The following is a 56,421-nucleotide window of genomic DNA, read 5'->3' on the forward strand; positions in this document are numbered from 1 at the left end:
TCCAGCGAGGCCATCATCGCCCCTTCGTTGACCGCCACGTGGCCTAACGGCAGACCCGGCCAGTTGTGCAGCGCGTAGATAGCGTCCATCGGGAAGCGTTCAAACAGCCCCTCTTCGACCATTTTGCGCGCGCCGCCGAGATTCTCCTCCGCCGGCTGGAAGACAAAATGCACCGTGCCGCGAAAACGGCGGGTCTGCGCCAGATGCGACGCCGTCGCCAGCAGCATGGCGGTATGGCCGTCATGCCCGCAGGCATGCATCACGCCAGGATTGCGCGATTTATAGCTGAGATCGCCGGATTCGGTAATCGGTAACGCGTCCATATCGGCCCGTAGTCCGATAACCGGCCCCGGACCGTTCTCCAGGGTGGCGACCACGCCGGTCCCCGCCAGCCCGGTATGCACCTGCAGGCCAAAAGAGGTCAGTAATTCAGCGACACGGCGCGCGGTGTTCTGTTCCTGATAGCCAAGCTCCGGGCAGGCATGAAATTCACGTCGCCAGCGAATGGCCTCAGCGATCGATGATGGCGATACTGCCATGTCTTGCTCCTTTCCTGCACAGCTTCAACGCTGAACGCATAGCTGAACGAATAGCCGATCGAAAAATACTGCGGGCCTCGATTGTTATGCCCGCCAGCACGCCTCCGCCCCCGCGGAGTGCCCTATTGGTTATATCCTTTCGCCAGCGCGCTGACAACACTCCCTGCAGGGACAGCCCCGCTGTTTTACCGGCGGCTGGCGCTGGCGTATCAATAATAGTAGTCATTTCAACGGTGACATCCGCCATACGATTAATTAATATGCAGAGCTGTCGGCAATTCGCCGGATTATCCACCTGTTGACTTCCGTTATCGGGAATAAAATGTTTAACCAAGACCAGAATCGCCTTGCCCCCACGCTGGCGATGATCATGGCCGCGTCATTAGTGGGATTTATCACCGGTTATACGGTGCCGTTAATCAGCCTCGAGCTGGCCCAGCAACAGACAGACACCGTCTACGTCGGCCTGCTGGCCGCGCTGCCGCCTGCGGGCATGATGCTCTCGTCGTTCCTCTCCCCTGCGTTGTGCCGTCGTTTTGAGATGGGCCACCTGCTGAGCGCCAGCCTGCTCCTGTTGGCGCTGGCGACGATAGCCTCCTGCCTGACGGTGGATCTGATGCCGCTGCTGCTGCCGCGTTTCCTGACCGGTATTGCGTCCGGGGTGATTATCGTCCTCGGCGAAAGCTGGATCACCGGCGGCGCGGCGGGCAAAAACCGCGCGACGCTGACCGGCATTTATGCCTCAGCCTTCACCGGCTGCCAGCTGGCGGGGCCGCTGCTGATCTCCGCCGGTAGCGAATATCAAATCTGGGTGCTGGTGGCGGTCGTCGTCCTCACCGCCGCCTGCCTGCTGATGCTGCGCCATCTGCCAACCGGCAGCCGCGAAACCCTGTCAGAGCGCGCCAGCTGGCGGAGCCTCGGCGCCTTCTTACCGGTGCTGGCCTCCGGGGTATTCTGCTTTGCCTTCTTTGACGCCAGCATCCTGGCGCTGCTGCCGCTGTACGGCATGGATAAAGGGCTGAACGAAGCGATGGCGGTGCTGCTGGTGACCATCGTCTTAACCGGCGATGCGCTGTTCCAGGCACCGCTTGGCTGGGTGGCCGACCGCTTCGGCATCCGTCGGGTGCACCTCAGCTGCGCCGCGGTGTTCTGCCTCTCCCTGCTGGCGCTGCCGTTCCTGCTGGTATCGCCCGTTCAGCTGATTGTCGGCTGCCTGGTGCTCGGCGCCGCGGCGGGGGCGCTGTATACCCTCTCGCTGGTGCGGGCCGGGAAAACCTTCAACGGGCAAAAGCTGATCATGATAAATGCGCTGCTGGGATTCTTCTGGTCGGCGGGCAGCGTGGCCGGGCCGGTCATCAGCAGTCTGGTGATCAGCGTATCGGGCTATGACGGGTTACTGATCACCCTGCTGGCCAGCGGCGGGTTGTTCCTGCTGATTCAGTGTCTGGGGAAAACGGAGCAGACCCTGCTGGCGGCGGCCGATGAGGATAGCGATGACGATGATGATGCGCAGCCGGCTACCGCGTAATCACCGGCGGCCAGGTGGGTTCTCCGCTTAGCCGCGCTTGCCGCCGGACTTGCCGATCGCCTTGTGCAATTCGTTAATGCGCTTCATCGACTTGATGGTTCGCTGCGGCGAGGTGGTCGCAACCGACAGCACCAGCATCTCAAGACACACCAGCACCGTACCGTGCAGCGGCACCCGGCCATTATCGCCGCCGCGCGGGACGTCAATCACCACCTGCGCCTCCTGGCTAAAGCGCGAGTCCACCGCCTGAGTCAGCAGAATCGTCGGGATCCCCAGCCGTCGGGCCTCCCGCAGCGCGGTCATCCCTTCACGATGCGGCGATTTTTGCCCCATCATAATCATCACGTCCCCGCGTTGCAGATTGATCAGCTGCTCGGCCAGGCTGAATCCGGTCCGGTTCATCACGTAGGAGGGTAAACCGATGCGGCTGAACAGTCGGCCGGTATACTCCGCCAGAATCCCCGAGGCCCCGATGCCGAAAATCGCCACCTGCCGCGCCTCGCTGAGCAGCGCCACCGCCTGGGCGACGGCGGCCCGGTTGGCGGGACGGGACAGCACTTCGCAGGCGCGCTGATGCCCCTCAAGCACAAAATCGATGCTCGAATTGACGTCGCTTGAGAGAGCGTTGACCGTAGAGAGCATTTTCTCCGACGAGGTGACCGAGGGGCCAAACCAGCGCTCCATGGTCTGCTTCAGTTCGCGCAGACCGGCAAACCCCAGCGCCTGAATCGCCCGCACCACCGTGGCGTCCGAGGTGTGGGTCGCGGCGGCAATCTCCATCGCCGTGCGCTCCAGCACCACTTCGCGGTTTTCGTTGATATAGCTGACCACCGCCAGCAGACGCGGCGACAGCTGATGCGCCCGGGCGCGGAAACGGTCGCCAAACAGGTCGACCCGCCCTTTCTCTTTCTTCACCGCGGTTTTCATTTCAGCCCCGCCGGCAAAGGCCGCCCGGCAATATGCGATTGCACCTGCGCCACCATCAGGCTCAGGGCGGCAAAGGAGTTAGAGATCACCTCTTCGCGCGGCAGCAGGATATAGCGCCCGGTACGACAGGCGCGCATAAAGTCGCACCAGCCGGGCATCACCGCCTCCATCGCCTGTAGCTCGTCCTGCGGTTTTCCGCCGGTGTCCGAGCGCCAGGTGGCAAAAACAAAGTCCGCATCCAGTTCCGGCAGCTGTTCGGCGCTGACGTCAATGCGCTGGCCGTCGGGGATCTTGTCGATCAGCGGCGGGAAACGGAAGCCGGCATCGCGCAGCACCCGTCCCAGGGCATGATATGAGTGGTGCACGGTCACTTTGCCGTTGTTGGCCTGAATTACCGACACGCTGATATGTTGGGTGTCGACCATCGCTTTAAGCTGGGCGATCTGCGCCTGGTAGCGCCGTTCGAGGATCGCCAGCCGCGCTTCGCTGCCGGTGAGCTGCGCCAGCTTGCTGTAAATCCGCGGCGCGCTGCCCTGCAGGTGGTCGATGCTGACCGTCGGGGCAATCTTCTGCAGCTGCTCGACGGAGACGTGACGACTCGGTTCGGTGATGATCAGATCCGGCTTTGCCGCCGCCACCGCTTCAAGGTCGATATCCGCCGTGCCGATAAACTGAATCGCGCTGTTATCGAAATCGATGCCGGTCAGTTGGGCGCTGGAGCGCAGAAAATGGCTGCCGTCCGGGCGCGTTCGTCCGTGGCTGGCCACCGGCGGCACCCCAAGCTCAATCAGCGGGATTGTGATATCGAGGTCGTGCATTGAGACAATGCGCTGCGGATGCAGCGGTACCGTCACCGCCCGACCGAGATCGTCGGTAAAGATTTGAGTCTGACCTTCGGCGGCACCAGCAGCAGCGCCCACCACCAACAGCAAAGAGATCAACCAACGCATAGCAACCCTTCAACGTTACAGGGCGTCACGACGACGCCACAGCAGCAAGATAAAAAATGGACACCCGACCAGGGCGATAACGATCCCGGCCGGAATTTGCAATGGCGCAAAGGCCAGACGGCCGATGGTGTCGGTCAGCAGCACCAGCAGCGCACCGATCAACGCGCTGCCGCACAGCAGCGCCACCTGGCCACCGCGCAGCACAAAGCGCGCCATATGCGGCGCCATCAGGCCGACAAACCCCAGACTGCCGACGCAGGAGACGCTGGCGGAGGTCAGCAGCACCGGCGCGAAAAAGCGCAGCAGGGTCAGGCTCTGCAGCCGCACTCCCAGCCCGACGGCGGTGCGATCCCCAAGCAGCGCCACGTCTGCCGCCCTGGCGGTGAGTAGCAAAATCAGCGCGCCCGGAAGCGCCCAGATGAGGGCCACCGCCAGCAGCGGCCAGGTTGCGGCATGCAGGCTTCCGGCCAGCCAGATCATGGCGGTCTGCACATCGCGGACATCGGCGGTCGTCATGAAGATGCCCACCGCCGACGCCAGCGTCCAGGAGACGCCGATACCGATCAAAATAAAGCGCGGACGGGCGCAGTCGCGGGCCAGCGCCAGCACCAGCAGCGCCACCAGCAGCCCGCCAAGGATCCCCGCCAGCGGTCGCCAGACCAGCCCCAGCGCCGGGAAAAACAGAATCAGCGCCAGCACCACCACGCTGGCCCCCTCTTTGACGCCAATCAGCCCCGGGTCGGCCAGGCCGTTGCGGGTAATACTCTGCATCGCCGCGCCCGCCAGGCCGAGCATCGCCCCACAGAGCAGCGCCATCAGCAGCCGGGGCAGGCGGATATCAAACAGGATAAAGCGTGGCTGCTCCGCCAGATCCTGCGGGGCAAACAACGCGCGGGCCAGCGTGCCCGTCGGCAGCGGGAAGCTGCCGCGCGCCAGGCCAAAGCACGCCAGAAGCAGGATCGCGACAATCAACACGCCGGCGATTTTCAGCGCCGCCGGGCGGATGAGCAGCTGGCAGGACCCGACCCGCAGCGGGCGAAAACCGGCGTGAGCGGCTACGTTTTTCATTTAAAAAATCTCGCGGCAATAAAGATAAATACCGGAGCGCCCACCAGCGCGGTCATCGCCCCGGTGGCCAGCTCCTGCGGTGCGACGAGGGTGCGCGCGGCAATGTCGGCCACTACCAGCACCAGCGCCCCGACGGGGGCCGCCAGCGGCAACGCCAGACGCAGATCCTCGCTGATCAGCCGGCGAACAATATGCGGGACCACGAGGCCGACAAAGCCGATCGGCCCGGCTACCGCCACCGCCGAGCCGCACAGCAGAGCAATCGCCGCCAGGCCAAGCAGCCGGGTCTGGGCGATCTTGACCCCCAGCCCCAGCGCCACATTATCGCCCAGCGCCAGGATATTCAGCCGCGGCGCGATAAACAGCGCCAGCAGCGCCCCCGCCAGCGCTGGCACCGCCGCCGAACGCAGGATGGCGCCGTTCAGCCCGGCCAGATCGCCCGCCAGCCACGTGCGCATTGCCAGCAGCGTCTGCTCATCGAGGATCAGGATGGCCGCGGTCACCGCAGAAGCAAAGGCCGAGAGCGCCACCCCGCACAGGGTGATGCGCAGCGGCGTCGCCCCGCCGCGCCCGGAAGTCGCCAGCAGCATCACCCCGCCGAACAGCAACGCCCCACCGCAGGCGGCAATCAGCGGACGCTCCCACGCCAGCCCGCCCAGCCCCAACGCCGAGGTGCCCACCACCGCCAACGACGCGCCGGCGTTCAGCCCGAGAATATGCGGTTCTCCCAGCGGGTTACGAATCACCGTCTGCAGCAACAGCCCGGCCACGCCGAGCACCGCCCCGGTGAGCAGCGCCGCCAGCAGGCGGACCAGCCGCAGATCGACGATGATCCGGTGGTCAAAATTGCGCGGATCGTAATGGGTCAGCGCCTGCAGGATCGTCTGCGGCGCAATCCAGCGCGCCCCAAGCCCCAGATGGATCACCGACGCCCCGGCCAGCAACAGCATCAGCAGGACCAACGCCAGCAGCGGGCGCGACTGACGACGGCGCGGCAGCGCCAGCGCGGCGGCACTCATTGCCCCGCCCCCTGCGGCGAGCGAAAAGGCATAAAGAAAGGTTTACCGGTTTGCGGGTTCAGGGACATCTGGACCTCAACGTCAAACACGGTTTTGATCAGCGCCGGGGTACAGCGTTCATCTTCCCCCACTACGCCGGCGATCCGCCCCTGCTTGAGGAACACCAGCAGGTCGGCGTAGTTGACCGCGAAGTTCAGGTCGTGCAGCACCGTGACCACCGTACGCCCGTGCTCACGGGTCAGAGTTTGCAGCAGTTCGAGGATATCGACCTGGTAGCGCAGATCGAGCCAGGTGGTGGGTTCGTCGAGCAGAATGGTCGCCGTTTGCTGGGCCAGCGCCATGGCTATCCAGCAGCGCTGTCGCTGGCCGCCGGAGAGGCTGTCTACCGGCAGACGGGCAAATTCCGTGGTGCCGGTGAGCGCCATCGCCTCTTCCACCGCCTGTTGGTCGGCATCCGACCACTGGCGCATAAACCCCTGCCAAGGATAGCGCCCGCGCGAAACCAGTTCAAACACCGTCAGCCCTTCCGGGGTCAGCGGCGACTGCGGCAGAATGCCTAACTGGCGTGAAACCGCCCGGGTCGGCATCTCGTGAATGGACTGCCCGTCCAGACGAACGCTGCCGCCAAGCGGCTTCAGCATACGGGCGATGGTCGACAGCAGCGTGGATTTACCCGAGCCGTTGGCCCCGGCCAGCACCGTCATTTTACCGTGAGGGATCGTCAGATGAATATCGTCGACAATCAGGGTCTGGCCATATCCGGCCGACAGGGCATCCAGTACGATCCCCTGCTCTGCAGGCATCACCCGCTGTGGCATAACTCACTCCTGCGCCGCAACGGCGTGGCATCGCGCCCGCACGTTCGCACTCAAACAAAAATAAATCTCATTCTCTTTTGATCATGCGGCGGATGAATGTAGTAGTCAATACCCCAACGCTTCAGGCAGCGCCCGTCATCACTACGGAATACACCTCAACAACAACAATCTATTTATTCGTTTATAAACAATATATTAATCGAATTACATGACGCCGTTAACGGGCAAAACGGCCGCGGTGGCGGGCTGATGATTTTTTATCTTATATAACATTTACTACTACATTCCCGCATGGTTGAATGATTCTCAATTACATGCCTGAGCGCAAATTACCGCGAATAACGGGCAGATAATATTGTTAAGGGCAATGATTTAATTGGCTTTTCTGTCCGCAAAGGACAGATGCGTTCGCGAGAAACAGATAATGACTCAATCAACGATCCCTTTCACTACGCTGAAAGGGCGCGCGCTTTTTTCACTGATATTTTTAGGTTCCTTTGCCTCACCGGGATTAGTTGCAGCAGAAAACAGCAGCACCAGCGATAAAACCACCGCCGATGAAACCATCACCGTGGTGGCCGACAAGTCGCAGCAGCCGGCGACCAACGGCTATCAGCCGGTGACCAGTTCAACGGCGACGCTGACGTCGATGCCGCTAATGGATATTCCGCAGGTCGTGAATACCGTTAGCGACAAAGTGCTGGAAGACCAGCACGCGACCACCCTCGACGAGGCGTTGTATAACGTCGCCAACGTCGTTCAGACCAACACGCTGGGCGGCACCCAGGATGCCTTTACCCGCCGTGGTTTTGGCGCCAACCGCGACGGTTCGATCATGACCAACGGCCTGCGTACCGTCCTGCCGCGCAGCTTTACCGCCGCCACCGAGCGCGTCGAAGTGCTGAAAGGCCCGGCGTCGACGCTGTACGGTATTCTCGATCCCGGCGGATTAATTAACGTGGTGACGAAACGCCCGGAGCGCACCTTCGGCGGCTCTATCTCCGCGACCTCCACTAGCTTCGGCGGCGGAACCGGCCAGTTTGACGTCACCGGCCCTATCGAAGGGACCCGGCTGGCCTATCGCATCATCGGCGAATATCAACATGAAGATTACTGGCGCAACTTCGGCAAAGAGAAAAGCAGTTTTATCGCCCCTTCTCTGACCTGGTTTGGCGACAACGCGACGGTGAACGTCTCTTACTCGCACCGCGATTACAATACGCCGTTCGATCGCGGGACCATCTTCGATCTCAATACCGGCCATGCGGTGAACGTCGATCGCAAAACCCGTTTTGACGAACCGTTTAACATCACCGATGGCTATTCCGACCTGGCGCAGCTGAATGCCGAATACCGTCTGAACGACGCCTGGACCGCCCGCTTTGACTACAGCTACAGCCAGGATCACTACAACGATAACCAGGCCCGGGTCACGGCCTACGATTCAGCGACCGGCGATCTGACCCGCCGCGTCGATGCGACCCACGGTTCGACGCAGAAAATGCACTCGACCCGGGCCGATCTGCAGGGCAACGTGGTGGTTGGCGGCTTTTATAACGAAGTGCTCACCGGCGTCGCCTATGAGTATTACGATCTGCTGCGTACCGACATGATTCGCTGCAAAAACGTTAAAGGGTTCAATATCTACAACCCGGTGTACGGTACGGTCGGCACCTGCAACACCGTGTCGGCGTCCGATAGCGATCAGACCATCCAGCAGGAGAGCTACGCCGCCTACGTTCAGGACGCGCTGTATCTGACCGATAACTGGATTGCCGTCGCCGGGGTTCGCTATCAGTATTACACCCAGTATGCGGGTAAAGGTCGGCCGTTTAACGTCAACACCGACAGCCGCGATCAGAAATGGACGCCGAAGTTTGGCCTGGTCTATAAGCTGACGCCAAACGTGTCGCTGTTCGGCAACGTCGCCCAGTCGTTTATGCCGCAGTCGTCGATCGCCAGCTACATCGGCAACCTGCCGCCGGAAGAGTCCACATCCTATGAAGTCGGCGCGAAGTTTGATCTGTTAGACGGCATTACCGCCAATATCGCGCTGTTTGATATCCATAAACGCAACGTGATGTACACCGAAAGCGTCGGCGATGAGACCGTTGCCAAGACCGCAGGCAAAGTGCGTTCCCGTGGGGTGGAGGTGGATCTGGCCGGCGCGATCACCGACAACCTGAACGTTATCGCCAGCTACGGCTACACCGACGCCAAGGTGCTTGACGATCCGGACTACGCCGGCAAACCGCTGCCTAATGTGCCAAAACACACCGGTTCGCTGTTCCTGAGCTACGACATCCATAACGTCTACGACAGCAACACCCTGACCGTCGGCGGCGGCGGTCGCGCGGTGAGCAAGCGCTCGGGCACCAACGGCGCGGATTATTATCTGCAGGGCTACGCGGTGGCCGATGTCTTTGCCGCCTATAAGATGAAGCTACAGTACCCGGTCACCCTGCAGGTGAACGTGAAGAACCTGTTTGATAAGACCTACTACACCTCCTCCATCGCCACCAACAACCTGGGCAACCAGATCGGCGATCCGCGCGAAGTGCAGTTCACGGTGAAAATGGACTTCTGAGTCCGTCACCCTGTCCCGGACAGCGCCGCTGTGGATAATAAACGGCGGCCTGTCCGGGCCGTTTTTCCCCGCCCGCCTGACGCTACCAGTCCTCTTCCTGCCCAAGAATACGCAAAATATTCTGCCGGTATTCCAGCAGCTGCGGGTTATCGCGATGGCGTGGAAACGCCAGCGGCAACGTGAATTCCGCAATGATTCGCCCCGGTCGCGGCGACATCACCAGCACCCGTTCGCACAGCAGCAGCGCCTCTTCGATGTCGTGGGTCACCAGCAGGCTGGTGTATCCCTGCTGCTGCCACAGGCCAATCAGCTCGCGCTGCATGCTGATGCGGGTCAGCGAATCCAGCTTGCCGAGTGGCTCATCCAGCAGCAGCAGACGAGGCTCATTGAGCAGCGCCCGTGCCAGCGCGGCGCGCTGGGCCATGCCGCCGGAGAGCTGTCGCGGCCACGCCTCGCTGAAGCTCTGCAAGCCGATACGGGCAATCAGCGCATCGGCCTGGGCTTCCCAGCCCTTTTTGCCCTGGGCCTGTGGCCCGAGCAGCACGTTTTGCCGCACCGTCAGCCACGGGTAGAGCGTCGGGTCCTGAAACACCAGAATCCGCTCCGGCCCCGGTCCCGGCATTGGGGCGTTATCGATGCGGATCTGCCCCTCCTGCAACGGCTCCAGCCCCGCCAGCAGCCGCAGCAGCGTGGATTTCCCGCAGCCCGAAGGCCCGAGCAGCGCCACGCTCTCCCCGGCACGCAGCTGCAGGCTGATATTTTGCAGCACCGGTACCGGCTCTTTGCCGAGCGTAAAAGCATGCTGCAGATGATGGATCTCAACCGCCGCCCCTGATGCTGCCGCGGTCCGGGTCTGTGCCAGCGCTACCATTTCATTCCTCCTCGCTGCCATTTCAGCAGTCGGTCGCGCACCAGAAAGAGGCCGCTAATCAGGCCAGAACATAGCAAGGCCATCACCAGCAGCGCGGCGTACATATTGGGATAGGCGGCCCAGCCCTGGGCCCACTGCAGATAGAAGCCGATCCCCGCTTTCACCCCCACCATTTCGGCGACGATCAGCACCGAAAACGATGCCCCCAGCCCCATAAACAGTCCAACGAAGACGTTCGGCAACGCCGCGGGGATCGCCACCCGCAGGATCAGAAAGCGCTGGCTGGCCCCCAGCGTCCGCGCCACGTCATACCAGGCTTTATCGATGCTCACCACTCCGGACCAGGTCAGTACGGTGACCGGAAACCAGGTGCTGAGGGCAATCAGAAACACGCTGGCGCCAAAGCTTGAGGGGAAGATAAACAGGCACAGCGGCAGCAGCGCGGTGGAGGGAACCGGCCCCAACAGGCGCAGCACCGGATGCAGCCAGTAGCCAATCCGCTGGGACCAGCCGATCGCCAGCCCGCTGATAAAACCGCAGGTGGTGCCGAGCAGCACCCCAAGGCTCAGCAGTCCCAGCGAGTGCAGCAGGCTCTCCAGCAGACGCGGCCAGTCATCCACCAGCACGCCAATCAGCGCCTGCGGCGGGGCAAAAAACGGCACCGGCAGAATCGTCGTTTTGGCGGTCAGCCACTCCCACAGGACAAACAGCAGCGGCAGCAGCGCCAGCCATTTACCGGCATGCAGCAGACGAGCGCCCCGCTGGCGCCAGTAGCGGTAGCTTAGCGCCAGCACCAGCAACCCGCCGGCGAGGCTGAACTGCATCAGCGCCCAGGTCTCGCTGTAGGGCCAGCGCCGCCCGGCATCCGGCCAGGCGAGGGTAAAGCCGCCTGCCGCCAACCACAGTGCGGCGGCTAACCACCCTTCAGCCCACTGAGGATAACGCGCCCCGGCCAGCGGCAGCCGCCGTTCAGGCGAATACGTTGGCATAGATACTCTCCGCAAACTGATGAGGATCGGTCCCCGGTTTGATCACCTGCACCCGTTGCAGGTCGGTGACGTACTGGGTCAACTCGTTGACAAAGGCCTCCCCGACCGCGTGATGTCCATGGCCCTGGCCGTGAATAATGCCCGAGACTTCGGCTTCATCGGTATTTAAGGCATGGGCCATAAACGACTGGGCTACGCTTTCCGGATGGGCCGCCGCGTAGCTGTGCGCTTCGAGGATCGCCTGGGTCAGCGCCGCAGCCACCGGCCGGTGGTCGCGGGCCAGCGCCCCGCTCACCCCCAGCACACAGCAGCTGAGATTGGCGTAATCGCCGTTCATGTTGCTGGCGATCAGCTGATATTTGCCGCTTTGCAGCAGGCGGTAGCTGAACGGTTCGCTACCGCTGATGGCGGCGATCTCCTGTTTATCCAGCGCAATGCTGAGCAGGTCCGCCGGATAGACTTTCCACTGCACGTCGCTAATCGGGTCTATGCCGTGGCGCTTAAGCAAAATGGCGAAAAAGTTTTTGTCCGGCCCGGCCATATCGGTGACGCCAATGGTCTGACCCTTCAGGCTCGCGAGGCCGCCGAACGGCGAGTTTTTGGCGGTCAGCAGATTCAGGCAGCCGCCGTGGGTGCCGGCGGTCAGCTTGACGTCAAACCCTTGCTCCAGCGCCTTCAGCCAGCGCAGCGCCATCCCGACCCCGGCATCGGCTTTACCGGTGGCAATCGCCTCCAACAGCACGTCGGTCGAGTTGCCAAAGTTGACGAATTCCACGTCCAGATTGTATTTGCTGAAGAACTTCTGCTGTTCGGCAACCGCCACCGGGGCAAGGCACACCGCACTCTTGTTGATCGCCAGCTTCAGCTTGTAGGGCTGGGCCAGGCGCAACGCGAGATTTTCACCGCTGTCGGCCATCGCCGCCATATCATGCGCCCACAGCGGCAACGCTGCCGCGGCCAGCGCGGTGCCGCCGGTCAGTTGTAAAAAACGACGGCGGGAAAGAAGATGCTGGCTCATGGTGTGGCCTCCTGGGCGGCGGGATCGTCCGGCAGCGTAAACGTCAGGTCAAAGGTCGGGGTGACGTCGAGCGTCGTGCGGATCAGGCCGTTGGCCTGGTAAAAATCGGCGGTCGCCTGCTGCTGTTCCACGGTGCGGGAGTCCAGACGCTGCCACTGCGACTGACGGTTGGCAAACTGCGCCCGGGCAATTTCCGGCGGGAAACGAATGATCTCCCCGAGCGTTTTGCCATAGCTGTCGAGGTTGGCGTAAGCCCAGCGTTCCGCCCCGGCCAGACGGGTCAGATAATCCTGCAGCGCCGCCCGCTTCGCCGGGTCCTTTAGGCTCTCGTCGGTGGCCGCCAGGAAGGTATTGCCCGGCAGCAGCCCTTTGCCGCTGACCAGGATCTGCCCCTCGCCGGTTTTCACCAGTTGGGTGGTATAGGGCTCCCAGGTCGCCCAGGCGTCCACCGACCCGTTAAGGAGCGCCACCTTGGCATCCACCGGACCGAGGAAGACCCACTGCACGTCCTTCGGCGAAATCCCGGCCTGCTGCAGCGCTTTCAACGCCACAAAGTGGCCAATCGACCCTTTGCCGGTGGCGATGCGCTTGCCTTTTAACGCCGCGGCGTCCTTCAGCGGGCTGCCGGGAGATACCAGCACGGCGGTGCCCGCCGGGTTGCTTTTATCTACGGCAATGGCTTTTACCGGCGCCCCGTTGGCGAGGGCGAACAGCAGCGGCGCATCGCCAATAATCCCGGCATCCACCGCGCCAGCATTGAGGGCTTCCGCCAGCGGCGCGGCGGCCGGGAACTCGGCCCATTTGATGTCATAGTTAAGGTTTTGCAGCGCATTGGCTGCTTCAAGCTGCGAGCGCATGCCGCCTTTCTGGTCGGCGATGCGCAAGGTGACGCGTTCCTGCGCCGCCGCGTAGCCGCTGAGCGCCAGCAGCATCAACGCCCCGGCGATGCGGGTGAGAGTGGGTGTGGCCATAGACATTATCCTTATAAGTGAAAAGCGTGTTGACCTGCCGCCAGCCATGCGCTGTCGTTCTGCGGCGTATGCACCCGTGCGCACAGCACGTTGCGATAGTGACGTTCCAGAGGGTGTTGCCGACTCAGGCCATGATTGCCGGTCAGTTCCAGCGCCAGCGCGACCGCCTGAATGGCGTTTTCAGTGATGGTGACCTTCGCCAGACCGGCCTCGCTGGTGGTGAATGCCAGCCCGGCCGCTTGCTGAAGCAGGCAGCGGTTGGTCAGCAGCCCGCTCTCAATCTGGCCGACTTTTTCCTGCACTCTCGGCAGCGTGGCGAGCGGTTTACCGAGATTGGCCGGCGTGCGCGAACGCAGCCAGCCCAGCAGCCAGTCGCGCGCCGCGTGGGCCACGCTGTCATAGATGGCCGCCAGTAAGGCGGTCTGGCGATTGGCAAACCGCCGGACGCTTTCGGCATCCGTGGCGGGGGGGGCGCTTAGCGGCCAGATATCCACCGCATGGTCCCGGGGGATCACCACATCGTTGAGCACCACTTCATGGCTGCCGGTGGCGCGCATGCCGGCGTGGTCCCAGCTTTTGATAATAGTGACACCGTCACTATTTTTCGGTACCAGCCAGGTGCCCACCAGCGGCTCGGCATCGTCGCTGCGCGCCCAGATAGCCAGCCAGCTCAGCCCTTCGATGCCGGTGGTATACAGTTTGTGTCCGTTCAGCCGCCAGCCGTCGGCGGTGCGTTCGGCAACGGTCTGCGGCAGTCCGCCGCGTGCCGGCGAGCCCAGTTCCGGCTCCACCCGCAGGCTGTTGATAAGCCCTCCCTGTTCCACCGCATCGCGATAGACCTGCCGGCGCAGCGGTTCCGCCCAGCCGTCGTTTTCCGCCAGCCGCAGATGGTGGATATACTGCATGCAGACAATCAACGCGGTCGCCGGTTCGCCCCACGCGATGGCGGCGATCGCCTGCTGCAGACGCGGTAAATCAGCGCCCGCCCCGCCATACTGCACCGGCGTCGCGAGGCTCAGAAAACCGGCCTGCTGTAGCTGTGCAAGCGGCCCCGCGGGAAAGTCGCCGCTGTGATCAAGGGCCGCCGCCTGCTCCGCTATCTGCTGGCGAATGGTGGTCAGCTGCTGCGCCCAGTCGCCCGTCGGCTGGGCTGACGATAGGCCTGCAAGGGTCACGATGCGCGCTCCTGCAGGGCACGCTGCGCAGCTTTCTCCCGGGTAATCGGCAGTAACGCTTTGCCATATTGCTGGGCATCATTGAGAGGGTCGAAACCGCGGATCAGGAAGTTGCGGACCCCGAGGTCGTAGTACTCCAGCAGCGCATCGGCGACCTGCTCCGGGGTGCCGACCAGCGCCGTCGAGTTATGCCCGCCGCCGACCAGTTTCGCGATCCCGGTCCACAGCCGCGTATCCACGACATTGCCCTGGGCTGCGGTGGCCCGCAGACGTTGCGCCCCCACGCTGTCAGGTTTGGCTTTAAAGCCGTTGCCCGCCTGCGCCGCCTGCTGGGTGGCGACGTGCAAAATGTGTTCGGCCTTCTCCCAGGCCTCGGCTTCGGTATCGGCGACGATCGGCCGGAAAGAGACGCTGAAATCAATCTCGCGCTGGTGGCTGGCCGCTTCGGCCCGCACCCGACGGATTGTCTCTTCCGTTTGCGCTAACGACTCGCCCCACAGGGCAAAGACGTTGGCGTGCTTACCGGCGACCCGCAGCGCGGCTTCAGAGGAACCGCCAAAATAGATGGGAATATGCGGTTTTTGCAGCGGGCGGATCGCCGACCACGCCTGCTGCGCCTGATAATAGTCGTTGGCGATATCCACGGGCTGCTCGGCGGTCCAGATTTGACGCACCGTCTCGAGGAAGGCATCCGTCCGGGCGTAGCGCTGGTCATGATCGAGATAGTCGCCGTCCCGGCGCTGTTCGGCATCGTTGCCGCCGCTGATGATATGCACCGCCAGGCGCCCGCCAAGCAGGTGTTCGAGGGTGGCAAATTTACGGGCGGCCACCGTCGGCGAGACAAACCCCGGACGGTGGGCCAGCAGGTAGCCAATCTTCTGCGTCGACAGGCCCGCCAGCGCGGTCACCAGGAAGCCGTCAGGTTGATCGGACCAATGGCCGACCAGCAGACGATCGAACCCGGCGGCTTCGTGAGTTTGCGCAAAGCGCACGATATAATCGCGGTCAAAGATGGGGCCGACCGGGGCGATGGTTTCGGATGAGAGGCGATGACCAATCATGCCGAGAAACTGAATGCTCATAACTGAACTCCTGGTGTCGGGATAACGGTTGGCCGCAGCGGCGGCACCTGTCGTTACCCTATACACCGGCATTCAATGAGCAAAATGCATTTTTATCATATCTTAATATGCAAAACAGGCATTTAACTACTTTCCTGCATATTTTCAGTCAGATAGCTGTAGCTGCTGCGCCACTTTTCCGGCAAAAAAAGTGAAGGGCTGCTGCAGATTGACCAGGTTGTGCGCGTTGACCTGCCACAGCGACACCGCCGGCTGAAAATCTTCCAGCGTCAACACCACCACCTCCTCGCGCCACGGGCTGGCTGCCAGCGCCGCCCGCGGCACCAGACCGAGTCCCTGCCCCTGGGCAACCAGGCCAATTTGCAGCCGGGCGCCCGCGGTTTCGACATTCAGCTGCAGCCGCAGCCCCTGAGCCTGCAGTTCGCGGATCAGCCCCGCCCGCAGCCCGCAGCCATCGGGGTTGAGCACCCACCCCTGAGCCGCACAATCCCGCAGCTCCGTCGCCCGCAGGCGCAGGCTTTTCGCGGCAATCACCACGATATCCAGCGGGCACAGCAGTCGCCCGCTGTAGCCGTCGGCAAACGTCTGCTGCGCCGGGCCCATCGCCAGCATACCGTCGAGCTCGACGCTCTCCAGCCGCTTTTGCAGCAGCCCGCTCCAGCCGCAGGTGACCTGGGGTTGCAGCTGTGGAAACTGCTGACGTAGCGCCAGCAGCGCCGGCTGGAGCGCGATCTCCGCCACGCTCTGCGGCACCCCAAGGCGCAAGATACCGTGCGGCTCCGCCTCCGGGTCGAGCAATCCGTACAGTTTTTTGGTCTCTCGCTTGATGCTCAGGCACTGCTCGTAGACCCGATGGCCGGTGGCGGTCAGCGTCAGCGGCCGGGTCTGGCGCTCCAGCAAGGTGACATCCAGCGTCTGCTCCAGACGCTGCAGCCGACGGGTGATGGCCGACTGGGTGATCCCCAGATAGTCCGCCGCCTGATTGAGGGAGGAAAACTGGACCGTTGCCAGCAGTGCGTCAATGTCGTCGATGCGCATAGAATCCTTAATGTGATTTTTGCATATTAATATATGCGTAAATTGCATTTAAATAATATTAACGCCTTTGTTAGCGTAATGACCAGTCCCTCTGACAGGAACCGCTCATGACCGCACCACGACTGGAAAAATTACGTCATTTTATTCAAGAGGTTGATGCTCTGCATCGCGAGTTCAGCCTCCCCTCGCCGCTGCTCGACGCGGTAGCGCAGCGTCTGGCTCTGCTGGTAAAACACGACGACTGGCTACCGGAAGAGTACAGCCTGCCGCATCCTCATCACTATCAACAATACCTGCTGTACGCCGATGCCGGGCAACGCTTTTCGATCGTCAGTTTTGTCTGGGGACCGGGGCAGTCAACGCCGATTCACGATCACCGGGTGTGGGGCGCCATCGGCATGCTGCGCGGCGCCGAGGAAAACCAACGCTATCGCCTGGATGACGCGGGGCTGCCGGTGGTGGACGGGATTGCCGCGCGCCTCTCCCCCGGCGAAGTCGAAAAAGTCTCTGCCGAGGACGGGGATATTCACCGGGTCAGCAATGCCCTTGCCGACGGGGTGTCCATCAGCATCCATGTCTACGGCGGCAATATCGGCGCCGTGAAACGGGCCGTGTACACCCCGGAAGGCCTCGTCAAACCGTTTATCTCTGGTTACTCCAATCGCCACCTTCCCAATCTTTGGGATTTTTCGAAGGATAATTAATATGCCCGTTTATCTGTATCGCCAGGCCGCGGAAGTGCGCCAGGCCCTGCTCGACCACCGTGAAGTGGCGTTGATTGATGTGCGTGAAGAGGCCGATTTCGCCGACGCGCACCCGCTGTTCGCCGCCAACCTGCCGCTGAGCAAGCTGGAACTGGAGATCCACCGTCGGGTGCCGCGCCTGACTACCCCGATCACCGTTTACGATAACGGCGAAGGTCTTGCTGCAACGGCGTACCAACGCCTGCGTGAGTGGGGGTATCAGGACGTGGCGTTACTGGAGGGCGGCCTGAGCGGCTGGCAGCGCAGCGGCGGCGAGCTGTTCCAGGATGTGAACTCCGCCAGTAAAGCCTTCGGCGAACTGGTAGAGAGCAGGCGCCATACCCCTTCGCTCACCGCCGAGGCGCTGAACGCGTTGATCGATGCCCGGGAGCCGCTGTTAATCGTTGATGCCCGGCGCTTCGATGAGTATCACACCATGAGCATTCCCGGCAGCATCAGCGTTCCGGGGGGCGAGCTGGCGCTGCGCATTGAGGGTCTGGTGAACTCAGCCCAGACGCCGATCGTGGTCAACTGCGCGGGCCGGACCCGCAGCATTATCGGCGCCCAGTCGTTAATCAACGCCGGCCTGCGCAACCCGGTCTACGCCCTGCGTAACGGCACCATCGGCTGGACCCTGGCCGGGCTGCCCCTCGAACACGACCAGCAGCGCCGCTATGCCAACGAAACGCTGGCCTCAAGCGCCCGCCTGCAGCAGGCTAACCAGCTGGCGCAACGCGCCGGTGTGACCTTCATCGATCTCCCGACGCTCCAGCGCTGGCAGCAGCAGCCGGATCGCACCACCTACCTGTTCGACGTTCGCAGCCCCCAGGAGTATGCCGATGGTCATCTGCCGGGCAGCCTCAGCGCCCCTGGCGGCCAGCTGGTACAGGAGACCGATCACCACGCCAGCGTTCGCGGGGCGCGGATTGTGCTACTGGATGATGACGGCGTGCGCGCCGCGATGAGCGCCTCGTGGCTGGCGCAGATGGGTTGGGAAACCGCGGTTCTGCATGGCCTGACCGCCGCCCACTTTAGCGAACGCGGCGTGCCGGCCGCCAGCGTGCCGCCGGCGCCGCAGGCGGATGAGATCGACGACGAGCAGCTGGCGGCGCAGCTGCTGACGCCGGGCACGGTGGTGCTCGACTTCACCACCAGCGCCAACTACGTGGCGCGGCATATCCCGGGGGCTTACTGGCTGGTACGGTCGCAGCTGAAACAGGCGCTGGAGACCATCCCGCCCGCCAGTCGCTACGTGCTGACCTGCGGCAGCAGCCTGCTGGCACGTTACGCTGTCACCGAGGTAGCGGCGTTGACCGGCAAACCGGTGCAGGTGCTGCGCGGCGGAACCAGCGCGTGGATTGCCGCCGGACGCCCGCTGGAACAGGGTGAAAGCGGCCTCGCCACCCCGCGTCGCGACCGCTATCGTCGGCCCTATGAAGGCACGGATAACCCCCGCGAAGCGATGGTGGCCTATCTGGAGTGGGAGTATGGCCTCGTCGACCAGCTGGCACGCGATGGCACCCACGGGTTTACGGTGATCTAAGCCAGCATCCGGGGCATCAGGCGTCGCGCATAATCCACGAGTACTGGAAGGTTTTCTGGGCCGGGAAGTGGGTGCGACGCCGGAACGATCCCAGGGATTGCGGCGTGCAGTAGGTGCAGCTCCCCAGCCATTCGACGTTGCGCTCGGGCACGCCGGCGTGGTCGAGCAGTAGCTGGCCGAACGCCCGCAGATCGAACCACTGATTATCCGGCCCCGTGCCGCGGGCTTGCGCAGCGCCAATGGCGTGCTCATCCCGCGGCGCAAACAGCCGCTCCCGGTGCCGGCTGGCCAGTTCGCCAGCCGGCGTTGCCAGAAGCTGCGGATAAAAATCCGGAGTCACTTCATAGCAGCAGGCCTGAATATGCGGCCCGATCGCTACCACCACCTCTTCCGGCGCCACGCCCTGTTGCGCAAAGCAGGCAAGGCTATTGGCGATAATGCCGTTTGCCGCACCGCGCCAGCCGGCGTGGACGCTACAGACGAAGCGCCCGTCGCGGGAGGCCATCAGCATCGGCAGGCAGTCCGCCGTCACCACCCCGACCTTTTGCCCGCTGCATTCGGTGAAAACCGCATCGGCGTGCGGACGTTCCGCCTGCGGCGCCTGGTAGTGATGCACCACATTGCCATGCACCAGCTTCACCGGCGCCATCTCGTGATAGGGAAAGACGGCGGTTTCATGGACGTCGAGGAAGGCATAGCGAATGCCGGGAATATCGCTCAGTAAACGGGAGTGAAAGGACATGGCGGCAGAGAGTATCGATGGAGGATGATTTACCCTAGGTCAAAGTCTGCCGCAACGCAAGATGCAAACCGGGTAATGCCGGCCCGCCAGCAGGTGCCGGGCCGGGTAGATGGTTCAGGCGAGCGACTGACGCCGTTGGCGGTTCATCAGCCAGAATACCGCCACACCAGCCAGCAGGATCCCCGGCGCGGAGGCGGCCATCACCCCCACGGTGCCGGTCCCCAGGGCCAGCATTTTGCCGGCCAGCAGCGGGCCGCTCATCGCCCCAAGCCGCCCGACCGCCAACGCGGTGCCGACGCCGGTGGCGCGAATTTCAGTGCGATAGAACAGCGGCGCCAGGGCATACAGCACGCTTTGTCCCCCGGTGGCAAACAGCCCGGCAACAAAACCGGAGATCAACATCGCGGTCAGGGTGGATGCGCTGCCGAGCGCCAGCAACGACGACAGCATGCCGCTGTAGATAAGCAACGACATCAGTAGCGGGCTGAGCTTGTCCATCAACGCCCCCAGCAGCAAGGTGCCGAAGGCCGCCCCCAGCTGCAGCACAAACATCACGCCAGCCGCCTGGCTGCCGCTGAACCCCTGCTCAACCAGCAACATCGGCAGCCAGTTGATCAGCATGTAGACCACCAGCAAGGTGAAGAAATAGCACAGCCACAGCAGCAAGGTCGCGGAAGCGTTGCCGGGTGCCAGCAGCGTGCGCAGCGGTGCCGGTTGCGCGCCGGTGTGAAAAACGGCGGATTCCGGCAGCCAGCGCACCAGCATCGGCACCAGCAGCAGCGGCACCACGCCGCCGACCCAAAATACCGTCTGCCAGGCCGACGCCAGCCCCGAAAAGCCCAGCGCCGCCGCCAGCGCGGCGCCAATCGGTACGCCGCAGTACATCAGGCTCACGGCGGTACCGCGAAAACGCGGCCCGGCGGCTTCAGAGGTTAAGGCGATGAGGTTCGGCAGCGCCGCCCCCAGCCCTACGCCGGTCATCAGGCGGGCCAGCAACAGCGTCGGGAAGCTCCACGCCAGCGCGGTGGCGATTGAAAACAGGCCAAACAGCATCACCGAGACAATCAGCACCCGCTTACGGCCATGGCGGTCGGCGAGCATCCCGCCCACCAGCGCGCCGGGCAGCAGGCCGAGGATCCCGGCGCTGAAAATCCAGCCCATCTGCATTTTATCCAGCGAGAACGCCTGGGCCATGCCGACGGCGGCAATCCCGGCGGCCTGCAAATCTAGCCCCTCCATCAGAGCAACCATAAAACAAAGCCCGATGGTTAACACCAGGCGTGAAGCCGATCCAGAGGTCGTTGTGGTCATAAGAGTACCTGTGCGATAGGAGTAACAGAGCAGGTGAATGGCGGCTGATACGTTGCCAGCCGCCTGTTGTTTTATTTCGCGCGGTTCAGCAGATCCAACGCCACATCGACGATCATATCCTCCTGACCGCCCACCATCCGGCGCTTGCCCAGTTCAACGAGGATATCTACCGCGCTGAGGCCGTAACGCGCCGCGGCCACTTCGCTATGGCGCAGGAAACTGGAGTAGACGCCGGCATAACCCAGTGCCAGGGTTTCGCGATCGACCCGCACCGGGCGATCCTGCAGCGGGCGCACCAGCTCATCGGCGGCGTTCATCAGGGCGTACAGATCGGTGCCGTGATCCCAGCCGAGCTTATCCGCTGCGGCGATAAAGACCTCCAGCGGCGCGTTCCCGGCACCGGCCCCCATCCCGGCGAGGCTGGCGTCGATACGGTCGCAGCCCTCTTCCACGGCGGCCAGCGAGTTCGCCACCCCGAGGCTCAGGTTATGGTGCGCGTGGATCCCGGTCAGGGTTTCCGGCTTCAGCTCCGCCTTCAGGGCGCGGAAGCGATCGCGAATGTCGTTCATGTTCATCGCCCCGCCGGAATCAACGACGTAGATGCAGGTGGCGCCGTAGGACTCCATCTTTTTCGCCTGCTGCGCCAGCTGTTCCGCGCTGGTCATGTGGCTCATCATCAAAAAGCCGACGGTATCCATGCCCAGCTCGCGGGCAAAGGCGATGTGCTGCGCGGAAACATCGGCTTCCGTACAGTGGGTCGCGACGCGTACCACCCGCGCCCCCGCCTGATAGGCCTGTTTCAGGTCGTGCAGGGTGCCGATCCCCGGCAGCAGCAGCGTGGCGATTTTGGCCTGCGACACCGATTCCGCCGCCGCCTCAATCCATTCGATATCGCTGTGGGCGCCGAAGCCGTAGTTAAAGCTCGACCCTTGCAGGCCATCGCCGTGGGCCACTTCGATAGAATCGACGCCGGCCTGATCCAGCGCACGAGCGATCTGGCGTACGTTATCCAGCGAATACTGATGACGGATGGCGTGCATCCCGTCGCGTAAGGTCACGTCCGAGATATAAAGTTTCTTACCGTTCATGCGTTGTCTCCCGCCGCGTCGTTCATTGACTGGGCCATTTTCTCCGCCGTTGCCAGCGCCGCCGAGGTCATAATATCGAGGTTACCGGCGTAGGATGGCAGGTAGTGGGCGGCCCCTTCGACCTCCAGATAGACCGAGGTTTTCAAGCCCGAGAAGCGGCCGATGCCCGGCAGGTTGACCGGGTTATCTTGCGCAATCACCTCAAACTGCACCCGTTGCTTCAGGCGGTAGCCCGGCACGTAGGCCTGTACCGCTGCCGCCATGTCGTTGATCGACGCTTCGATCGCGTCCTGCGATGCCGCCTCGCTAAGGACATACACCGTGTCGCGCATCATCAGCGGCGGCTCTGCCGGGTTGAGGACGATAATCGCCTTGCCCTTCGCCGCCCCGCCGACTTGTTCAATCGCCTGGGAGGTGGTTTCGGTAAATTCGTCGATGTTGGCGCGGGTGCCCGGCCCCGCCGATTTACTGGCGATGGAGGCGATAATTTCCGCGTAGTGAACCTTCGCCACCCGTGAGACAGCCGCCACCATCGGGATAGTGGCCTGCCCGCCGCAGGTCACCATATTGACGTTGTGCTGGTCGAGGTTATCCGCCAGGTTAACCACCGGCACGCAGTACGGGCCGATTGCCGCCGGAGTCAGGTCGATGCAGCGGATCCCTGGTTTCGCCTCGCGCAGCGCGGCGTCGTTTTTGATGTGCGCGCCGGCGCTGGTGGCATCAAAGACAAAATCGATATCGGCGAATTCCGCCATCTGCATTAACCCGCCCACGCCTTCGTGGGTCGTCGCGACGCCCATCCGGCGGGCCCGCGCCAGGCCATCAGATTGCGGGTCGATACCGACCATCACCGCCATCTCGAGGTGCTGCCCGTGACGCAGGATCTTAATCATCAGGTCGGTACCGATATTGCCGGAGCCGACGACCGCCACTTTACGTTTACTCATGCCACCTCTCCTTTATCTACCGCGTCGGTCGCCACAAAAGTGGCGGCAACCGAACCAATACCTGCAATGTGCGCCTCGAAGCGATCGCCTTCGTTAATCGCCACCATCGGCCCCAGCGCCCCGGTCAGCACGATATCGCCGGCGCGCAGCGGCTCCCCAAGAGTGGCCATTTTGCGTGCCAGCCACACCGCGGCATTCAGCGGATGGCCGAGGCATTCACTGCCGAGTCCGCGCGAGACCTCTTCCTGATTACGGGTCAGGCTCATGGTGCAGTTTTTCAGATCCAGCCCCGCCGGATGCCGGGCCGGACCGCCGAGGACATACACGCCGCAGGAGGCGTTATCCGCCACGGTATCGACAAAGCCTATCGACCAGTCGCGGATCCGGCTGCCGACCACTTCCAGCGCCGGAAGCACCCACTCAATGGCGGCATACAGCTCATCGAAGGTGGTATCGACGTGGGGCAAATCCTGTTTCAGCACCAGCGCAATTTCCGCTTCCACCTTCGGCTGGAGCACCCGGGAAAACGGCACCAGGGCGTTATCGCCATAACACATATCGGCAAACAGCGTGCCGAAGTCGGGCTGATCGACCCCCAGCTGCTGCTGCACTTTCGGGTGGGTCAGGCCCACTTTGCGCCCGACGATCCGCCGCCCGTGGGCGACGTGGTGCTCGACGTTGAGGCGCTGGATAGCGTAGGCAGCGTCGGCGTTATCCACGCCAATCAGCTCGCGCAGCGGCTCAATGGCCTGGCCGTGAGTCTCGGCATCGCGCAGTCGTTGCGCCAGTTGTTCGAGAGAAAATGTGCTCATTGCGGCTCCTTATTGGCGCGCCAGGAAATCCAGCACCAGCTGGTTGAAACTGTCGGCGTGTTCCCACTGCGCCCAGTGGCCGCAGTCGCGATAGATATGCAGTTCGGCACCGTTGATCCCGGAGAGCAGACGCAGGGCGGCATCCATCGGGACGAAGCGATCGTTGCGCCCCCAGACGATCAGGGTCTGAGCGGCGATCTCGCCCAGCCGTGGGCCAAAGTCCGGGAACTGCTTCGGGTTAGCCTCAAGGCTTTTCACAAAGCTTTCGAGGTGATCCCGGCGCGACAGCATGTTGTTCAGCCGCGCTTCAAACAGCGCTTCGGTCAGATCGCGGGTGTCGAAGACGAAGATGTTCATCATGCGCTTCAGGTTTTCGATGGTCGGTTCACGATACAGCGCATTCAGGAGCTTGATCCCTTCGGTCGGCATCGGCGTGAACAGGCTCATGCCGCCGGTTCCGCCGCCCATCAGCACCAGTTTGCCGACGCGCTCCGGCCAGCTCAGGGTGAAGGCCACCGCGCTGTGCCCGCCCATCGAGTTCCCCAGCAGATGGACCTTGTCGATCCCTAACTGATCGACAACCTGCTTGAGGATCCGCGCGTTGAGGTCAGAGCGGGAACCGGTGTTGACGATAGTGTCGCTTTTCCCCCAGCCGGGGCAGTCCAGCAGCAGCACGCGGTAGCCTGCGGCCACCAGCGGGTCGATATTGCGGCTAAAGTTAGCCCAGCCGGTGGCGCCCGGTCCTGAACCGTGCAGCAGCACGACGGTTTCAGCGCCGTGGCCACAGTCGTTAAGGTGAACGCGCAGCGTACTTCCGCCTTCTTCGACGGTCAGAAAACGGCTGGTTGCGGCTTCGGTCTGCGGTTGATAAGTCATATTTCTCTCCTGATGATTCAGTTCCGGGGGGTGGCGCTCAGTGAGCCAAATCCGGCAATCCATTCCGGTATCGGCCGGTAGTAGCGCCCTTCGCAGCGCCAGTCGCCAAACGCGGACAGCGCCGCAAAGGCCGCCACCCAGGTTTTAATTTCGTGGGTTGATTTGCCGGCCATCGCCGACAGTTCGTCATTGCTGACGGCGTCCAGCTCCGTCAGCCGTCCCTGCTCCAGCAGGCTCATAAAGCGGTTGTCCCAGATCGGGTTCAGCGGATAGAGCGAGTTCTGATCGTCAACGAACTGCTTCGCGGCGCTGATCACCCGATGCTGGCGCCGTTCACGCTCTTCCGGCGGCAGCTGCCTGCCGCTGCCGAGCAGGCGATCGCGCATATGGGCATCGGCCTTCGCCAGCTCCGGCACCGGCGGCTGGTGCGACAGACCGCCGGATCCCAGAATCAGCACCCGTTTGTTGAGGGTGGTGAGGAACTGCCCCATCGCCTCGCCCATCATGCGGGTGCGCTGGAATCCCGGCAGCGGCGTGGCAACGCCGTTAATAAACACCGGTAGCACCGGCACGTTATCGAGTCCGCCGAGCAGGAACTCCAGCGGCTGTGCGAAGCCGTGATCCACCTGCATGCAGTAGGAGACTGCGAGGTCGATGCCGCTTTTCATCACTGAATGCGCGCAGGCTTCCGCCAGCGCCGCCGGCACCGGTAAGGTCCCGCTGGCGCTGGAGAAATCGCCAATCGATGTTGCACCAACCCCTAAGCAAAACGGCGGCATCACATCGTAGAAAAAACCGTTGTAGTGGTCGGGGGCAAACAGCACCACCAGTTCAGGGTTGAACGCGGCGATCCGCGCCCGGGCCGCGGCGATCACGCCGTTCACTTCGTCGAGTACCGCCGGTTCCGGGTCAACATAGCCCACCAGCGGGGTGTGAGAGAGACAGTGCAAATAGGCATTCATATCAGGCCACCTTGTTGATAGCAGCGGCGTCACCGACCGGCGCCAGACTCATTTTGCTTGCCAGACGGTCCAGCTTTCCGCCGAGGGTTTGCGGGATAGCCACCGTCGCCACGAAACGGTCAGGCCGCACCACCGCGATGGCGGTGTCGTATTCAGCAAACCAGCTTTTCAGGCGGTTTTGCGTGTCGCCGACGCGCAGCACTCCGGCGAAATTATCCTGCTGGCGGTGAATCTGGACCTCCGGCACCACCTGGATAAAGCGCACCCCGACCGCATTCCACTGGGCGATCTGCTCGCGATTCAGCCCCCATTGCGGGTTACAGCCCCAGGCGATAATCGCGAAACGGGCGCCGAGGACCTCATCCAGCAAGGTGACCGTGCCGTCTTCCAGCGTCACTTTTGGCTGGATGAACATTTTCCCCACCGGCGAGGTCTGGCTTGCGCCTTCCGTCAGCAGCGCCCCGTCGCGGTACTGCGGCATCGGCTTAAAGCGCATTTCAAGGAAGTAACGCTTCACCGGCGGAACGTAATTCAGCAGCCAGGTGATCCCATCGCGCAGGGTGCCGTGCCAGCGTTTTGGCGGCGCCAGCACGTTGCCGGCGGTGACCGAGAGGTCAATCATCGCTTTGGCATGGTCGCGTCGCTCCTGCTGATAGCTGTCGAGTAAGCCGCTCCCCGCCTTGCCGTTGACCACCAGCGCCAGTTTCCAGGCGAGGTTAAAGGCATCGCGCATCCCGCTGTTGTAGCCCTGCCCCTGCCACACCGGCATGATGTGCGCGGCATCGCCCGCCAGCAGGATACGGTCCACCCGGAAGCGTTCGGCGATACGGGCGTTATGGGTGTAGACGCGCTGGCGGATCAGTTCGACGTTGTCCGGGTCCGGCAGCACTTTGCTCAGCAAGTTGCGCATATTCTGCGGTTCGCTCAACTGTGCTTCGGTTTCGCCCGGCATCACCATAAATTCGAAGCGGCGCACGCCGTGCGGCAACGCCGCCGAAACATACGGGCGTACCGGGTCGCAGCACAGATAGACGTGCGGCGTCGCCAGCGGATCGTTGGCAATATCAATGACGATCCACTGGTTGGGAGCGGTTTTGCCTTCAAAGGGGATATTTAAGCTGCGGCGAATCAGGCTTCCGCCGCCGTCGCAGGCCACCAGCCAGTCGGCCTGAACCGTTTCGCGCTCGCCTTCCGGCCCTTTCAGATTTAGGGTCACCGCCTGCGCCGACTGGCTGAAGGCTTCGACTTCGCGGGAAAACAGGCAGCGCACGTGGGGAAAGCGTTGCAGCCCTTCGTACATCACCGCATCGACCTGCGGCTGAATAAAGGCGTTACGTCGTGGCCAGCCAAACTCGTCGGTCATCGGCTGGATATCGGCGAAGCAGCGGCCTTTCGGCGTCAGAAAACGCATCGCGTGCCACGGGGTAGTATGCGGCAGCACGTTCTCCACCAGCCCGATGCCCTGCATCGCCCGCAGCGATTCGTCATCAATACCGATGGCGCGTGGGTAATCAATCAGCTTATCGAGCTTTTCGACTACCAACACGCTGACCCCCATCTGGCCAAGGTAGTTGGCCATCATCAGGCCGACCGGACCCGCGCCGGCGATGACCACCTGGGCGGTGTGCTGTACAGCAGGTTGAATATCCGGATTTGATGTTGTCATTTCAGAACCTCACGACTCAGACAAAGTGCCGTCGCGTCGGAAACCGGGCGTCGCACAATTTGTTAATCAGATGTGAATGTATTTTTATAGTGAGGCCAGTATAGGCAGGGGGTTTTGCGCTACAATCAAAACATCGCCTGATGTGCACCAGGTGCACAACGTTGTTTATCTGGATATTTATCGAGGGAATATGCGAGAAAATAGCGCAGCAGATTACAAAACGGTGCGCGGTTTAACCCGCGGGTTATTGTTATTAAATTTGTTAAATAAATTCGACGGAGGGGCCACGGTCGGCACCCTGGCGGAGTTTAGCGGCCTGCATCGCACCACCGTCAGACGATTGCTGGAGACGCTGCAGGAGGAGGGTTATGTCCGCCGCAGCCGCTCGGATGACAGCTTCCGTTTAACCATCAAAATCCGTCAGTTGAGTGAGGGATTTCGTGACGAGCATTGGATTTCTGCCCTCGCGACGCCCCTGCTGGGCGAGCTACTGCGGGAAGTATTGTGGCCAACGGACATCACCACGCTGGACGTCGATGCGATGGTGGTGCGCGAAACCACCCACCGTTTTAGCCGCCTCTCCTTTCACCGGGCGATGGTCGGGCGCCGCCTGCCGTTGCTGCTGACCGCCTCGGGATTAACCTGGCTGGCCTTCGCGCCGGAGCACGAACGTCAGGCGATGATCGAGCTGCTCGCGGCCCGCCCGGAAGTGGAATACCAGCTGGCGCGGGAGCCAGCCAGGCTAGCCGCGATCCTCGAACGAACGCGCCTCAACGGTTACGGCGAGAACTTCCGCGGCTGGCAACAGGAGGAGAAAATCGCCTCCATCGCCGTGCCGATCCGCCTCCAGCAACGGGTGATTGGTTGCCTGAACCTGGTGTATATGGCCAAAGCGATGACCATCGAGCAGGCCGCGCAGAAATATCTCGCCCCGCTGCAAAACGTCGCCAACCAGATTGAGGCGCGGATGGCCGAAGAAGAAGTTTTTTACGAGTAAAGTTGTTCTGAACGGCTATATCGGTCGCTAAAAAATTGCTTCCTGCATCGCTATATATTCTAATACACAGCGATTCTTCTTACGCAACCGAGCCTTCTCATGCCAACTCTCTCCCGTCTGTTACCAGGGCTGACGCTGATCGGCGCCTGCCTGTTTGCCAGCCATGCCTTTGCTGAACGTACCGTCACCGACCAACTCGGCCGTGAAGTGACCATTCCGGACCATGTGACCCGCGTGGTGGTGCTCCAGCACCAGACCCTGAACCTGCTGGTGCAGCTCAACGCCGCCGACGATATCGTCGGGGTGATGAACAGCTGGAAAAAACAGCTCGGCCCGGCATTCGCCCGCTTTATGCCGGGTATCGAACAGCTGCCGATGCCCGGGGACTTAACCCAGGTCAATATCGAAAGCCTGATGGCGCTGCACCCGCAGGTGGTGTTTGTCGCCAACTATGCCCCGCCGGCGATGATTCAGCAGATTCAGAACGCCGGGATCCCGGTGGTGGCGGTGTCATTGCGCCAGGATGCCGCGGGCGAAAAAAACAAGATGAACCCGTCGATGGCCGATGAAGAGCAGGCCTATAACCAAGGGCTGACGCAGGGCATCCGCCTGATTGGCGAGGTGGTCGAGCGCCAGAACCAGGCGCAGGCGCTGATTGACTACACCTTCGCGGCCCGCAAAGCGGCCAACGCTCCGGTGGCCGATATTCCTGACGACCAGCGGGTCCGCGTGTATATGGCCAACCCGGACCTCAATACCTATGGTTCGGGCAAGTATACCGGGCTGATGATGAAACACGCCGGCGCCTTAAACGTCGCGGCGGCAACGGTCAAAGGGGCGCGTCAGGTCTCACTGGAACAGGTGTTGCAGTGGAATCCGCAGGTGATCTTTGTGCAGGACCGTTACCCGCAGGTGGTGACGCAGATCGTCAACGATCCGCAGTGGCAAGGCATTGATGCGGTGAAAAACCACCGCGTGTGGCTGATGCCGGAGTATGCCAAAGCCTGGGGCTATCCGATGCCGGAAGCGCTGGCGATCGGTGAACTGTGGATGGCGAAAAAGCTCTATCCTTCCCGCTATCAGGGGGTCGATGTTGACGCCCGCGCCGCAGATTACTACCAGCGGTTTTATCGCGTGAAATGGACGCCGGATGCGCAGTAATCGTCATTCGGCCCTGCTACAGAGCGGGCTGGCGCTGGCGACCCTGGTGATTGCCCTCGCTTCGCTCTGCGTCGGCCAGTATCACCTGAGCCCCGCCGCGGTGATAACCCAGCTGACGCAGGCGCCGCCCGGGGACGGAATTGCCGGGCAGATCGTCTGGTCGGTACGCCTGCCCCGGGTGGTGATGGCGCTGCTGGCCGGTGGCGCATTGGGGCTGTGCGGGGCGACGCTGCAGGGCGTGTTCCAGAACCCGCTGGTCGACCCGCATATTATCGGCGTCACCTCCGGCTCGGCGTTTGGCGGCACCCTGGCGATTCTGCTGGGGCTGGACACTCTGCTGATGATGGCCTCCACCTTTGGTTTTGGCCTGCTGGCGCTGATGCTGGTGTATCTGATTGCCGCGCTACAAGGACGGGAAAATACGCTGGTGTTGATCCTCTCCGGGATCGTCCTCAGCGGCTTTTTCGCCGCCCTCGTCAGCCTGATGCAGTATCTGGCCGACAGCGAAGAGACGCTGCCCAATATCGTCTTCTGGCTGCTGGGCAGCTTCGCCACCGCCAACTGGCACAAAGTGGCGATGATGGCGCCGCCGATCCTGATTACCGCGGCGATCCTGCTGGCGCTGCGCTGGCGGATTAATCTGCTGGCGCTGGATGAGAAAGACGCCCGCGGTCTCGGCGTGCCGGTGACCGCGCTGCGCCGTGGCGTGTTGGTGTGCTGCGCCGTGCTGGTTGCCGCGCAGGTGGCGGTGAGCGGCAGTATTGCGTGGGTCGGGCTGGTGATCCCCCATCTGGCACGACTGCTGGTGGGTGCCGACCACCGTCGGCTGCTGCCGACCGCTTTCTGTCTCGGGGGCGGCTTTATGATCGTGGTGGATGACCTGGCGCGCTCGCTGACCCAGGCGGAGGTCCCGGTGGGCATCATTACCGCCCTGCTCGGCGCCCCGCTGTTTACCTGGCTGCTGGTGCAGTCCCGCCGCCGGAGTGCCGCCTGATGACGCCCTCTCTTAGCCTGTCGGCCCTGCAGTTTGGTCATCGTCAGCCATTGTTTACCCCGCTCAGCCTGCAGTGCCAGCATGGCGATATCTGGGCGATACTCGGCGCCAATGGACGCGGCAAAAGCACGCTGCTCGACACCCTGACCGGGGTACTGCCGCCGCTGGCGGGCAGCTTCCAGCAACAGGGCGGCGTGGCGATCGTCCCGCAGTCGTTCCGTCCGGCCTTTAGCTGGCAGGTCGCCGATGTGGTGCTGATGGGTCGCGCCCGTCAGGTCAATCTGTTCGCCCAGCCCGGCGACGACGATCGTAGGCGAGTCCACGAGGCGCTGAACCAGTTGGGGATCGCCTCTCTGGCAACCAGCGCCTTTCGTTCGCTCTCCGGCGGCCAGCAGCAGATGGCGCTCATTGCCCGGGCGCTGGTGGGCGACAGCCAGAATATCCTGCTGGATGAGCCCTGCTCGGCGCTGGACCTCTCCAATCAACAGGTGGTGCTGCAGCTGATCAGCGACCTGGCCTATCGCCAGTCGCGCACGGTGCTGTTCACCACCCACGATCCAACCCATGCCCTGCAGGTCGCCAGCCATACTTTGCTGCTGTTGCCGGACGGCGAGTGGCTGGCCGGGCGCTCTGAGGCGGTGCTCAGCGAGCGCCACCTGCAGCGCGCCTACGGGTTACCGGTGCATAAAATCGAGCGCCCTGATTCCGGGGGCCCGCTGCTGGCGCCGCAGTTTACGATTCGCCGTTAGCGGGTAAAAAGCCGGCGCTGCGCAGGAACTGCTGGCCGTCGGCGCCGAGGATAAAGCGGCATAACTGCTGCGCCCCGGCGCTCGGCTGGGTCATCGTCAGCAGGTATTCCGCCTGTACATTCCAGGGGGCGGGGATCGCCACCGTGCGCAGGTCGTCTCTGGCCGTCATCTGGCGGGCGTAATGGGCATAGCCGATAAACAGGTCGGCTAAATCTTCACCGATCAGCCAGCCACCGGCGGTCTCCCCCGGCGGCACGCTGAGCGAGGTTCTGCCCCCTACCAGCTGCTGAGCGCGGGCCATCAGCGCGCGCCCGACGCCGGGGAAGTCGGCCTCAATGCGGGTAAACAGTTGCCAGGTATAGTCGCCGGAAGGGTCGCAGCCTGGCGTCGAGGTTGCCAGCCTCAGCTGCGGGTTGCTGAGCAGCGCCAGCCAGTCGGCCTCGTCAGTCGATGCCTGGCGTCGGGCGGTCAGCATCAACTGATTGCGGGCAAAGGGATGACACTCCCCCGCCAGCCCGGCCTGCTGCAGCGCCAGAGGGTGTTGGCTGTTGGCGGAGGCAAACACCGAACAGCGTTCGCCGGATTCAATGCGCTCGCGGAGCAGGCCTGCAGGACCAAAACGGGCCTCGACCTGAATACCGGTTTGCTGATGGAAACGTGCCAGCAGCGGGATAAATGCCCCTTTCAGGCTCCCCGCAGCCAGCAACACGACGGAAGATGTCATAAGACGCTCGCTGAATACCCGGAAACAAAACGCTATGTTACCCGGGCGCTATGCGATTCAGTAGTCAATTTGCGCCAGTTCGCGCAACTGTTCCGGCGTCGCCACCGGCAGATGGAAGAAACGCAGGTAGGCAGGGATCATTTCGAACAGCATATCGGTACCGCGCTGGATCGGGCAGCCTCGGGCCTGGGCGGCCTGCAGCAGCGGCGTGTACTCCTGGGTCATCACCACTTCGCCCACCCAGGTGCCGGGGGTCAGCCGCTGCGGATCCACGGGCAGCGGATCGCTGGCCTTCATGCCCAACGGCGTGGCGTTGACCACCAGGTCATGGCCTTGCGGATCGCACTGCATCAGGCTGATATCCAGCGTCGGATAGTGTTGCCATAGCCGGTCCGCCAGCGCTTTGGCGGCCTCCTGGCGGCTATCGAACAGCGTCAGGGCGCGCACTCCCGCCGCCGCCAGCGACGCGGCAATGGCCGAGCCGACGCCGCCGCAGCCAATCACCAGCGCCCGGGTACCCGCCGGCTGAAAGCCTTTCCGGCGGATGCCGAGGACAAAGCCGTCGCCGTCAAACATATCGCCGCTCAGGCTGCCATCCGCTTCGCGGCGAATGGCGTTGCAGGCCCCGGCAATCATCGCCGCCGGGCTGAGGTGATCGACCAGCGCGCAGGTGGCAATCTTGTGCGGCATGGTGACCAGCGCGCCGATGATGTTGGTCATCGTAAACAGCGCCGGCACCAGGGTCGCGTACGCCTCCGGCTTCACCCCCGTGGGCACCACTTTGACATCCACCTGCTGATGGTCAAACCACGGGTTGTAAATCATCGGCGCTTTAAAGCTGGCGGTCGGATAGCCCAGATGGGCGATCAGGCGCGTATTACCACTAATTATCATCCCCTGCTCCTTTACTGCGATAACTCAATACGTTTGACATCGCCCAGAATAAACAGATACGCCACCACGCCGAGCAGCGCCGCGCAGCCGATATAGACCAGTGCATAGAAGAAGCTGCCGAAGGCCGCCACGATAAAACCGATCACCAGCGGAGTGAGGATCCCGGCAAGGTTGGCGCAGAAGTTAAACAACCCGCCGGTCAGGCCGCCAAACCCCTTCGGCGCAATGTCAGAGATCAGCGTCCAGCCTAAGCCGACCATCCCCTGGCCAAAGAAGGCGAACGACATCACCAGAATGACGGCCAGATCGCTGGTCAGCCAGTTGGCGGAGATAATGCTGCTGGCCATCAGCAGGCCGGCGACGATCGGTAATTTACGCGCCAGGTTGGCCGAGCCGGTGGCTTTCAGCAGTTTATCGGAGACCCATCCGCCGAACATGACCCCGCCGGCGGCGGCAAGAAACGGCAGAATGGCGAAGAACCCGACCTTCAGCCACGGCATATGACGTTCGGTCGCCAGATAGGTCGGGAACCAGGTCAGGAAGAACACCAGCACCGAATTGCCGGCGAACTGGCCAATGCTGGCGCCGAGAATCTGCCGTTTCGCCAACAGCTGACCCACAACCGACCAGCTGAACGCCACCTGCTGGTCGCTGACCGTCGCCAGGCCGCCGCCGTTGACGATATGATCGCGCTCCTGCTGGCTGAGGCGTTTGTCTTCATGAGGCTCGCGATAGCAGCGCCACCACACCAGCGCAAACAACACGCCCGCCACGCCGACGCTGATAAACAGCGCGCGCCAGCCGAAGCTGCCCATGATCCAGAACAGCAGCGGCGAGAAGCAGGCCAGCCCAAGATATTCGCCGACGGTATACACCGCCGTGGCCTTGGCCCTCTCCTGCTGGGGGAACCATACGCTGACCACCCGGCTGTTGACCGGGAAGCACGGCGCTTCGCTGACCCCTAAGCCAAAGCGGCACAGCAGCAGCGTTTTCAGGCCGATGGCCATGCCGTGAAACAGGGTAAACAGCGACCACAGGGTTAACGACAGAAAGTAGGTGATCTTGTTGCCGAAGCGGTCAAGGAACAGGCCGCCGGGAATTTGCGCCAGGGCGTAGGTCCAGGCAAAGGCCGAAAAGACGATCCCCATGACCGCCGCGTCGATACCCAGTTCAGAGGTTAAGCCGGGGGCGGCAATCCCGAGTATCGTGCGGTCGAGATAGTTAATCATTGTGCCGACGGCCAGCAGCGCGAGGATCCCAATGCGCCGCCGGGAACGCGGAACGGTAGCCGCGGCGTCCGCCGCCGCCGTCGGGTTATGGCTGTACGAGTTCATAGTCGTTTCCTGTCGTAGGGTGCAGATGAATGTTGTTGTTATGTTTGGGTTGTTATTTTTAATGAACCATTTGATACAAAACTAGCTGTACTGCATCGCCGAAAGACGCACGGCCGCGTTCGCCGCGCCATACAGCGCGTAGCCGCCCCGCCTTTCGGTCAATTCGAAGAAAAAGCGCCCCGCCGAGAAGGGCCGGGTGTACAGATGCAGGAATTCGCCGTCGTGCGGCCCCCGGTCATAGAGGATCTGCAGGCGTTTCAGGGTCTCCACGTTGGCCGCGTCGCCAAAGCGCGCCAGCAAATCGTCGTAGTAGTTTGCCGGGATCGGCAGCGCGTTCAGCGACACCTGCGGCAGGTCGTCAAGGGTAGCCGGCAGGTCGTGGCAGGCGAACGCCGCATGCTGCAGGCCCGCACCCTGGTAACAGGCGACGGAGCGGGCAATCTGGGTCGCGCGGCTCTGCGAGATATTCAGCGCCAGGCGAATATTGCCCTGCGGGCTGTGCACCGCCAGGCTGCGTACCAGGCCGTAAGGGTCCGGCAACGTCTGCTCATGCTCCAGCGTGAAGCCGAAAACGCTGCGGAAAAACATCACCCAGTTGTCGCGTTGATCGGCTTCCATGCCCAGCGCCAGGTGGTCGATACCGCTGTAGTCATGGCGCAGCGTCGGGCTATCGGACAGATGGAAATCGCGGGCGTAGATATCGTCCCCGGCTTCGATGAGGTAGATCAGGCTACCGTCGGGGGCGCAAATCGCGGGTATCGGGCTTTCATTGGGTCCGGCATCGCCCTGCCAGGTGGCGTAGCCGTAGGCACGGGCCCGTTCAACAATCGCGGCGCTGTGGCTCACGCGCAGGGCCATGGCGCACAATGAGGCGCCGTGACGCTGGTGAAAATGGTCGGCCCAGCTGTGGGGCTGATAGTTAACGATCGCCCGCGCTCCGCCGTTGCGCCACAGCGCTACCTGCTTCGAGCGATGGCGCCCCTGCTGGCAAAAGCCGAGCTGCGTCAGGCGCTCGCCAAGCGCTTTCGCTTCCGACGGGCTGGCGGCAAATTCGATAAACTCCAGTCCGAGGTACTGCGGCAGCGCTGCCGGTGCAAACAGCTGTGCGTCGCTGTGCCCCAGCAGCAGGCGGGTCTGCTCTTCCAGCCACTGCAGCGAACGGTAGCCATCTTTGGCGGTGGCGCCGTTTGGCGAGGCGCGGAAGCTGTCATTGAAGATCTCCAGCGACCACGGCCCGCGATAGCCGCAGCGGGTTAACTCGCAGGCAAACTCCACCAGCGGCAGCTGCCCCTGTCCAGGGAAGCAGCGGAAATGGCGGCTCCATTCGAGCACGTCCATCTTCATCAGCGGCGCATCGGCCAGCTGCAGGAAGGTGATCTTGTCGACCGGGACATCTGACAGACCCTGCAGCGTGTCGCCGCGGGCCAGAATATGGAAGCTATCCAGCACGATCCCCAGCGCCGGGCTGTCGACGCTTTTCACCCGCTCCCACGCCTGATGCCAGCGGTTTACGTGAGTGCCCCAGGCCAGCGCTTCATAGCCGATGACAATCTTTTCCTGCTCGGCCAGCTGCGCCAGCGCCGTTAAGTCCGCTATCTGCAGCGAGACGTCCGCGGAGCAGTCTGGCTGGACGTTGCTGCACAGTAGTAAGGTGTCACAGCCCAGTTCATGCATCAGCTCAAATTTGCGCTTCGCCCGCTCCATGTTGGCGGCGAACTGGCTGCGGCTTGCCCCTTCGAAATCGCGAAAGGGTTGAAAAAGCGTGATTTTTAGCCCTAAATCCGCTGCCAGATTACGAATATCCGTCGGCGTACCGGTATAATAGAGCAGGTCGTTTTCGAAGATTTCGACGCCCTGATAACCCGCAGCCGCAATAGCATGGAGCTTTTCGGGCAAGGTGCCAGAAATCGAGACGGTGGCAATGGATCGCAGCATAAGTCCTCGTGTCATCAGTCGACGTGAGCACTGAATATGTATCATTTGGTTCACTCACGCCACATAAGGTTGCAAAATTGTGATCGTTATGTGTATTTTTTTCCATTGGAAAAAGGAGTCGTTATGTCTGTCGTGGATCACGTGGATCAAGATGAAGCGCAACCGCTAAAGGAGCGGATTTTTGCCGCCGCCATCGTCGTCTTTGCCGAACATGGCTTGTCCGGGGCGCGAATGGAGCAAATTGCAACCGAAGCGCAGACAACCAAGCGGATGGTGGTGTACTACTTCAAAACCAAGGAACAGCTGTACCAGGCGGTGCTGCAACACGTCTATGCGCGCATTCGCGAAACCGAGCAGCAGCTCGGGCTGGAGCACCTGCCGCCGGTAGAGGCGCTGGTGCAGCTGGTACGCTGGAGCGTGCGCTATCACGCCACCCATGCGGACTATATGCGGGTTATCTGTATGGAGAATATGCAGCGCGGGAAGTGGCTGAAGTCGTCAGGGCAGTTAAAGCCGCTGAACCGTACCGCCCTGTCGATTCTGGAGGATATTCTCCAGCGCGGACAGCAGCAGGGTGTTTTTCAGGAGGGGCTGCAGGCACGGGATGTCCACCGGCTTATCAGCAGCTTTAGTTTTTATCAGGTCTCGAACTTTTACACCTTCAATAGCCTGTATCTCGACGATCCGCTGCCGGCCATCGACGATGAAGCGATGGTGGCGCACCACTGCGATATCGCGGTGAAAGCGGTGGTTCGCTTTGTGATTTCCTGAGTGCCTTTTAGCGTGATGCCGGCTGACTACTCATGGCCGGACAACGCATGAACCACTTTCTCCATGGCGGCTCTGGTCAGTTCGCTGCGCGCAATTTTCGGGTTGGCCAGCGCGGTGCGAACCACCCCGGCAATGACAATGTGTTTCGGCTCCTGGCCCAAATCGCGCATTTCCAGCACCACTTTCCCGACAACCCGGCACATTTCCTGATACAACTCGTCGTCTTTGGCTTTATTTCCCATTCTTTTTTGCTCATAAATTATCATTATCAATCAAATCATTATTGATAGGATTTTGGGATAAATCAAACTCCCCTCCTTTTTTCCCGCCAACGGACTATTTTTATTGCTGAACCGTGACAGGCAACCCCTGATAGCCATCAGTTAACTGTGCGACTGGTGGAAATTTGTGTTGCGAATACGATTGCTATTAGTGTGAGTTTTGTTACATTTTTATGGCATATAATGAAACGCTGTTTTCATTTTCTTTTTTTGTTTCAGCGTCGTATAATGCCCACCGATTCTTTCTTGAATGGTTTCAGCGCATTGGACTGCACAACTAAACGCATAAAATACTGCTCCTTTTTATGGGCTGAACCGCCAGCACACTTTCTTCTGCACGCTCTTTTGTTGTCATCTATTCTTAGAGCTTGGCATAGCAACTTTCGCAATACAGGTTTGACTCCACGGCGGCATGCCAACGGAGCGAGTTTTCCATATCCTTCACAACTTAAAGACTAAAACTTTCATGAAAAAGACCAAAATTGTTTGCACCATCGGTCCGAAAACCGAATCCGAAGAGATGCTGTCCAAAATGCTGGACGCGGGCATGAACGTCATGCGTCTGAACTTCTCTCACGGTGACTATGCTGAACACGGTCAACGCATCCAGAACCTGCGTAACGTGGTGAGCAAAACCGGTAAGACAGCCGCTATCCTGCTGGACACCAAAGGTCCGGAAATTCGTACCATCAAGCTGGAAGGCGGCAATGACGTCTCCCTGAAAGCGGGCCAGACCTTCACCTTCACCACCGACAAATCCGTAGTCGGCAACAGCGACATCGTGGCAGTTACCTATGAAGGTTTCACCACTGACCTGTCCGTCGGTAACACCGTACTGGTAGACGATGGTCTGATCGGTATGGAAGTCACCGCCATCGAAGGTAAAAACGTTATCTGTAAAGTGCTGAACAACGGCGACCTGGGCGAAAACAAAGGCGTTAACCTGCCGGGCGTTTCCATTGCCCTGCCGGCACTGGCAGAAAAAGACAAACAGGACCTAATCTTCGGTTGCGAGCAAGGCGTCGATTTCGTTGCCGCTTCCTTTATTCGTAAGCGTTCTGACGTGGTGGAAATTCGTGAGCACCTGAAAGCCCACGGCGGTGAGAACATTCAGATCATCTCCAAGATTGAAAACCAGGAAGGCCTGAACAACTTCGACGAAATCCTCGAAGCGTCTGACGGCATCATGGTTGCTCGTGGCGACATGGGCGTTGAGATCCCGGTTGAAGAAGTTATCTTCGCCCAGAAAATGATCATCGAAAAATGTATCCGCGCACGTAAAGTGGTTATCACCGCGACTCAGATGCTGGATTCCATGATCAAAAACCCGCGTCCGACCCGCGCAGAAGCCGGCGACGTCGCTAACGCCATCCTCGACGGTACCGATGCGGTAATGCTGTCTGGCGAATCCGCTAAGGGTAAATACCCGCTGGAAGCGGTCACCATCATGGCGACCATCTGCGAACGTACCGACCGCGTGATGACCAGCCGTCTGGAGTTCAACAACGACAACCGTAAACTGCGTATCACTGAAGCAGTATGCCGTGGCGCTGTAGAAACGGCTGAAAAACTGGAAGCACCGCTGATTGTGGTCGCAACCAAAGGCGGTAAATCTGCACGTGCCGTACGTAAATACTTCCCGGATGCGACCATCCTGGCGCTGACCACCAACGAAACCACCGCCCGTCAGCTGGTGCTGACCAAAGGCGTTGTGCCGCAGCTGGTTGCACAGCTGGACTCCACCGATGACTTCTACCGTCTCGGCAAAGAGCTGGCGGTACAGAGCGGCCTGGCGCGTAAAGGCGACGTGGTTGTGATGGTATCTGGTGCGCTGGTACCGAGCGGAACGACCAATACCGCTTCCGTACACGTGCTGTAATCTTTTACAAGTTAATTATTTTTATAAAACGCCTCTTCGGAGGCGTTTTTTTTATTCAATCCTTAGCTCCTCTTAATAAAAATGCAAATCGGAATTTACTATTTAATAAGAGATTATCTAAGATGAATCCGATGGAAGCGTGCTGTTTTCACAAAGAATTTTTAACTCGCCTGTCAAATTCGATGCTTCTTTGAGCGAACGATCAAAAATAAGCGTATTACCGTAAAAAAATATTCTCATCCCAAAAAAGTTTGTGTAATACTTGTAACGCTACATGGAGATTAACTCAATCTAGAGGGTATTAATAATGAATCGTACTAAACTGGTACTGGGCGCGGTAATCCTGGGTTCTACTCTGCTGGCTGGTTGCTCCAGCAATGCTAAAATCGATCAGCTGTCTTCTGACGTTCAGACTCTGAACGCTAAAGTTGACCAGCTGAGCAACGACGTGAACGCAATGCGTTCCGACGTTCAGGCTGCTAAAGACGACGCAGCACGCGCTAACCAGCGCCTGGACAACGCTGCTACCAAATACCGTAAGTAATAGTATTTGTAGCTGTGTTATAAAAATGGCGCACATTGTGCGCCATTTTTTTTGTCTGCCGTTTGCCGTTCCCTTCCCTGTTTATCCATCCGTTATTGCGTGACCCGCGTTTCTGACGCCGTCGCCGGCGTACCGTTCAGGACTGACTGCACCGAACTGGCCCCACTCGCATCAGGCGTCGCCCCGGTTGAAACCACCACCGGAACCCCCATGCGACGATGCATCGCTTTATCCGCCATCGCTTTATCCGTTCCCTTGTCGTTGGCGAACTGCGCGTAGCCTTCCGGCAGCACGTAGGCAATGGTCTGCGGGTTCTGCGTTTCGCTCTGGGTCATCGGGCGATGCACTTCCAGATAGCGCGTGCCGTTCGATTCGATGGAGAACTTCACCGGCTGGTTGATCACCCGCACCGGCGTGCCCACGCGAACCTGGGCAAACAGCGCTTTAATATCGTCGGTAAACATCCGCATGCAGCCGGAGCTGACGCGCAGCCCGACGCTGTTCTGCGCATTGGTACCGTGAATCAGGTATTCGCCGTTACCGTACGCCAGGCGCAGGGCAAAGCGGCCTAATGGGTTGTTCGGCCCGGCCGGCACCACCGCCGGTAAGGTGATGCCTTTTTCCAGCGAGCGCTGGCGAATACCGGCGGTCGGGGTCCAGGTCGGATTAGGAATTTTTTGCCCGACGCGGGTGGTCATCTCCGGCGTTTCAAGCCCGAGTTGCCCAATCCCTAACGGATAGACCTGCACCGTGTTGCCGTCCGGCGGGAAATAATAGAGCCGCAGCTCTGCCAGGTTCACCACAATCCCTTCACGCGGCACATCGGGCAGTAGCAGCTGTAGTGGAATAAGCATCTGCGTCCCAGGCTGTGGGACGGGTGCAACGGTGTTGTTGGCTTCCAGCAGGATCATCGCCGCGGTGTCAAAGCGCCGGGCAATGGTTTGCAGGCTGTTATCGCCCTCCTGCACCGTGTAGGTCTGATTCTGTCCCACCAGACGGCTACCGTTGGCCGGTAATGTGTATTCAACCGCTCTGGCGGCCTGAGACGCGCCGAGAGCACCTAAAAGCATAAGAGTGAGTAGAGACGCGCGTTTCATACTGAATTTCCCTCTTAGTCACTGACAGGCCGTCAGAAAGTTGAACCACCCGCGAGACGGATACCCCGTCTCGCTTAACAGAATGAAAGCTTCAACAATAGTTTAGCTAAAAGTGAGAGCCTGCGCGCGAATTGCGCGGATCATTGCTTCCAGCCCCTGCGAGCGCGAGGGCGTGAGGTGTTGCGTGAGCGCCATTTTTTCAAACCACGGGCGCACGTCGAAATCAGTGATGTCTTTGGCGGTCATCTGGTCATACAGAATGAACACCACGGCGATCAACCCTTTGACAATCGCGGCGTCGCTATCCCCGCGCAGCGAAAGCACGCCGCCGTCGCGCTGCTCCACCACAATCCACACCTGGCTCTGGCAGCCCTGAATGATGTGTTGCGCGGTATGTTCTTCAGCCGGCAGCGGTGCCAGGCGCTGGCCGAGCTCGATAATATAGAGGTACTTCTCTTCCCAGTTGGCGCAACGACTAAAGTTGCGCAGCAGTTTGTCTTTATCCGGTAACGCCGCCATGATTGCTTCCTTTAGCCTAATAGCGTGTGGATACGCTGTAGTCCTGCGACCAGCCGATCCACCTCTTCCGTCGTATTGTACATCGCCAGCGATGCCCGACACATTGCCGGCACCTGATAGAACGCCATCAGCGGCATCGCGCAGTGGTGACCGGTGCGTATCGCAATGCCGTAGTTATCGAGGAAGCTGCCCACGTCGTAGGCGTGATGTTTGCCAAGATTAAAGGCAATCACGCCCAGGCGATGGTCAGGCCCATAAATGGTCAGATCGGGCACGTTCTTCAGCGCCTGTAGCGCATAGTGCATCAGTGTCTGCTCATACTCGGCAATCTGGGTCAGGCCCAGCGCGTTAATATACTCGAAGGCCGCCCCGAGGCCGATAATGCCGCCGGTATTGGGCGTTCCCGCCTCAAAGCGCCACGGCGCTTTCGCCCAGGTGGTTCCTTCGGTCAGACTGACGGTGGCAATCATCGCCCCGCCGCCTTCCCACGGCGGCATCGCCTGCAGCAGCGCCTCTTTGACATACAGGACGCCAATCCCGGTGGGGCCATACAGCTTGTGTCCGGAAAAGACATAAAAATCGCAGTCCAGCGCCTGAACGTCGACCGCATGGTGCATCACCGCCTGTGCGCCATCGACCAGGACTTTAGCCCCATGCTGATGGGCCAGCGGGATCAGGGCCGCCAGCGGGTTTTCCGTGCCCAGCACGTTGGAAACCTGAGTAATCGCCAGCAGCCGGGTACGATCATCGAACAGGCCAGGGATCGCGTCCAGCTGCAAGGTGCCGTCTGGATTGAGCGGAATGACCCGCAGCTCTGCCCCAACCCGGGCGCACAGCATCTGCCACGGCACGATATTGGCGTGGTGCTCCATGGCGCTGATGATAATGTTATCTCCGGCACCAACGTTGGCATTCCCCCAGCTGTTGGCCACCAGATTGATCCCTTCGGTGGTCCCGCGCACGAACACCAGCTCTTCTGCAGAGCGGGCATTCAGGAAGTTGGCCGCCTGCTGGCGCACCTGCTCCATCCGCGCCGTGGCTTCCGCGCTGAGGGTGTGGATACCACGGTGAACGGCGGCGTAGCCATGGCGATAAAACTCCGCCTCGGCGCGAATCACCGCCTCTGGTTTTTGCGCGCTGGCGGCGCTGTCGAGATAGGCCAGCGGCTGACCGTTAACCTCCCGGCTGAGCACCGGAAAATCCGCGCGTATCCGTTCGGCAGAAAATGTCATGCTGATTCCTCCGGTAAACGTTGGCCAATGCGCGCCAGAATGGCAGCCCTGAGCGTGTCATCGGCGACCGCTTCCGTCAGTTCGGCGGCGAAAGCGTAGAGGATCATGTGCTGCGCCGCCTGCCCGGAGATACCGCGCGAACGCAGATAGAACAGCTGTTCGTCGTCGATCCGCCCGATGGTGGCACCGTGGCTGCACTTGACGTCATCGGCATAGATTTCCAGCTGCGGCTTGGTATCCACTTCAGACAGGCGCCCCAGCAGCAAATTGTTGTTGGTCATCTGACCATCGGTTTTAATCGCGTGTTTCGCGACATTGATCAGGCCGTTAAAGACCGCCCGCCCTTTATCGTTGACGATGGTCTTGTGCAGCTGGCGGCTATTGCAGTAGCCCACCTGATGGTCCAGCCAGGTGCGGCTGTCGCACACTTCATTGTTCACCGGCATCGCCAGCGAGTTGATCCGCAGGTCGCTGTTCTCGCCCTGCAGTCGGGTGCTGGTGTGGTGACGCAACACCGCGCCGCCGAGCAGGAAACTGCTGCTAAAGGCCGAGGCATCACGGCCAAGCGTAAGGTCATTGTGGGAGAAGTGATAGCTCCGGGCATTTTCAAACGCCAGCTTGAGATGCTGCAGGTGGGCGTTATCCGCCACCGTCATGGTCAGGCGCGCACCGGTAAAGTGGCGCTGTTCATCGAGGCTCAGATAGTGTTCGACGATGGTCGCTTCGGCACCGCTCTCCAGCTCAAGATGGTGGCGGTAATGGGCGCTGTTCATCTCGCCACCCGCCAGACCACGCGTCACATGCATCAGCAGCAGCGGCTTTTCCGGGCGCTGATGGCGTTTAACGCGGATGCGGGTCACCGTCTGCGCCAGGCTTTCGGTAAGGTGCAGGAAGACTTCCGGCTGTAGCGCCTCGGGGAGCCCCTGGCGCTGGTTGTCGACGCTGACCTCATAACCACTGCCGGCCAGATCGTCGCTCAGCGCTGGGCTAAACTGTCCGTCGATAAACACCAGACGCCAGGCATCCAGCCCCAGCGCGCGTTCGTCCCGCTGCGCCGCGCTGAAGTCGCCGGGCTGCAGGGCCACGAAGGTCTCGTTGCACAGCGCCTCCAGCGGCGTATATTTCCACTCTTCATGTTTGCGCGTCGGCAGGCCAAGACGCAGCACCTGCTGGAGATGCTGGCGGGCCTCTGGGGTGCGCTGCGCGCCCTGCGCCTCAAACAGATGGTGCCATTGCTGCAATGTGTTACTGCTGTTCGGTAAGCCAGCCATAGCCCTGCTCCTCCAGCTGTTTGACCAGCGTAAAATCACCGGATTTGACGATCCGCCCTTGATAGAGCACGTGCACAAAGTCCGGCTTGATGTAGTCGAGAATACGCTGGTAGTGCGTCACAATAATAAACGCGCGCTTGCCGTCGCGAAGCGCGTTGACGCCTTCAGAGACGATTTTCAGGGCATCGATGTCCAGCCCGGAATCGGACTCATCAAGGATGCACAGCTCCGGCTCCAGCACCGCCATTTGCAGGATGTCATTACGCTTTTTCTCGCCGCCGGAGAAACCGACGTTGACCGAACGGGTCAGTAAATCTTCCGGCATCTTCAGCAACTGAATTTTCTCTTCCATCAGGTCCTGGAAGTCGAAACGGTCCAGCGCCTCCTGACCACGATATTCGCGTACCGCGTTGAGCGCGGTTTGCAGAAAGAACTGGTTGCTGACGCCGGGGATTTCGACCGGGTACTGGAAGGCCATGAAGATCCCTTCGCCCGCGCGATCTTCCGGCGCGAGGCTCAGCAGATCTTTGCCTTTAAACTCCACGCTGCCGCCGGTGACTTCATAGTCTTCCCGTCCGGCAAGGGTCGCGGAGAGCGTACTTTTCCCGGAGCCGTTCGGCCCCATAATGGCATGCACTTCGCCAGGACGGATTTCCAGATCCAGGCCACGCAGGATCGATTTGTCTTCAACGGCAACCTGCAAGTTTTTAATACTTAACATCTTGTTTCCCTTAATTCGTGTCGCCTGGCGCTTAGCCGACGCTGTGTTCCAGACTGATAGCCAGCAGTTTTTGCGCCTCGACGGCAAATTCCAGCGGCAGTTCTGAGAAGACGTCTTTACAGAAGCCGTTGACGATCATCGAGATAGCATCGTCTTCGCTGATCCCGCGCTGCAGGCAGTAGAACAACTGGTCTTCGCCGATCCGCGAGGTGGTCGCTTCGTGCTCAAGCTGCGCGCTGTTGTTGCGGCATTCAACGTACGGGAAGGTATGCGCCCCGCAGTCCGGCCCAATCAGCATCGAGTCACACTGGGTGAAGTTGCGCGCATTGGTGGCGGTGGGCATGATTTTCACCAGCCCCCGGTAGCTGTTCTGGCTTTTCCCGGCGGAGATCCCTTTCGAGATGATCGTCGAGCGGGTGTTTTTGCCGATATGAATCATTTTGGTGCCGGTGTCTGCCTGCTGGTGACCGCTGGTCAGGGCGACGGAGAAGAACTCGCCGATCGAGTTATCACCGCGCAGAATGCAGCTCGGGTACTTCCAGGTGATGGCGGAACCGGTCTCGGACTGTGTCCACGACATTTTGCTGTTCTCGCCTTCGCACAGCGCACGCTTGGTGACGAAGTTGAGGATCCCGCCGGTGTTGTTATCCCCGGGGAACCAGTTCTGCACCGTGGAATATTTCACTTCGGCGTCTTTGTGAATAATCACTTCGACCACCGCCGCGTGCAGCTGATAGCTGTCGCGCACCGGCGCCGAGCAGCCTTCGATATAGCTGACGTAGCTCCCCTCATCGGCCACCAGGATGGTTCGTTCGAACTGGCCGGTTTTTTCGGCGTTGATGCGGAAGTAGGTGGACAGCTCCATCGGGCAACGAACGCCTTTTGGCACGTAGATAAAGGTGCCGTCAGAGGCCACCGCCGCATTCAGCGCGGCAAAGAAGTTGTCGTTGCTCGGTACCACGGTCCCGAGATATTTTTTCACCAGCTCCGGGTGGTCGTGAATAGCCTCCCCGAACGAGCAGAAGATAATCCCCTGCTCCGCCAGTTTTTCGCGATAGGTGGTCGCCACCGACACCGAGTCAAAAATCGCGTCGACCGCCACTTCTCGCCCTTCACGGACCGGGACGCCCAGCAGATTAAAGGCCTCTTCGACCTCCTGCGTCAGGTAGGCCGCCGGGCCGGTTTGCTGTACCGCACCGGGCTCGGATGCGCAGGTGTCATCGCAGTTACCGCAGGACGGTGCGGAGTAATAGCTGTAATCCTGGTAATTCAGTTGCTCATAATGCGCTTTCAGCCAGTGCGGCTCTTCCATCTCCAGCCAGGCGTTAAACGCGCGCAGGCGGAACTCGAGCATCCACTCGGGCTCATTACGACGGGCGGAGATGGCGCGCACCACCTCTTCATTAATGCCTTTCGCCAGCTCATCGGTTTTTAGTTGGGTAAAAAAACCTTCTTTATAATTCAGAGAGCCGTCGGACCAGGTTTTGACATCGTCAGTTGCTTCAGTATTACGAGACATAATTACTCCGCCTGAACCCCAAAGCTTTCACCGCAACCACATTCGTGCTGCGCTTTTGGGTTATGAAACTTAAAGATTTCATTTAATCCTTCCCGGACGTAATCCAGCTCCGTGCCATCGATAAACGGCATGGCCTGCAGCGGCGCCCACAGCTTCGCGCCGTCACGTTCAAACAGCAGATCGTCTTTCGCCGGTTCGGCAATCAGTTCGAGTACGTAGGCAAATCCGGCACAGCCGCTGGTTTTAATCCCCAGACGCAGGCCTTGCTTGTCGGGCTGCTTCGTCACCAAATCGCGAATATGGGCAGCGGCGGTCGGGGTCATCATCAGACCACGCCAGCTAAACTCATCGGGATTGAAGGTTCCAGTATCTAATTCCATCGCTCTACCTCATTGGTTGGCGCCATCAGGGCATGCAGCTATGTTAATGATAACGATTATCACTTCAACCCAGCTGGAGAAGGGATATTCCCTGCTCTGATGCTTTTTTAGCGCTTTTTATAAGCATAGACCCTGCCTCGCAGGTTAACAGCGGACTATTTACAAACGTAATGCATTGATAAATAGATAGTTAATGAGGATATAAGCGGGTGTTCGGGCGCAAGATAAAAGATGCATCGGAAATGCCTATTTTTGAAATAGAAAATGGCACCTTCTGTGAACAACAGGCATAACAAAATCAATGAATTAATTGTGAATAACGTTTTTCAGTGGTTATTTCATCCATTACCAACCAGAACAATCTATAAACATCGGTCGGGAAGATTGTTAGTTATCCGGAAAAATGAAGCGGCGATTCAGATAAATTCGGACAAAACCCTGGATTAAAGCGTATTAGTCTACTGGTAACTTGATGTACAATTCCCGCTTAAATTTCCTACAGTTTTCGGCCCAATGTCGTCGGAGTCACTGCTCACCCGGAGCTACGCAGTACAGAATGATAGATATCAGTATTATGTCGATGTGCATGGTAGTACTGCTGGTGATGAGCGTACTGCTGAACTAAATTAGCCCCCTTTCCGCTGTACGCCGCCAGGACTTCACATTCGTGATGAAATGAGGAGTTTTGGAGGATTCGCCCCCCGTGGGATTGTTCGCCAACCAGGTTATCTCTAAGCTTCCAGGCACACTCTAAAGAGGTAACTAAGATGAAAAGAACGATTATTGCTCTGTTAGCCACCGTATCTGTTGTCGCCGCCAGCGCATTTGCGGCAGATAAAACCGAGAGTCCAGCCCCTGCCGACCATTATGCCGGTCAGCCGATGATGGATATGCCCCAGGGCCGCGGCGCGATGCCCATGCCTTTACCACCATTCCCGCCGAGAAAGCCGGTGATATTCTCCGCCACCGTTGCCACCGACAACCCGGCTGAGACCATTAGCAAACTGACTCCGCTGATCCCGACGGATAAAGCCAAACATTATGAAGTGCGTGTGGAAGTGGTTCCCGTCCCTGATATGCCGGAACGCGGCTGAATTCATTCACTGACCTAATCTTTGAAGACAAAAAAAGCTGCCGGTGTTGAGGGCAGCTTTTTATTTTACGTCTAACTTCGTGCTACAAATCTTTATCCTCGTGGCAACCTGCGCCGAGGACGCATGAATGACGACGGGATATTAACTTTTAATCTTTCTGTAGATAAACAGTACAACTAATGCACCAATGACCGCGACTGCAAAGCTGCCGAAATTAAATCCATCGACCTTGCCGAAGCCAAAAAATGTGCTAATCCAACCACCTACAACTGCACCGATAACCCCCAGAACGATAGTGACGATAAAGCCGCCGCCGTCTTTGCCTGGCATAATCCACTTAGCCAAAATACCGGCAATAAGACCAAAAATGATCCAGGAAATGATACCCATAGTTAACTCCGTCCTCTATGTTACTCACAAGTATATCGTTCTTAAATAGTAGCATAAATAACGTGAATGATTCATGAATTATATTTTTAATAGTGATGACTTGCTGCATAAGCAATCATAGTCTACATATCAAGGGGTCATTGTTAATCCGCAAAGGAGTTAAAGATGGGTTATTACGTTATTAAAAAGTCTGAGAAAAGCGTGTCCCAGCCGTGGTATTTCCTGCTCAAAGCCGATAACCACGAAACCATTGCTACCAGTGAAATGTATTCCTCGAAGGATGCAGCGAAAAAGGGGATTGCCTCGGTGCAGAAGAATGGGCCGAGCGATACTATCAAGGATGAGACCGCATCCTGACGCGTAACTGAAGCGAGAAGATAAGGGGGAAACTACGCCCCCTTATTGGCTAACGAACGGCGCTAAACGCCGTGGGGCGAAGAGAGATGCTCTCTTCGCCGATGACCTCAGACAACCGCGGTGGTGAGCCGCGAAGAACAGCACAAACGCCCCTGTTCATCAGAGATATCAATCTGCCACACCTGATGACGAGAGCCGACATGGAGCGCCCGGCATACGCCGCGCACCCGGCCGCCGCGCACCGAACGAATGTGGTTGGCATTGACCTCCAGCCCCACCACTTTTTGCTCACCCTCACTGCACAAATAGCCGGCAACCGAGCCGAGCGTTTCCGCCAGGACCACAGAGGCCCCGCCGTGCAGCAGACCAAACGGCTGATGCGTGCGCTGATCCACCGGCATGGTGGCTTCGATAGTCTCATCGGTAAAGACATCAAAATGAATATCCAGCAGCCCGACCATGTTGCCTTCGCCCATACCGTTGAGCTGTTCCAGCGTTGTCTGACGTTTCCAAATCATCCAATAATCTCCAGCAGCGCCTGCAGCGGATGACGAACCCCGCTGCCTTCAATACGCTTCACCTGACTACGACAGGAGTATCCGGTCACCAGGCAACGATTGCGCGGTAAACGCTGAATCGCCTGTTGCCAGGAAAGCGCGTAGATATCCAGCGAGTTGGCATGGTTTTTCACCTCATGGCCATAGGTCCCGGCCATACCACAGCAGCCAACGCTGACGTTTTCCAGCTTCGCGCCAAAGCGCGCAAAAATCTCAGCCCACTGCTTCGGCGCGGCGGGTAGCGCCGTCACTTCGGTGCAGTGACCAAACAGATACCACGCTTCCCCGCTGCAATCCTGCTCGCGGGTCTCCGGCAGCGCTTTGGGCAGCCACTCGTGGACCAGCATCACGTGGAAATCGCCGCGCTTGTCGCCCAGCACCTGGTTGTACTCATCGCGATAACACAGCACCAGCGCCGGGTCGACGCCAACCATCGGCATGCCCAGCTGCGCCACGCGGTTGAGGAAATCTGCAGTCTTTTGCGCCGTGCGGGCAAAGCGCGACAGGAAGCCTTTGATGTGCTGGGCCTTGCCGTTCGGTGAAAACGGCAGCAGCACCGGCTGGTAGCCAACCTTTTCAACCAGACGGACGAAATCCGCCACCACCTGCGCGTCGTAGTAGCTGGTGAACGGATCCTGCACCACCAGCACCATCCTGGCTTTTTGCTCCGCGCTGAGGGTTTCCAGCAGCTCCAGAGTCATGTTCGCCGAACGATGCCCGACCATTTGTTGCTTCAGCGACGGCGTCGAGAGTAACGGCAGATCGACCATGCCGATATGCTTCTCGGAAAGCTTGCGCACCCACGGCTGATTAATAAAGAAGTTGAAGGTCTTCGGCGCATGAGCCATCAGCGGCGCGTAGGACTCGACCGTCGCCACCAGGTGGTCGCGCACCGGCCGCAGATAGCGGCTGTGATAGAGCTGCAGGAAACGCGAGCGGAACTCCGGCACGTCAATTTTAATCGGGCACTGGGTTGAACAGGCTTTACAGGCCAGACAGCCGGACATCGCCTCTTTCACTTCGTGAGAGAAATCATACTCGCCCTTGCGCGCATGCCAGCTATTGCGGGTACGCTCCACCAGGGTACGCAGGCTGGCGCGTTTTTCCGGCAGCCCCTTCTCCAACTGATTCGGGTCAACGCCGCGGTCGGCCAGCAGGCGCAGCCATTCGCGCACCAGCGTTGCCCGCCCTTTCGGCGAATGGATACGGTGATTGCTGACCTTCATTGACGGACACATCGGGCTTTTCACGTCAAAGTTAAAGCACAACCCGTTACCGTTACACTCCATCGCCCCACGCCAGGAGGTGCGCACCGCGATAGGGATCTGGCGATCCCAGGTGCCGCGCTTCACCGCGTCCACCTTCATCATCGGCGCGTCCACGCCTTCCGGCGGACAGATTTTGCCCGGATTGAGGCGGTTATGCGGATCGAACGCCGCTTTAATTTTGCGCAGCTCGCTGTACAGGGCCTCGCCAAAGAAGGCCGGGCTGTATTCCGCCCGGAACCCTTTGCCGTGTTCACCCCACAGCAGGCCGCCGTATTTTGCCGTCAGGGCCACGACCTCGTCGGAGATCTGCTTCATCAGCACTTCTTGCTGCGGATCGCACATATCCAGCGCCGGGCGGACGTGCAGCACGCCGGCATCCACGTGGCCGAACATGCCGTAGCTCAGGCCGTGCCCGTCCAGCAGAGCACGAAACTCAACGATATAGTCGGCAAGATGTTCCGGCGGGACGCAGGTATCTTCGGCGAACGGAATCGGCTTGGCGGCGCCTTTGGCGTTCCCCAGCAGGCCGACCGCTTTTTTACGCATCGCGTAGATTCGCTCCACGCCGTCCAGCTCGTTACACACTTGCCAGCCGATGACGCCGGCCTCGCTGGCGGCGATCAGTTCATCCAGGCGCTGGCACAGCGTGGTCACCTGGTCGTCGATAAGCGGTGCTTCATCGCCGGCAAATTCGACAATATTCAGCCCCAGCATCTCTTTATCCGGGACATCGGTGATCAGCTCGCTGACCGAGTGCCAGACGATATCTTCCCGCGCCAGGTTAAGCACTTTCGAGTCGACGGTTTCCACCGACAGCGCTTTTGCCTCGACCATAAACGGCGCGTTGCGTAACGCCGAGTCAAAGGAGTCATATTTGATATTTACCAGACGGCGCACTTTCGGCAGGCGGGTAATGTCCAGGCGCGCTTCGGTGATAAAGGCCAGCGTCCCTTCCGAACCGGTGAGAATCCGCGTCAGGTCGAACTCGCTCATATCGTCATTAAAGACGTGGCGCAGGTCGTAGCCGGTCAGGAAGCGGTTCAGTTTGGGGAATTTATCGATGATCAGCTGACGCTGCGCTTTACAGCGCTGGTATACCGTCCGGTAAATGCGCCCTATCGCCGACTGCTCCTGGCTTAGCGTTTCAGCCAGCGCTACGGGGACCGCCTGGGTATCAAGAATGTCGCCGCCCATCAGCACCGAGCGAACGCCCAGCACATGGTCTGAGGTTTTGCCATATACCAGCGATCCCTGGCCGGAGGCGTCGGTGTTGATCATCCCGCCCAGCGTCGCACGGTTGCTGGTCGACAGTTCCGGGGCAAAAAAGTAGCCGTAGGGTTTCAGATATTGGTTGAGCTGATCTTTAATCACCCCCGCTTCAACCCGCACCCACCCTTCTTCAGGGTTAATTTCGAGGATGCGGTTCATATAGCGGGACATATCGACAATGATCCCGGCGTTCAGCGCCTGACCATTGGTTCCCGTGCCGCCGCCGCGTGGGGTAAAGACCAGTGATTTAAAACGTTCTTCCGCCGCGATCCTTGCCAGCAAAACCACATCTGCCGTTGAGCGGGGAAATAATATTGCATCCGGCAGCAGCTGATAAACGCTGTTATCTGTCGCCATGGTTAGCCTGTCGGCGTAACTTGTGGCGGTATCGCCGGTAAATCCTTGTTGCTCCAGTACCTGCAAAAAATTCAATACCAGTTGAACGACACCTGGTGCTTGAGAAATTTGTGGGATCATAACGCTTGACCCTGCCTGACTATGTTGTGTTGTATAAACTTCATCCTTCAGACTGCCTCTCGTTGGCGCATCGGTGTGCCGGGGGTTTACTGACGTAAAACCGAGGGACCCATTCGCCGCCTTAATGCATGCTGGATGATTTTGTGTATGGGTAACTAAACGATTGCGTAGTGCACTCAACTTTTTATCACATTTTTTTCATATGCGCCCACCAGATTTATGTGCAAAATCAGGCCCGTGAAATTATTGATATTATTATCAGTACATGGATTTACGCAGCGTCAGCATTTTGACGCCACTGGAAAGGTAAAATTTCTCTATGATTAACGATCGCCAGCCCCGGGATATACCGCAAGTTCTGCTGTCGGTACTGTTCTTGTCCCTGATAATTATCTCCTGCTTATGGGTGGTACAACCCTTTATTCTGTCTTTCGCCTGGGCAGGCACCGTCGTCATTGCCACCTGGCCGGTGCTGTTACGCCTGCAGCGTGTGCTGTTTGGTAAACGTGCCCTCGCCGTGCTGGTGATGACCATATTGCTGTTTTTACTGTTCGTGATCCCCATTGCGCTGCTGGTCAACAGCCTGGTGGATAACAGCGCGCCGTTGATCAAAATCATCTCCAGCGGCAACGTCAGCCTGCCAGATCTGGCCTGGCTCAACAGTATTCCATTGATTGGTAATAAACTTTACGCGGCCTGGCATGGCCTGCTGGATATGGGCGGCGCGGCCATTATGGCTAAGATTCGCCCCTATATCGGCACCACCACCACCTGGTTTGTCGGCCAAGCGGCGCATATTGGCAAGCTGCTGGTGTACTGCGGTCTGATGCTGCTGTTCAGCGCCCTGCTGTACTGGCAGGGTGAAAAGGTCGCCTACGGTTTGCGCTATTTTGCCACCCGTCTGGCGGCTAAACGCGGCGATGCGGCCGTGCTGCTGGCCGGTCAGGCGGTTCGCGCCGTGGCGCTGGGCGTCGTGGTCACCGCGCTGGTCCAGGCGGTGCTGGGCGGGATTGGTCTGGCCATCAGCGGCGTACCTTACGCCGCGTTGCTGACCGTGGTGATGATCTTCACCTGTCTGGTGCAGCTGGGGCCATTGATTGTGCTGATCCCGTCGATTATCTGGCTCTACTGGACCGGGGATACCACCTGGGGCACGGTGCTGCTGGTGTGGAGCTGCGTCGTCGGCACTATGGATAACGTTATCCGCCCGATGCTGATTCGAATGGGCGCCGACCTGCCGATGATCCTGATTCTTTCCGGCGTTATCGGGGGCCTGATCGCCTTCGGGATGATTGGTTTGTTTATCGGCCCAGTGCTGCTCGCCGTCTCCTGGCGCCTGTTCGACGCCTGGCTGCATGAGGTTCCGCCGCCGCCAAAAGATCCGGATCAGGTGCTCGCCGAACTGGAAGAGCTCAATGCGGTGAATAACAGCTGCGAGAAGTAAAAAATGAGGCGGGGAAACCCGCCTTAAATATAAGAAAACCTAATAAAAACACCCTTAACCTTCACCTTCTTCGCCGTATTTCCCGCCATTCTCACAATCATACTTCACACCAATTTAACTATTGAGATGAATCCGATCGACGCATTAATCAGCGATATCTACTATTAGGGCACGGTTATGAATCAATACGTTGATTTATAAGCATGGAAATCCCCTGAGTGAAACAACGAATTGCTGTGTGTAGTCTTTGCCCATCTCCCACGATGGGCTTTTTTTTATCCTGCTGCCTCAGATGATTCTGATGCGGACCTGTTTCCAGAGTCACAGGCCGCCTTTGTCGAATAAATACCTGAACGTTTAGCTCACCTCACAGCGGCTCATCATCTGCCAGTGTTGCGGCAGTTCACGGACCTGGCCGCGTACGGTCACGGTGGCCGTGCCACGGATATCCGCCGAAGATGCGCCGATCTGCAGTTCAAACTCGCCCGGCTCGACAATACGTTTGCCGTCACGGCGGGTGAAATTCAGCATATCGACCGGCACGGAGAAGGTCAGCGTGGCGCTGGCACCGGCGTCAATCGTCACCCGCTGGAAGGCTTTGAGCTCCTGCAGCGGACGCACCATCGACGCCACTTTATCGCGAACGTATAGCTGGACGACTTCACTCCCGCGACGATCGCCGCTGTTGCGTACCGTCACCTGAAGGGCGATTTCCCCGTCCGACGCCACCTGGGACGCCAGCAGCTCGGGCTGGCCGTACTCAAAGGTGGTCCAGCTTTGCCCGTAGCCAAACGGATACCGTGAGCCAAAGTGGAAAGCAAACGGTGTTCCGCCGCTTTTGAGCTTGTGGTTGTAGTAATAAGGCATCGCACCGGCGCTTTTCGGCACGCTGACCACCAACCGTCCTTGCGGCTCCTCACGCCCGGTAAGTACGTCGGCGATGGCCCATCCACCCTCTTGTCCTGGCGCCCAGGCCATCAGCAATGCCGCCACGTGGTCCTCAAGCCCCTGCAGGTGATAAGGCCGCCCGCCGGTCATCACCACAATTACCGGTTTACCGGTGGCGACCAGCGCCTCCAGCAGCTGCTGCTGTACGCCCGGCAGATTCAGGCTATCGGTATCGGACCCTTCACCGACGGTTCCGCTCTGGAACAGCCCGGCCAGATCGCCCACGCAGGCGACGATAACATCGCTCTGCTGGGCCACGCTGACCGCGTCGGGGATCAGGCTGGTATCGAACGACACCGGCGAAGTCTGCATCGGTTTGCCGCCGCTGTCGCCGGGGAACACCGGCGCCCCCGCCATGCGCTGCTCGATGATATGGCAGCCTTTGGCGTACTTGACCCGCGCCTCACCCAGCGTGTGGCGCAGAGCCGCCAGCGGCGTGGTCACCTGAGACACCTCATCGACCATATCGCTGATGATCAGATGCACCGGGAAACTGTAGCCGCTGAGCAGCGCCAGCGGATCGTCGGCAGTGGGTCCCACCACCGCAACCCTCGGCTGTCCTTTCAGCGGGAGGATGCCGCGGTTTTCCAGCAGCGTCAGCGAACGGGTAGCCACGTCACGCGCCGCCTGACGGGCCGCAGGTGATTGCAAGGTAATGCCGGCTACATCGGTGTAGGGCTGTTCAAACAGGCCAAGCCGGAACTTCTCCGTCAGGGTACGCCCGACAATTTCATCGATTTTCTCGAGGGTGATCAGCCCCCGCGCCAGCGCCTGCTGTAGATGGCGCGCGCAGTCATCTTTCGGCAGCTCCACGTCAAGCCCGGCGTTGAAGGCCAGCGCAGCGGATTCCGCGGCATCATGGGCAATGCCGTGGTGCTGATGCAGCAGACTGACGCCGCCATAGTCGGCCACGATAATGCCGTCGAAGCCCCACTGCTCGCGCAGGAGGGTGGTCAGCAGGAAGTGGTCGCTGTGACCGGGCTGGTTGTCGATATCATGATAGGCCGGCATCACTGACCCGGCGTTTGCCAGCTTGACCGCCATCTCAAACGGCAGCAGGAAGGTATCGTTGAGTTCGCAAAATCCCAGATGCACCGGCGCATGGTTGCGGGCCCCTTCGCTAAACGAGTGGCCGACGTAGTGCTTCAGGGTTGCCAGCAGGTCGCGCTTCTCCCCCTGTAATCCTTCCACATAAGCGCAGGCCATGACTCCGACCAGCCACGGGTCTTCACCGAAGGTCTCCTCGGTGCGCCCCCAGCGCACGTCGCGTGACACATCCAGCACCGGCGCCAGCCCCTGCTTACAACCTGTCGAGCGCGCTTCAGCGCCGATTTCCCGCGCCGCCCGTGCCACCAGCGCCGGGTCCCAGGTCGAACCGTAGTTGAGCGACGAGGGGAACAACGTCGCCTCTTTACACAGCAGCCCCACCAGGCACTCTTCATGGAACAGCGCCGGGATCCCGAGCCGGGTCTCCTCGACCAGCATTTTTTGCAGGCGGTTGGCCGCGCGTACGCCGCTTTGCGCCGACACAATGTGGGTGCCTAGCGGACGGGTTATCTGCCCGACCCCAAGCATTAAACGTTCGGCCAGAGACGCCTGGGCGCTGACGCCGGCAAACTCGTCGCTCATGTCGCTGCGCTCCCGGTGTTCACCCTCTTCCGCGAGCACCAGCCAGTAGGCGTGCATCTGGGCAATTTTCTCGTCCAGCGTCATGCGCGCCAGCAAATCCGCGACGCGTTCCTGAATCGGGCGACGGGCATCCTGATAAATTTCGGTCATACAATTACTCCTGTAAGGCGGTATTCAGCGCCGGTTGCGCAGTGTCCGTGAGGGTGGTTTCGCGGCGACGGATAAGATCGCGGGCAATGCTGTCCGCCGTGGCGCTATTGAGCTTGTAGAACACCAGCAGCAGCGCCATCGCGATAAACAGAACCGCTGGGATCAAGGTGAACAGAGTATTAATGGTGCTCAGCACCGTCGCCGACTGGGTTGTGGCGTTAGGGATATAGTCGACAATGCCGAGAACCCACCCCACCACCGCGCCGCCCAGCGCAAGGCCGAACTTAATGGCGAACAATGCCGTGGAGAAGACCAGCCCGTCGAGGCGGCGACCGCTGCGATGCTCTTCGTAATCCACGACGTCCGAGAACATGGTCCACTGCAGCGGCGTGGTCAGGTTCTGAATAAAGCTAAAGACCACGTTAACGCCAAATATCAGCCACACCTGATTCGCCGGAATAAAGAAAATAGCCGTGGCAAAACAGACAAAAGTAATAATCGTCCACTGATAGGCGCGGACCCGGTCGAATTTACCCAATAAGCGTTCGGATAATAATGCCCCGAGC

At 60.2% G+C, this 56,421-nt stretch carries 52 protein-coding genes, 1 other RNA gene and 1 pseudogene (2 of these 54 running past the window's edge); 15 read left to right on the forward strand and 39 right to left on the reverse strand.

From position 1 onward, the window contains the following. Together EDF82_RS06020 and EDF82_RS25210 are read right to left on the reverse strand one after the other, a co-directional pair. On the reverse strand, positions 1–539 hold the beginning of the coding sequence (locus EDF82_RS06020; RefSeq protein ID WP_123754659.1) for a M20 aminoacylase family protein. 619 nt of this gene lie to the left of the window's left edge; only the first 539 of its 1,158 coding nucleotides appear in the window; its start codon is at positions 537–539; the stop codon falls past the left edge of the window. Beyond that, on the reverse strand, positions 511–873 hold the full coding sequence (locus EDF82_RS25210) for a hypothetical protein (RefSeq protein ID WP_158613264.1): 363 nt from the start codon (positions 871–873) through the stop codon (positions 511–513). Before EDF82_RS25210 ends, EDF82_RS06020 begins: the two co-directional genes overlap by 29 nt. Here EDF82_RS25210 and EDF82_RS06025 point away from each other — a divergent pair. Continuing rightward, on the forward strand, positions 862–2,067 hold the full coding sequence (locus EDF82_RS06025) for an MFS transporter (RefSeq protein WP_123754660.1): 1,206 nt from the start codon (positions 862–864) through the stop codon (positions 2,065–2,067). The two genes, EDF82_RS25210 and EDF82_RS06025, sit on opposite strands and share 12 nt — an antisense overlap. Positions 2,068–2,094: 27 nt before the next feature. On the opposite strand, the gene EDF82_RS06030 is transcribed toward EDF82_RS06025, so the two are convergent. From EDF82_RS06030 to EDF82_RS06050, 5 genes are read right to left on the reverse strand one after another with little or no spacing between them, the layout of a single operon-like run. Beyond that, complete coding sequence (locus EDF82_RS06030; protein ID WP_123754661.1) at positions 2,095–2,994, reverse strand: MurR/RpiR family transcriptional regulator; 900 nt, start codon at positions 2,992–2,994, stop codon at positions 2,095–2,097. Then, positions 2,991–3,944: an iron-siderophore ABC transporter substrate-binding protein gene (locus EDF82_RS06035; protein ID WP_123754662.1), complete on the reverse strand. Its 954-nt coding sequence runs from the start codon at positions 3,942–3,944 to the stop codon at positions 2,991–2,993. The genes EDF82_RS06030 and EDF82_RS06035 overlap by 4 nt, the downstream gene beginning before the upstream one ends. A 15-nt stretch (positions 3,945–3,959) precedes the next feature. Beyond that, a complete protein-coding gene (locus tag EDF82_RS06040) occupies positions 3,960–5,012 on the reverse strand; it encodes an iron ABC transporter permease (RefSeq protein WP_123754663.1) in 1,053 nt (350 codons plus the stop codon). Further along, entirely contained in the window at positions 5,009–6,031 is a 1,023-nt protein-coding gene (locus EDF82_RS06045; protein ID WP_123754664.1) for an iron ABC transporter permease, read from the reverse strand. The genes EDF82_RS06040 and EDF82_RS06045 overlap by 4 nt, the downstream gene beginning before the upstream one ends. Continuing rightward, a complete protein-coding gene (locus EDF82_RS06050; RefSeq protein WP_123754665.1) occupies positions 6,028–6,849 on the reverse strand; it encodes an ABC transporter ATP-binding protein in 822 nt (273 codons plus the stop codon). The genes EDF82_RS06045 and EDF82_RS06050 overlap by 4 nt, the downstream gene beginning before the upstream one ends. Positions 6,850–7,273: 424 nt before the next feature. Here EDF82_RS06050 and EDF82_RS06055 point away from each other — a divergent pair, with 424 nt between their 5' ends. Then, on the forward strand, positions 7,274–9,436 hold the full coding sequence (locus tag EDF82_RS06055) for a TonB-dependent siderophore receptor (RefSeq protein ID WP_227540107.1): 2,163 nt from the start codon (positions 7,274–7,276) through the stop codon (positions 9,434–9,436). A gap of 82 nt (positions 9,437–9,518) precedes the next feature. Here EDF82_RS06055 and EDF82_RS06060 read toward each other — a convergent pair whose 3' ends face one another. The 7 genes and pseudogenes from EDF82_RS06060 to EDF82_RS06090 form a co-directional block, all read right to left on the reverse strand. Then, the gene (locus EDF82_RS06060; RefSeq protein WP_123754666.1) at positions 9,519–10,307 is read right to left on the reverse strand and encodes an ABC transporter ATP-binding protein; all 789 of its coding nucleotides are present in this window, start codon (positions 10,305–10,307) and stop codon (positions 9,519–9,521) included. After that, the gene (locus tag EDF82_RS06065) at positions 10,301–11,296 is read right to left on the reverse strand and encodes an ABC transporter permease (protein WP_123754667.1); all 996 of its coding nucleotides are present in this window, start codon (positions 11,294–11,296) and stop codon (positions 10,301–10,303) included. Before EDF82_RS06065 ends, EDF82_RS06060 begins: the two co-directional genes overlap by 7 nt. Then, the gene (locus EDF82_RS06070; RefSeq protein WP_123754668.1) at positions 11,277–12,314 is read right to left on the reverse strand and encodes an ABC transporter substrate-binding protein; all 1,038 of its coding nucleotides are present in this window, start codon (positions 12,312–12,314) and stop codon (positions 11,277–11,279) included. Before EDF82_RS06070 ends, EDF82_RS06065 begins: the two co-directional genes overlap by 20 nt. Then, positions 12,311–13,285 (reverse strand): ABC transporter substrate-binding protein, encoded by a 975-nt coding sequence (locus EDF82_RS06075; protein WP_123754669.1) that lies wholly within the window; start codon positions 13,283–13,285, stop codon positions 12,311–12,313. Before EDF82_RS06075 ends, EDF82_RS06070 begins: the two co-directional genes overlap by 4 nt. A gap of 11 nt (positions 13,286–13,296) precedes the next feature. Next, positions 13,297–14,460, reverse strand: coding sequence for an acyl-CoA dehydrogenase family protein (locus EDF82_RS06080; RefSeq protein WP_123754670.1), 1,164 nt, complete (start codon positions 14,458–14,460; stop codon positions 13,297–13,299). After that, positions 14,453–15,542: pseudogene (locus tag EDF82_RS06085) on the reverse strand (LLM class flavin-dependent oxidoreductase); the annotation flags it as partial. The pseudogene EDF82_RS06085 and the gene EDF82_RS06080, both read right to left, overlap by 8 nt. Positions 15,543–15,686: 144 nt before the next feature. Continuing rightward, entirely contained in the window at positions 15,687–16,580 is an 894-nt protein-coding gene (locus tag EDF82_RS06090; RefSeq protein WP_123754672.1) for a LysR family transcriptional regulator, read from the reverse strand. A 107-nt stretch (positions 16,581–16,687) separates the two neighbouring features. On the opposite strand from EDF82_RS06090, the gene EDF82_RS06095 reads away from it, so the two are divergent. Together EDF82_RS06095 and EDF82_RS06100 are read left to right on the forward strand one after the other, a co-directional pair. Then, positions 16,688–17,284: a cysteine dioxygenase gene (locus EDF82_RS06095; RefSeq protein ID WP_123754673.1), complete on the forward strand. Its 597-nt coding sequence runs from the start codon at positions 16,688–16,690 to the stop codon at positions 17,282–17,284. 1 nt (position 17,285) lies between these two features. Then, positions 17,286–18,866 (forward strand): rhodanese homology domain-containing protein, encoded by a 1,581-nt coding sequence (locus EDF82_RS06100; RefSeq protein WP_123754674.1) that lies wholly within the window; start codon positions 17,286–17,288, stop codon positions 18,864–18,866. Positions 18,867–18,882: 16 nt separating this feature from the next. On the opposite strand, the gene EDF82_RS06105 is transcribed toward EDF82_RS06100, so the two are convergent. From EDF82_RS06105 to EDF82_RS06140, 8 genes are all read right to left on the reverse strand, one after another. Then, positions 18,883–19,608 carry a polyphenol oxidase family protein gene (locus EDF82_RS06105; RefSeq protein ID WP_123754675.1) on the reverse strand — a complete coding sequence of 242 codons (726 nt, stop codon included), beginning with the start codon at positions 19,606–19,608 and terminating at the stop codon, positions 18,883–18,885. 114 nt (positions 19,609–19,722) lie between these two features. After that, positions 19,723–20,919 (reverse strand): 3-(3-hydroxy-phenyl)propionate transporter MhpT, encoded by a 1,197-nt coding sequence (gene mhpT, locus EDF82_RS06110; RefSeq protein ID WP_123754676.1) that lies wholly within the window; start codon positions 20,917–20,919, stop codon positions 19,723–19,725. 71 nt (positions 20,920–20,990) lie between these two features. Next, complete coding sequence (gene mhpE, locus EDF82_RS06115; protein ID WP_123754677.1) at positions 20,991–22,007, reverse strand: 4-hydroxy-2-oxovalerate aldolase; 1,017 nt, start codon at positions 22,005–22,007, stop codon at positions 20,991–20,993. After that, positions 22,004–22,954, reverse strand: a complete 951-nt coding sequence (gene mhpF / locus EDF82_RS06120; protein WP_123754678.1) for an acetaldehyde dehydrogenase — start codon at positions 22,952–22,954, stop codon at positions 22,004–22,006. The genes mhpE and mhpF overlap by 4 nt, the downstream gene beginning before the upstream one ends. After that, positions 22,951–23,766, reverse strand: a complete 816-nt coding sequence (gene mhpD, locus EDF82_RS06125) for a 2-keto-4-pentenoate hydratase (protein WP_123754679.1) — start codon at positions 23,764–23,766, stop codon at positions 22,951–22,953. The genes mhpF and mhpD overlap by 4 nt, the downstream gene beginning before the upstream one ends. Before the next feature lie 9 nt (positions 23,767–23,775). Then, on the reverse strand, positions 23,776–24,642 hold the full coding sequence (gene mhpC / locus EDF82_RS06130; RefSeq protein ID WP_123754680.1) for a 2-hydroxy-6-oxonona-2,4-dienedioate hydrolase: 867 nt from the start codon (positions 24,640–24,642) through the stop codon (positions 23,776–23,778). Positions 24,643–24,659: 17 nt separating this feature from the next. Continuing rightward, positions 24,660–25,604 carry a 2,3-dihydroxyphenylpropionate/2,3-dihydroxicinnamic acid 1,2-dioxygenase gene (gene mhpB / locus EDF82_RS06135; RefSeq protein WP_123754681.1) on the reverse strand — a complete coding sequence of 315 codons (945 nt, stop codon included), beginning with the start codon at positions 25,602–25,604 and terminating at the stop codon, positions 24,660–24,662. 1 nt (position 25,605) lies between these two features. Beyond that, positions 25,606–27,270: a bifunctional 3-(3-hydroxy-phenyl)propionate/3-hydroxycinnamic acid hydroxylase gene (locus EDF82_RS06140; protein ID WP_123754682.1), complete on the reverse strand. Its 1,665-nt coding sequence runs from the start codon at positions 27,268–27,270 to the stop codon at positions 25,606–25,608. A 190-nt stretch (positions 27,271–27,460) separates the two neighbouring features. Here EDF82_RS06140 and EDF82_RS06145 point away from each other — a divergent pair, with 190 nt between their 5' ends. From EDF82_RS06145 to EDF82_RS06160, 4 genes are all read left to right on the forward strand, one after another. Beyond that, positions 27,461–28,267: a DNA-binding transcriptional regulator gene (locus tag EDF82_RS06145; RefSeq protein ID WP_123755495.1), complete on the forward strand. Its 807-nt coding sequence runs from the start codon at positions 27,461–27,463 to the stop codon at positions 28,265–28,267. A gap of 99 nt (positions 28,268–28,366) precedes the next feature. Further along, positions 28,367–29,428, forward strand: a complete 1,062-nt coding sequence (locus EDF82_RS06150) for an ABC transporter substrate-binding protein (protein ID WP_123754683.1) — start codon at positions 28,367–28,369, stop codon at positions 29,426–29,428. Beyond that, entirely contained in the window at positions 29,418–30,422 is a 1,005-nt protein-coding gene (locus EDF82_RS06155; protein WP_123754684.1) for an iron ABC transporter permease, read from the forward strand. Before EDF82_RS06150 ends, EDF82_RS06155 begins: the two co-directional genes overlap by 11 nt. Then, on the forward strand, positions 30,422–31,171 hold the full coding sequence (locus tag EDF82_RS06160) for an ABC transporter ATP-binding protein (protein WP_123754685.1): 750 nt from the start codon (positions 30,422–30,424) through the stop codon (positions 31,169–31,171). The genes EDF82_RS06155 and EDF82_RS06160 overlap by 1 nt, the downstream gene beginning before the upstream one ends. On the opposite strand, the gene EDF82_RS06165 is transcribed toward EDF82_RS06160, so the two are convergent. From EDF82_RS06165 to EDF82_RS06180, 4 genes are all read right to left on the reverse strand, one after another. Continuing rightward, positions 31,155–31,895, reverse strand: a complete 741-nt coding sequence (locus EDF82_RS06165) for a substrate-binding domain-containing protein (protein ID WP_123754686.1) — start codon at positions 31,893–31,895, stop codon at positions 31,155–31,157. The genes EDF82_RS06160 and EDF82_RS06165 overlap by 17 nt on opposite strands. A gap of 57 nt (positions 31,896–31,952) precedes the next feature. Continuing rightward, on the reverse strand, positions 31,953–32,789 hold the full coding sequence (locus EDF82_RS06170; RefSeq protein WP_123754687.1) for a shikimate dehydrogenase: 837 nt from the start codon (positions 32,787–32,789) through the stop codon (positions 31,953–31,955). 11 nt (positions 32,790–32,800) lie between these two features. Next, entirely contained in the window at positions 32,801–34,123 is a 1,323-nt protein-coding gene (locus EDF82_RS06175) for an MFS transporter (protein ID WP_123754688.1), read from the reverse strand. A gap of 81 nt (positions 34,124–34,204) precedes the next feature. Next, positions 34,205–36,058: a bifunctional sugar phosphate isomerase/epimerase/4-hydroxyphenylpyruvate dioxygenase family protein gene (locus tag EDF82_RS06180; RefSeq protein ID WP_123754689.1), complete on the reverse strand. Its 1,854-nt coding sequence runs from the start codon at positions 36,056–36,058 to the stop codon at positions 34,205–34,207. A 123-nt stretch (positions 36,059–36,181) separates the two neighbouring features. Between EDF82_RS06180 and EDF82_RS06185 the strand changes: the two genes are divergently transcribed. Then, positions 36,182–36,829, forward strand: a complete 648-nt coding sequence (locus EDF82_RS06185; protein ID WP_123754690.1) for a TetR/AcrR family transcriptional regulator — start codon at positions 36,182–36,184, stop codon at positions 36,827–36,829. A 26-nt stretch (positions 36,830–36,855) separates the two neighbouring features. Here the strand turns inward: EDF82_RS06185 and fumD are convergent, their stop codons facing one another. Beyond that, positions 36,856–37,071: a fumarate hydratase FumD gene (gene fumD, locus EDF82_RS06190; RefSeq protein WP_123754691.1), complete on the reverse strand. Its 216-nt coding sequence runs from the start codon at positions 37,069–37,071 to the stop codon at positions 36,856–36,858. Positions 37,072–37,576: 505 nt separating this feature from the next. Between fumD and pykF the strand changes: the two genes are divergently transcribed. Together pykF and lpp are read left to right on the forward strand one after the other, a co-directional pair. Then, complete coding sequence (gene pykF / locus EDF82_RS06195) at positions 37,577–38,989, forward strand: pyruvate kinase PykF (RefSeq protein WP_123754692.1); 1,413 nt, start codon at positions 37,577–37,579, stop codon at positions 38,987–38,989. 307 nt (positions 38,990–39,296) lie between these two features. Further along, complete coding sequence (lpp, locus tag EDF82_RS06200) at positions 39,297–39,533, forward strand: murein lipoprotein Lpp (RefSeq protein WP_003029373.1); 237 nt, start codon at positions 39,297–39,299, stop codon at positions 39,531–39,533. A gap of 92 nt (positions 39,534–39,625) precedes the next feature. Here lpp and EDF82_RS06205 read toward each other — a convergent pair whose 3' ends face one another. From EDF82_RS06205 to sufA, 7 genes are all read right to left on the reverse strand, one after another. Continuing rightward, entirely contained in the window at positions 39,626–40,630 is a 1,005-nt protein-coding gene (locus tag EDF82_RS06205; protein WP_123754693.1) for a L,D-transpeptidase family protein, read from the reverse strand. A 102-nt stretch (positions 40,631–40,732) separates the two neighbouring features. Then, positions 40,733–41,149: a cysteine desulfuration protein SufE gene (sufE, locus tag EDF82_RS06210; RefSeq protein WP_123754694.1), complete on the reverse strand. Its 417-nt coding sequence runs from the start codon at positions 41,147–41,149 to the stop codon at positions 40,733–40,735. 11 nt (positions 41,150–41,160) lie between these two features. Continuing rightward, positions 41,161–42,381: a cysteine desulfurase SufS gene (gene sufS, locus EDF82_RS06215; protein ID WP_123754695.1), complete on the reverse strand. Its 1,221-nt coding sequence runs from the start codon at positions 42,379–42,381 to the stop codon at positions 41,161–41,163. Continuing rightward, the gene (gene sufD, locus EDF82_RS06220; RefSeq protein ID WP_123754696.1) at positions 42,378–43,652 is read right to left on the reverse strand and encodes a Fe-S cluster assembly protein SufD; all 1,275 of its coding nucleotides are present in this window, start codon (positions 43,650–43,652) and stop codon (positions 42,378–42,380) included. The genes sufS and sufD overlap by 4 nt, the downstream gene beginning before the upstream one ends. Beyond that, the gene (sufC, locus tag EDF82_RS06225) at positions 43,627–44,373 is read right to left on the reverse strand and encodes a Fe-S cluster assembly ATPase SufC (RefSeq protein ID WP_123754697.1); all 747 of its coding nucleotides are present in this window, start codon (positions 44,371–44,373) and stop codon (positions 43,627–43,629) included. Before sufC ends, sufD begins: the two co-directional genes overlap by 26 nt. Before the next feature lie 31 nt (positions 44,374–44,404). Beyond that, positions 44,405–45,892 (reverse strand): Fe-S cluster assembly protein SufB, encoded by a 1,488-nt coding sequence (sufB, locus tag EDF82_RS06230; RefSeq protein WP_123754698.1) that lies wholly within the window; start codon positions 45,890–45,892, stop codon positions 44,405–44,407. Between the two features lie 2 nt (positions 45,893–45,894). Continuing rightward, entirely contained in the window at positions 45,895–46,272 is a 378-nt protein-coding gene (gene sufA, locus EDF82_RS06235; RefSeq protein WP_123754699.1) for a Fe-S cluster assembly scaffold SufA, read from the reverse strand. Between the two features lie 767 nt (positions 46,273–47,039). Between sufA and EDF82_RS06245 the strand changes: the two genes are divergently transcribed. Then, on the forward strand, positions 47,040–47,366 hold the full coding sequence (locus EDF82_RS06245; RefSeq protein WP_123754701.1) for a hypothetical protein: 327 nt from the start codon (positions 47,040–47,042) through the stop codon (positions 47,364–47,366). A 141-nt stretch (positions 47,367–47,507) separates the two neighbouring features. On the opposite strand, the gene EDF82_RS06250 is transcribed toward EDF82_RS06245, so the two are convergent. Continuing rightward, the gene (locus EDF82_RS06250; RefSeq protein WP_123754702.1) at positions 47,508–47,756 is read right to left on the reverse strand and encodes a GlsB/YeaQ/YmgE family stress response membrane protein; all 249 of its coding nucleotides are present in this window, start codon (positions 47,754–47,756) and stop codon (positions 47,508–47,510) included. 165 nt (positions 47,757–47,921) lie between these two features. Here EDF82_RS06250 and EDF82_RS06255 point away from each other — a divergent pair, with 165 nt between their 5' ends. Further along, entirely contained in the window at positions 47,922–48,113 is a 192-nt protein-coding gene (locus tag EDF82_RS06255) for a YegP family protein (protein ID WP_123754703.1), read from the forward strand. A gap of 107 nt (positions 48,114–48,220) precedes the next feature. On the opposite strand, the gene menI is transcribed toward EDF82_RS06255, so the two are convergent. After that, positions 48,221–48,631, reverse strand: coding sequence for a 1,4-dihydroxy-2-naphthoyl-CoA hydrolase (menI, locus tag EDF82_RS06260; protein WP_123754704.1), 411 nt, complete (start codon positions 48,629–48,631; stop codon positions 48,221–48,223). Continuing rightward, positions 48,628–51,684 carry an FAD-binding and (Fe-S)-binding domain-containing protein gene (locus tag EDF82_RS06265; protein WP_123754705.1) on the reverse strand — a complete coding sequence of 1,019 codons (3,057 nt, stop codon included), beginning with the start codon at positions 51,682–51,684 and terminating at the stop codon, positions 48,628–48,630. The genes menI and EDF82_RS06265 overlap by 4 nt, the downstream gene beginning before the upstream one ends. A 319-nt stretch (positions 51,685–52,003) precedes the next feature. Between EDF82_RS06265 and ydiK the strand changes: the two genes are divergently transcribed. Further along, positions 52,004–53,128 carry an AI-2E family transporter YdiK gene (gene ydiK, locus EDF82_RS06270; protein ID WP_123754706.1) on the forward strand — a complete coding sequence of 375 codons (1,125 nt, stop codon included), beginning with the start codon at positions 52,004–52,006 and terminating at the stop codon, positions 53,126–53,128. A 171-nt stretch (positions 53,129–53,299) separates the two neighbouring features. After that, positions 53,300–53,407: antisense sRNA RprA (gene rprA, locus EDF82_RS06275), an RNA gene on the forward strand. A gap of 78 nt (positions 53,408–53,485) precedes the next feature. Here rprA and EDF82_RS06280 read toward each other — a convergent pair. Together EDF82_RS06280 and EDF82_RS06285 are read right to left on the reverse strand one after the other, a co-directional pair. Then, the gene (locus EDF82_RS06280) at positions 53,486–55,855 is read right to left on the reverse strand and encodes a glycoside hydrolase family 3 N-terminal domain-containing protein (protein ID WP_123754707.1); all 2,370 of its coding nucleotides are present in this window, start codon (positions 55,853–55,855) and stop codon (positions 53,486–53,488) included. 4 nt (positions 55,856–55,859) lie between these two features. Next, on the reverse strand, positions 55,860–56,421 hold the final stretch of the coding sequence (locus EDF82_RS06285) for an MFS transporter (protein WP_123754708.1). The gene runs 836 nt beyond the window's last position; 562 of the gene's 1,398 nt are visible here — the last part of the coding sequence; its start codon lies off the right edge, out of view; the stop codon is at positions 55,860–55,862.

It is taken from the genome of Klebsiella sp. BIGb0399, from assembly GCF_003752615.1.
Classification (GTDB): Bacteria; Pseudomonadota; Gammaproteobacteria; order Enterobacterales; family Enterobacteriaceae; genus Klebsiella; species Klebsiella lignicola.

What these genes read in the sequence shown, in the direction of transcription:
- EDF82_RS06025 (WP_123754660.1), top strand. Translation starts at nt 862, where the DNA reads ATGTTTAACCAAGACCAGAATCGCCTTGCCCCCACGCTGGCGATGATC.
- EDF82_RS06030 (WP_123754661.1), bottom strand. Translation starts at nt 2,994, where the DNA reads ATGAAAACCGCGGTGAAGAAAGAGAAAGGGCGGGTCGACCTGTTTGGC.
- EDF82_RS06035 (WP_123754662.1), bottom strand. Translation starts at nt 3,944, where the DNA reads ATGCGTTGGTTGATCTCTTTGCTGTTGGTGGTGGGCGCTGCTGCTGGT.
- EDF82_RS06040 (WP_123754663.1), bottom strand. Translation starts at nt 5,012, where the DNA reads ATGAAAAACGTAGCCGCTCACGCCGGTTTTCGCCCGCTGCGGGTCGGG.
- EDF82_RS06045 (WP_123754664.1), bottom strand. Translation starts at nt 6,031, where the DNA reads ATGAGTGCCGCCGCGCTGGCGCTGCCGCGCCGTCGTCAGTCGCGCCCG.
- EDF82_RS06050 (WP_123754665.1), bottom strand. Translation starts at nt 6,849, where the DNA reads ATGCCACAGCGGGTGATGCCTGCAGAGCAGGGGATCGTACTGGATGCC.
- EDF82_RS06055 (WP_227540107.1), top strand. Translation starts at nt 7,274, where the DNA reads ATGACTCAATCAACGATCCCTTTCACTACGCTGAAAGGGCGCGCGCTT.
- EDF82_RS06060 (WP_123754666.1), bottom strand. Translation starts at nt 10,307, where the DNA reads ATGGTAGCGCTGGCACAGACCCGGACCGCGGCAGCATCAGGGGCGGCG.
- EDF82_RS06065 (WP_123754667.1), bottom strand. Translation starts at nt 11,296, where the DNA reads ATGCCAACGTATTCGCCTGAACGGCGGCTGCCGCTGGCCGGGGCGCGT.
- EDF82_RS06070 (WP_123754668.1), bottom strand. Translation starts at nt 12,314, where the DNA reads ATGAGCCAGCATCTTCTTTCCCGCCGTCGTTTTTTACAACTGACCGGC.
- EDF82_RS06075 (WP_123754669.1), bottom strand. Translation starts at nt 13,285, where the DNA reads ATGGCCACACCCACTCTCACCCGCATCGCCGGGGCGTTGATGCTGCTG.
- EDF82_RS06090 (WP_123754672.1), bottom strand. Translation starts at nt 16,580, where the DNA reads ATGCGCATCGACGACATTGACGCACTGCTGGCAACGGTCCAGTTTTCC.
- EDF82_RS06095 (WP_123754673.1), top strand. Translation starts at nt 16,688, where the DNA reads ATGACCGCACCACGACTGGAAAAATTACGTCATTTTATTCAAGAGGTT.
- EDF82_RS06100 (WP_123754674.1), top strand. Translation starts at nt 17,286, where the DNA reads ATGCCCGTTTATCTGTATCGCCAGGCCGCGGAAGTGCGCCAGGCCCTG.
- EDF82_RS06105 (WP_123754675.1), bottom strand. Translation starts at nt 19,608, where the DNA reads ATGTCCTTTCACTCCCGTTTACTGAGCGATATTCCCGGCATTCGCTAT.
- mhpT (WP_123754676.1), bottom strand. Translation starts at nt 20,919, where the DNA reads ATGACCACAACGACCTCTGGATCGGCTTCACGCCTGGTGTTAACCATC.
- mhpE (WP_123754677.1), bottom strand. Translation starts at nt 22,007, where the DNA reads ATGAACGGTAAGAAACTTTATATCTCGGACGTGACCTTACGCGACGGG.
- mhpF (WP_123754678.1), bottom strand. Translation starts at nt 22,954, where the DNA reads ATGAGTAAACGTAAAGTGGCGGTCGTCGGCTCCGGCAATATCGGTACC.
- mhpD (WP_123754679.1), bottom strand. Translation starts at nt 23,766, where the DNA reads ATGAGCACATTTTCTCTCGAACAACTGGCGCAACGACTGCGCGATGCC.
- mhpC (WP_123754680.1), bottom strand. Translation starts at nt 24,642, where the DNA reads ATGACTTATCAACCGCAGACCGAAGCCGCAACCAGCCGTTTTCTGACC.
- mhpB (WP_123754681.1), bottom strand. Translation starts at nt 25,604, where the DNA reads ATGAATGCCTATTTGCACTGTCTCTCTCACACCCCGCTGGTGGGCTAT.
- EDF82_RS06140 (WP_123754682.1), bottom strand. Translation starts at nt 27,270, where the DNA reads ATGACAACATCAAATCCGGATATTCAACCTGCTGTACAGCACACCGCC.
- EDF82_RS06145 (WP_123755495.1), top strand. Translation starts at nt 27,461, where the DNA reads ATGCGAGAAAATAGCGCAGCAGATTACAAAACGGTGCGCGGTTTAACC.
- EDF82_RS06150 (WP_123754683.1), top strand. Translation starts at nt 28,367, where the DNA reads ATGCCAACTCTCTCCCGTCTGTTACCAGGGCTGACGCTGATCGGCGCC.
- EDF82_RS06155 (WP_123754684.1), top strand. Translation starts at nt 29,418, where the DNA reads ATGCGCAGTAATCGTCATTCGGCCCTGCTACAGAGCGGGCTGGCGCTG.
- EDF82_RS06160 (WP_123754685.1), top strand. Translation starts at nt 30,422, where the DNA reads ATGACGCCCTCTCTTAGCCTGTCGGCCCTGCAGTTTGGTCATCGTCAG.
- EDF82_RS06165 (WP_123754686.1), bottom strand. Translation starts at nt 31,895, where the DNA reads ATGACATCTTCCGTCGTGTTGCTGGCTGCGGGGAGCCTGAAAGGGGCA.
- EDF82_RS06170 (WP_123754687.1), bottom strand. Translation starts at nt 32,789, where the DNA reads ATGATAATTAGTGGTAATACGCGCCTGATCGCCCATCTGGGCTATCCG.
- EDF82_RS06175 (WP_123754688.1), bottom strand. Translation starts at nt 34,123, where the DNA reads ATGAACTCGTACAGCCATAACCCGACGGCGGCGGCGGACGCCGCGGCT.
- EDF82_RS06180 (WP_123754689.1), bottom strand. Translation starts at nt 36,058, where the DNA reads ATGCTGCGATCCATTGCCACCGTCTCGATTTCTGGCACCTTGCCCGAA.
- EDF82_RS06185 (WP_123754690.1), top strand. Translation starts at nt 36,182, where the DNA reads ATGTCTGTCGTGGATCACGTGGATCAAGATGAAGCGCAACCGCTAAAG.
- fumD (WP_123754691.1), bottom strand. Translation starts at nt 37,071, where the DNA reads ATGGGAAATAAAGCCAAAGACGACGAGTTGTATCAGGAAATGTGCCGG.
- pykF (WP_123754692.1), top strand. Translation starts at nt 37,577, where the DNA reads ATGAAAAAGACCAAAATTGTTTGCACCATCGGTCCGAAAACCGAATCC.
- lpp (WP_003029373.1), top strand. Translation starts at nt 39,297, where the DNA reads ATGAATCGTACTAAACTGGTACTGGGCGCGGTAATCCTGGGTTCTACT.
- EDF82_RS06205 (WP_123754693.1), bottom strand. Translation starts at nt 40,630, where the DNA reads ATGAAACGCGCGTCTCTACTCACTCTTATGCTTTTAGGTGCTCTCGGC.
- sufE (WP_123754694.1), bottom strand. Translation starts at nt 41,149, where the DNA reads ATGGCGGCGTTACCGGATAAAGACAAACTGCTGCGCAACTTTAGTCGT.
- sufS (WP_123754695.1), bottom strand. Translation starts at nt 42,381, where the DNA reads ATGACATTTTCTGCCGAACGGATACGCGCGGATTTTCCGGTGCTCAGC.
- sufD (WP_123754696.1), bottom strand. Translation starts at nt 43,652, where the DNA reads ATGGCTGGCTTACCGAACAGCAGTAACACATTGCAGCAATGGCACCAT.
- sufC (WP_123754697.1), bottom strand. Translation starts at nt 44,373, where the DNA reads ATGTTAAGTATTAAAAACTTGCAGGTTGCCGTTGAAGACAAATCGATC.
- sufB (WP_123754698.1), bottom strand. Translation starts at nt 45,892, where the DNA reads ATGTCTCGTAATACTGAAGCAACTGACGATGTCAAAACCTGGTCCGAC.
- sufA (WP_123754699.1), bottom strand. Translation starts at nt 46,272, where the DNA reads ATGGAATTAGATACTGGAACCTTCAATCCCGATGAGTTTAGCTGGCGT.
- EDF82_RS06245 (WP_123754701.1), top strand. Translation starts at nt 47,040, where the DNA reads ATGAAAAGAACGATTATTGCTCTGTTAGCCACCGTATCTGTTGTCGCC.
- EDF82_RS06250 (WP_123754702.1), bottom strand. Translation starts at nt 47,756, where the DNA reads ATGGGTATCATTTCCTGGATCATTTTTGGTCTTATTGCCGGTATTTTG.
- EDF82_RS06255 (WP_123754703.1), top strand. Translation starts at nt 47,922, where the DNA reads ATGGGTTATTACGTTATTAAAAAGTCTGAGAAAAGCGTGTCCCAGCCG.
- menI (WP_123754704.1), bottom strand. Translation starts at nt 48,631, where the DNA reads ATGATTTGGAAACGTCAGACAACGCTGGAACAGCTCAACGGTATGGGC.
- EDF82_RS06265 (WP_123754705.1), bottom strand. Translation starts at nt 51,684, where the DNA reads ATGATCCCACAAATTTCTCAAGCACCAGGTGTCGTTCAACTGGTATTG.
- ydiK (WP_123754706.1), top strand. Translation starts at nt 52,004, where the DNA reads ATGATTAACGATCGCCAGCCCCGGGATATACCGCAAGTTCTGCTGTCG.
- EDF82_RS06280 (WP_123754707.1), bottom strand. Translation starts at nt 55,855, where the DNA reads ATGACCGAAATTTATCAGGATGCCCGTCGCCCGATTCAGGAACGCGTC.